General features: G+C 46.0%; 61 protein-coding genes and 2 pseudogenes (2 of these 63 cut by a window edge). 51 read left to right on the top strand and 12 right to left on the bottom strand.

Going from position 1 to position 56,029, the window contains the following annotated elements; genetic code table 11:
• The 11 genes from ilvD to CYJ37_RS11320 all read left to right on the top strand — a co-directional run.
• A protein-coding gene (ilvD, locus tag CYJ37_RS11370) for a dihydroxy-acid dehydratase (RefSeq protein WP_101549785.1) crosses the window boundary here: on the top strand, positions 1-684 show its final stretch. It extends 1,029 nt beyond the left edge of the window; the window shows 684 of its 1,713 coding nt (coding positions 1,030-1,713); its start codon lies off the left edge, out of view; the stop codon is at positions 682-684.
• A gap of 75 nt (positions 685-759) precedes the next feature.
• Positions 760-1,194: a BrxA/BrxB family bacilliredoxin gene (locus tag CYJ37_RS11365; RefSeq protein WP_022544102.1), complete on the top strand. Its 435-nt coding sequence runs from the start codon at positions 760-762 to the stop codon at positions 1,192-1,194.
• 117 nt (positions 1,195-1,311) lie between these two features.
• Entirely contained in the window at positions 1,312-2,088 is a 777-nt protein-coding gene (locus CYJ37_RS11360; RefSeq protein ID WP_035403329.1) for a class I SAM-dependent methyltransferase, read from the top strand.
• Between the two features lie 343 nt (positions 2,089-2,431).
• Entirely contained in the window at positions 2,432-3,613 is a 1,182-nt protein-coding gene (locus CYJ37_RS11355; protein WP_101549783.1) for an LL-diaminopimelate aminotransferase, read from the top strand.
• A gap of 28 nt (positions 3,614-3,641) precedes the next feature.
• Positions 3,642-4,232: a YpjP family protein gene (locus CYJ37_RS11350; protein WP_101549781.1), complete on the top strand. Its 591-nt coding sequence runs from the start codon at positions 3,642-3,644 to the stop codon at positions 4,230-4,232.
• Positions 4,233-4,336: 104 nt separating this feature from the next.
• On the top strand, positions 4,337-4,918 hold the full coding sequence (locus tag CYJ37_RS11345) for a TerD family protein (protein ID WP_009795629.1): 582 nt from the start codon (positions 4,337-4,339) through the stop codon (positions 4,916-4,918).
• A gap of 86 nt (positions 4,919-5,004) precedes the next feature.
• Entirely contained in the window at positions 5,005-5,778 is a 774-nt protein-coding gene (locus CYJ37_RS11340) for a TerC family protein (protein ID WP_022544100.1), read from the top strand.
• Between the two features lie 174 nt (positions 5,779-5,952).
• Complete coding sequence (locus CYJ37_RS11335; protein ID WP_009795631.1) at positions 5,953-7,149, top strand: HpcH/HpaI aldolase/citrate lyase family protein; 1,197 nt, start codon at positions 5,953-5,955, stop codon at positions 7,147-7,149.
• Positions 7,091-8,467, top strand: a complete 1,377-nt coding sequence (locus CYJ37_RS11330; protein ID WP_180827317.1) for a phosphoribosyltransferase family protein — start codon at positions 7,091-7,093, stop codon at positions 8,465-8,467. Before CYJ37_RS11335 ends, CYJ37_RS11330 begins: the two co-directional genes overlap by 59 nt.
• Positions 8,460-9,572: a cysteine protease StiP family protein gene (locus CYJ37_RS11325; RefSeq protein WP_022544099.1), complete on the top strand. Its 1,113-nt coding sequence runs from the start codon at positions 8,460-8,462 to the stop codon at positions 9,570-9,572. Before CYJ37_RS11330 ends, CYJ37_RS11325 begins: the two co-directional genes overlap by 8 nt.
• Positions 9,569-10,384 carry a hypothetical protein gene (locus CYJ37_RS11320; RefSeq protein WP_009795634.1) on the top strand — a complete coding sequence of 272 codons (816 nt, stop codon included), beginning with the start codon at positions 9,569-9,571 and terminating at the stop codon, positions 10,382-10,384. The genes CYJ37_RS11325 and CYJ37_RS11320 overlap by 4 nt, the downstream gene beginning before the upstream one ends.
• Here the strand turns inward: CYJ37_RS11320 and CYJ37_RS11315 are convergent.
• Positions 10,375-10,641, bottom strand: coding sequence for a hypothetical protein (locus tag CYJ37_RS11315; RefSeq protein ID WP_009795635.1), 267 nt, complete (start codon positions 10,639-10,641; stop codon positions 10,375-10,377). The two genes, CYJ37_RS11320 and CYJ37_RS11315, sit on opposite strands and share 10 nt — an antisense overlap.
• A 263-nt stretch (positions 10,642-10,904) precedes the next feature.
• On the opposite strand from CYJ37_RS11315, the gene CYJ37_RS11310 reads away from it, so the two are divergent.
• From CYJ37_RS11310 to CYJ37_RS11270, 9 genes are all read left to right on the top strand, one after another.
• Positions 10,905-12,548 (top strand): YceG family protein, encoded by a 1,644-nt coding sequence (locus CYJ37_RS11310; protein WP_094767209.1) that lies wholly within the window; start codon positions 10,905-10,907, stop codon positions 12,546-12,548.
• Between the two features lie 57 nt (positions 12,549-12,605).
• Positions 12,606-13,658, top strand: a complete 1,053-nt coding sequence (locus tag CYJ37_RS11305; protein ID WP_371931546.1) for a toxic anion resistance protein — start codon at positions 12,606-12,608, stop codon at positions 13,656-13,658.
• 75 nt (positions 13,659-13,733) lie between these two features.
• Positions 13,734-14,345, top strand: a complete 612-nt coding sequence (locus CYJ37_RS11300) for a TerD family protein (protein ID WP_009795638.1) — start codon at positions 13,734-13,736, stop codon at positions 14,343-14,345.
• Positions 14,346-14,397: 52 nt separating this feature from the next.
• Positions 14,398-14,976 carry a TerD family protein gene (locus tag CYJ37_RS11295; protein WP_009795639.1) on the top strand — a complete coding sequence of 193 codons (579 nt, stop codon included), beginning with the start codon at positions 14,398-14,400 and terminating at the stop codon, positions 14,974-14,976.
• Positions 14,909-15,187, top strand: coding sequence for a hypothetical protein (locus tag CYJ37_RS11290; RefSeq protein ID WP_142385256.1), 279 nt, complete (start codon positions 14,909-14,911; stop codon positions 15,185-15,187). Before CYJ37_RS11295 ends, CYJ37_RS11290 begins: the two co-directional genes overlap by 68 nt.
• Before the next feature lie 596 nt (positions 15,188-15,783).
• Complete coding sequence (thrS, locus tag CYJ37_RS11285) at positions 15,784-16,998, top strand: threonine--tRNA ligase (RefSeq protein WP_094767211.1); 1,215 nt, start codon at positions 15,784-15,786, stop codon at positions 16,996-16,998.
• Between the two features lie 259 nt (positions 16,999-17,257).
• Positions 17,258-17,962, top strand: a complete 705-nt coding sequence (locus CYJ37_RS11280) for an anthrax toxin lethal factor-related metalloendopeptidase (RefSeq protein WP_101549780.1) — start codon at positions 17,258-17,260, stop codon at positions 17,960-17,962.
• 26 nt (positions 17,963-17,988) lie between these two features.
• Positions 17,989-18,783, top strand: a complete 795-nt coding sequence (locus CYJ37_RS11275) for a thymidylate synthase (RefSeq protein ID WP_101549778.1) — start codon at positions 17,989-17,991, stop codon at positions 18,781-18,783.
• Positions 18,784-18,800: 17 nt separating this feature from the next.
• Entirely contained in the window at positions 18,801-19,277 is a 477-nt protein-coding gene (locus CYJ37_RS11270) for a dihydrofolate reductase (protein WP_069358527.1), read from the top strand.
• A gap of 14 nt (positions 19,278-19,291) precedes the next feature.
• On the opposite strand, the gene CYJ37_RS11265 is transcribed toward CYJ37_RS11270, so the two are convergent.
• On the bottom strand, positions 19,292-19,510 hold the full coding sequence (locus CYJ37_RS11265) for a hypothetical protein (protein ID WP_009795645.1): 219 nt from the start codon (positions 19,508-19,510) through the stop codon (positions 19,292-19,294).
• Positions 19,511-19,722: 212 nt separating this feature from the next.
• Here CYJ37_RS11265 and ilvA point away from each other — a divergent pair, with 212 nt between their 5' ends.
• The 11 genes from ilvA (at position 19,723) to CYJ37_RS11210 (ending at position 30,095) form a co-directional block, all read left to right on the top strand.
• Positions 19,723-20,991, top strand: coding sequence for a threonine ammonia-lyase IlvA (ilvA, locus tag CYJ37_RS11260; protein ID WP_101549777.1), 1,269 nt, complete (start codon positions 19,723-19,725; stop codon positions 20,989-20,991).
• Positions 20,992-21,141: 150 nt separating this feature from the next.
• Positions 21,142-21,438 carry a DUF5658 family protein gene (locus CYJ37_RS11255; protein WP_035403341.1) on the top strand — a complete coding sequence of 99 codons (297 nt, stop codon included), beginning with the start codon at positions 21,142-21,144 and terminating at the stop codon, positions 21,436-21,438.
• Between the two features lie 113 nt (positions 21,439-21,551).
• The gene (locus tag CYJ37_RS11250) at positions 21,552-21,803 is read left to right on the top strand and encodes a YpmP family protein (protein ID WP_022544097.1); all 252 of its coding nucleotides are present in this window, start codon (positions 21,552-21,554) and stop codon (positions 21,801-21,803) included.
• Positions 21,804-21,953: 150 nt separating this feature from the next.
• Positions 21,954-22,796 carry a DegV family protein gene (locus tag CYJ37_RS11245; protein ID WP_022544096.1) on the top strand — a complete coding sequence of 281 codons (843 nt, stop codon included), beginning with the start codon at positions 21,954-21,956 and terminating at the stop codon, positions 22,794-22,796.
• Between the two features lie 129 nt (positions 22,797-22,925).
• Complete coding sequence (locus CYJ37_RS11240) at positions 22,926-23,912, top strand: nucleoside hydrolase (RefSeq protein ID WP_009795651.1); 987 nt, start codon at positions 22,926-22,928, stop codon at positions 23,910-23,912.
• A 156-nt stretch (positions 23,913-24,068) separates the two neighbouring features.
• Positions 24,069-25,592, top strand: a complete 1,524-nt coding sequence (locus tag CYJ37_RS11235) for a spore germination protein (protein WP_101549775.1) — start codon at positions 24,069-24,071, stop codon at positions 25,590-25,592.
• Between the two features lie 12 nt (positions 25,593-25,604).
• A complete protein-coding gene (locus CYJ37_RS11230) occupies positions 25,605-26,735 on the top strand; it encodes a GerAB/ArcD/ProY family transporter (protein ID WP_257964223.1) in 1,131 nt (376 codons plus the stop codon).
• The gene (locus CYJ37_RS11225; RefSeq protein WP_094767212.1) at positions 26,719-27,867 is read left to right on the top strand and encodes a Ger(x)C family spore germination protein; all 1,149 of its coding nucleotides are present in this window, start codon (positions 26,719-26,721) and stop codon (positions 27,865-27,867) included. The genes CYJ37_RS11230 and CYJ37_RS11225 overlap by 17 nt, the downstream gene beginning before the upstream one ends.
• A gap of 106 nt (positions 27,868-27,973) precedes the next feature.
• On the top strand, positions 27,974-28,558 hold the full coding sequence (locus tag CYJ37_RS11220; RefSeq protein WP_094767213.1) for an SCO family protein: 585 nt from the start codon (positions 27,974-27,976) through the stop codon (positions 28,556-28,558).
• Positions 28,559-28,675: 117 nt separating this feature from the next.
• Positions 28,676-29,509: an SGNH/GDSL hydrolase family protein gene (locus CYJ37_RS11215; protein ID WP_009795657.1), complete on the top strand. Its 834-nt coding sequence runs from the start codon at positions 28,676-28,678 to the stop codon at positions 29,507-29,509.
• A 1-nt stretch (position 29,510) separates the two neighbouring features.
• On the top strand, positions 29,511-30,095 hold the full coding sequence (locus tag CYJ37_RS11210) for a YpmS family protein (RefSeq protein WP_022544094.1): 585 nt from the start codon (positions 29,511-29,513) through the stop codon (positions 30,093-30,095).
• A gap of 122 nt (positions 30,096-30,217) precedes the next feature.
• Here the strand turns inward: CYJ37_RS11210 and CYJ37_RS11205 are convergent, their stop codons facing one another.
• Positions 30,218-30,982, bottom strand: a complete 765-nt coding sequence (locus CYJ37_RS11205) for a DUF4397 domain-containing protein (protein ID WP_009795660.1) — start codon at positions 30,980-30,982, stop codon at positions 30,218-30,220.
• Between the two features lie 320 nt (positions 30,983-31,302).
• Here CYJ37_RS11205 and rsgA point away from each other — a divergent pair, with 320 nt between their 5' ends.
• The 4 genes from rsgA to CYJ37_RS11185 all read left to right on the top strand — a co-directional run bounded on the left by rsgA (position 31,303) and on the right by CYJ37_RS11185 (position 34,121).
• Positions 31,303-32,382, top strand: coding sequence for a ribosome small subunit-dependent GTPase A (gene rsgA / locus CYJ37_RS11200; protein ID WP_101549772.1), 1,080 nt, complete (start codon positions 31,303-31,305; stop codon positions 32,380-32,382).
• Positions 32,383-32,632: 250 nt separating this feature from the next.
• On the top strand, positions 32,633-33,172 hold the full coding sequence (msrA, locus tag CYJ37_RS11195; protein WP_101549770.1) for a peptide-methionine (S)-S-oxide reductase MsrA: 540 nt from the start codon (positions 32,633-32,635) through the stop codon (positions 33,170-33,172).
• Positions 33,169-33,612, top strand: a complete 444-nt coding sequence (msrB, locus tag CYJ37_RS11190) for a peptide-methionine (R)-S-oxide reductase MsrB (RefSeq protein WP_101549769.1) — start codon at positions 33,169-33,171, stop codon at positions 33,610-33,612. Before msrA ends, msrB begins: the two co-directional genes overlap by 4 nt.
• A gap of 14 nt (positions 33,613-33,626) precedes the next feature.
• Positions 33,627-34,121, top strand: coding sequence for a PTS sugar transporter subunit IIA (locus tag CYJ37_RS11185; RefSeq protein WP_101549767.1), 495 nt, complete (start codon positions 33,627-33,629; stop codon positions 34,119-34,121).
• Between the two features lie 32 nt (positions 34,122-34,153).
• Here CYJ37_RS11185 and CYJ37_RS11180 read toward each other — a convergent pair whose 3' ends face one another.
• Together CYJ37_RS11180 and CYJ37_RS11175 are read right to left on the bottom strand one after the other, a co-directional pair.
• Positions 34,154-34,744, bottom strand: a complete 591-nt coding sequence (locus tag CYJ37_RS11180) for a DUF502 domain-containing protein (RefSeq protein WP_009795665.1) — start codon at positions 34,742-34,744, stop codon at positions 34,154-34,156.
• Between the two features lie 66 nt (positions 34,745-34,810).
• Positions 34,811-35,902: an SGNH/GDSL hydrolase family protein gene (locus tag CYJ37_RS11175; RefSeq protein WP_257964222.1), complete on the bottom strand. Its 1,092-nt coding sequence runs from the start codon at positions 35,900-35,902 to the stop codon at positions 34,811-34,813.
• Positions 35,903-36,300: 398 nt separating this feature from the next.
• On the opposite strand from CYJ37_RS11175, the gene CYJ37_RS11170 reads away from it, so the two are divergent.
• Positions 36,301-36,471 carry a YjcZ family sporulation protein gene (locus CYJ37_RS11170; protein WP_009795448.1) on the top strand — a complete coding sequence of 57 codons (171 nt, stop codon included), beginning with the start codon at positions 36,301-36,303 and terminating at the stop codon, positions 36,469-36,471.
• A gap of 45 nt (positions 36,472-36,516) precedes the next feature.
• Here CYJ37_RS11170 and CYJ37_RS28040 read toward each other — a convergent pair.
• The 4 genes and pseudogenes from CYJ37_RS28040 to CYJ37_RS11155 all read right to left on the bottom strand — a co-directional run.
• A pseudogene (locus CYJ37_RS28040) lies at positions 36,517-37,149 on the bottom strand (methyl-accepting chemotaxis protein); the annotation flags it as partial.
• A gap of 342 nt (positions 37,150-37,491) precedes the next feature.
• Positions 37,492-38,082 (bottom strand): annotated as a pseudogene (locus CYJ37_RS28035) (CHASE3 domain-containing protein); the annotation flags it as partial.
• Between the two features lie 299 nt (positions 38,083-38,381).
• Complete coding sequence (locus tag CYJ37_RS11160; RefSeq protein WP_022544091.1) at positions 38,382-38,774, bottom strand: hypothetical protein; 393 nt, start codon at positions 38,772-38,774, stop codon at positions 38,382-38,384.
• Between the two features lie 138 nt (positions 38,775-38,912).
• On the bottom strand, positions 38,913-39,176 hold the full coding sequence (locus CYJ37_RS11155; protein WP_009795451.1) for a YuzF family protein: 264 nt from the start codon (positions 39,174-39,176) through the stop codon (positions 38,913-38,915).
• Positions 39,177-39,338: 162 nt separating this feature from the next.
• Here CYJ37_RS11155 and CYJ37_RS11150 point away from each other — a divergent pair, with 162 nt between their 5' ends.
• The 9 genes from CYJ37_RS11150 (at position 39,339) to CYJ37_RS11110 (ending at position 49,035) form a co-directional block, all read left to right on the top strand.
• Positions 39,339-40,718, top strand: a complete 1,380-nt coding sequence (locus tag CYJ37_RS11150; RefSeq protein ID WP_094767217.1) for an aspartate aminotransferase family protein — start codon at positions 39,339-39,341, stop codon at positions 40,716-40,718.
• Complete coding sequence (locus CYJ37_RS11145) at positions 40,715-41,407, top strand: CoA transferase subunit A (RefSeq protein ID WP_094767218.1); 693 nt, start codon at positions 40,715-40,717, stop codon at positions 41,405-41,407. Before CYJ37_RS11150 ends, CYJ37_RS11145 begins: the two co-directional genes overlap by 4 nt.
• Positions 41,392-42,054 carry a 3-oxoacid CoA-transferase subunit B gene (locus CYJ37_RS11140; protein ID WP_101549763.1) on the top strand — a complete coding sequence of 221 codons (663 nt, stop codon included), beginning with the start codon at positions 41,392-41,394 and terminating at the stop codon, positions 42,052-42,054. Before CYJ37_RS11145 ends, CYJ37_RS11140 begins: the two co-directional genes overlap by 16 nt.
• A 21-nt stretch (positions 42,055-42,075) precedes the next feature.
• Positions 42,076-43,335 (top strand): peptidase, encoded by a 1,260-nt coding sequence (locus CYJ37_RS11135; protein ID WP_101549761.1) that lies wholly within the window; start codon positions 42,076-42,078, stop codon positions 43,333-43,335.
• Between the two features lie 86 nt (positions 43,336-43,421).
• The gene (locus CYJ37_RS11130; RefSeq protein ID WP_101549759.1) at positions 43,422-44,843 is read left to right on the top strand and encodes an aldehyde dehydrogenase family protein; all 1,422 of its coding nucleotides are present in this window, start codon (positions 43,422-43,424) and stop codon (positions 44,841-44,843) included.
• 74 nt (positions 44,844-44,917) lie between these two features.
• Complete coding sequence (gene ablB / locus CYJ37_RS11125; protein ID WP_101549757.1) at positions 44,918-45,784, top strand: putative beta-lysine N-acetyltransferase; 867 nt, start codon at positions 44,918-44,920, stop codon at positions 45,782-45,784.
• Between the two features lie 52 nt (positions 45,785-45,836).
• Positions 45,837-47,219, top strand: coding sequence for a sigma-54 interaction domain-containing protein (locus tag CYJ37_RS11120; RefSeq protein ID WP_009795458.1), 1,383 nt, complete (start codon positions 45,837-45,839; stop codon positions 47,217-47,219).
• A 128-nt stretch (positions 47,220-47,347) separates the two neighbouring features.
• Entirely contained in the window at positions 47,348-48,763 is a 1,416-nt protein-coding gene (ablA, locus tag CYJ37_RS11115) for a lysine 2,3-aminomutase (RefSeq protein WP_022544089.1), read from the top strand.
• Positions 48,760-49,035: a YokU family protein gene (locus CYJ37_RS11110; protein ID WP_101549755.1), complete on the top strand. Its 276-nt coding sequence runs from the start codon at positions 48,760-48,762 to the stop codon at positions 49,033-49,035. The genes ablA and CYJ37_RS11110 overlap by 4 nt, the downstream gene beginning before the upstream one ends.
• 107 nt (positions 49,036-49,142) lie before the next feature.
• Here the strand turns inward: CYJ37_RS11110 and CYJ37_RS11105 are convergent, their stop codons facing one another.
• Positions 49,143-50,048: a Ppx/GppA phosphatase family protein gene (locus CYJ37_RS11105; protein WP_257964221.1), complete on the bottom strand. Its 906-nt coding sequence runs from the start codon at positions 50,046-50,048 to the stop codon at positions 49,143-49,145.
• A 284-nt stretch (positions 50,049-50,332) separates the two neighbouring features.
• Between CYJ37_RS11105 and CYJ37_RS11100 the strand changes: the two genes are divergently transcribed.
• From CYJ37_RS11100 to CYJ37_RS11085, 4 genes are all read left to right on the top strand, one after another.
• Positions 50,333-52,561: an RNA degradosome polyphosphate kinase gene (locus CYJ37_RS11100; protein WP_263625756.1), complete on the top strand. Its 2,229-nt coding sequence runs from the start codon at positions 50,333-50,335 to the stop codon at positions 52,559-52,561.
• A gap of 92 nt (positions 52,562-52,653) precedes the next feature.
• Complete coding sequence (locus tag CYJ37_RS11095; protein WP_035403356.1) at positions 52,654-52,845, top strand: hypothetical protein; 192 nt, start codon at positions 52,654-52,656, stop codon at positions 52,843-52,845.
• Positions 52,846-53,025: 180 nt separating this feature from the next.
• The gene (locus tag CYJ37_RS11090; RefSeq protein ID WP_022544087.1) at positions 53,026-53,253 is read left to right on the top strand and encodes a YozE family protein; all 228 of its coding nucleotides are present in this window, start codon (positions 53,026-53,028) and stop codon (positions 53,251-53,253) included.
• 152 nt (positions 53,254-53,405) lie between these two features.
• Positions 53,406-54,101 (top strand): hypothetical protein, encoded by a 696-nt coding sequence (locus CYJ37_RS11085; RefSeq protein ID WP_022544086.1) that lies wholly within the window; start codon positions 53,406-53,408, stop codon positions 54,099-54,101.
• A gap of 2 nt (positions 54,102-54,103) precedes the next feature.
• On the opposite strand, the gene CYJ37_RS27150 is transcribed toward CYJ37_RS11085, so the two are convergent.
• Positions 54,104-54,268, bottom strand: a complete 165-nt coding sequence (locus tag CYJ37_RS27150; protein WP_022544085.1) for a hypothetical protein — start codon at positions 54,266-54,268, stop codon at positions 54,104-54,106.
• A 144-nt stretch (positions 54,269-54,412) separates the two neighbouring features.
• On the opposite strand from CYJ37_RS27150, the gene CYJ37_RS11080 reads away from it, so the two are divergent.
• The gene (locus CYJ37_RS11080) at positions 54,413-54,583 is read left to right on the top strand and encodes a YozD family protein (RefSeq protein WP_009795467.1); all 171 of its coding nucleotides are present in this window, start codon (positions 54,413-54,415) and stop codon (positions 54,581-54,583) included.
• 76 nt (positions 54,584-54,659) lie between these two features.
• On the opposite strand, the gene CYJ37_RS11075 is transcribed toward CYJ37_RS11080, so the two are convergent.
• Positions 54,660-55,793: a DUF2515 domain-containing protein gene (locus tag CYJ37_RS11075; RefSeq protein ID WP_094767221.1), complete on the bottom strand. Its 1,134-nt coding sequence runs from the start codon at positions 55,791-55,793 to the stop codon at positions 54,660-54,662.
• A 154-nt stretch (positions 55,794-55,947) separates the two neighbouring features.
• Between CYJ37_RS11075 and CYJ37_RS11070 the strand changes: the two genes are divergently transcribed.
• Positions 55,948-56,029 carry the 5' portion of a sporulation protein gene (locus CYJ37_RS11070; RefSeq protein WP_009795469.1) on the top strand. The gene runs 689 nt beyond the window's last position, so only the first 82 of its 771 coding nucleotides appear in the window; its start codon is at positions 55,948-55,950; the stop codon falls past the right edge of the window.

Genomic DNA, 56,029 nt, shown 5'->3' with positions numbered 1-56,029 from the left:
CTGACTGTGACGGGCAAGACGCTCGCTGAAAATCTGGAAGAAGCAGAAGATCTGAAAGCTGGCCAAAAGGTCATCTACCCGCTTAATGCCCCTCTTCGGGAAAACGGGCCGCTTGTAGTCCTGAAAGGCAATCTTGCCCCGGAAGGCGCCGTAGCGAAGGTATCCGGCCTGAAGGTCACCAGGCACACCGGGCCTGCCAAGGTGTTTGATGATGAGGAGTCTGCTACAGATGCTGTCCTGAAGGGTGACATTCAGGCTGGTGATGTACTGGTCATCAGGTACGAAGGGCCAAAAGGCGGGCCTGGCATGCCGGAAATGCTTTCTATTTCGGGCATCCTCGTAGGAAAAGGTCTTGGCGAAAGTGTGGCCCTGCTGACAGACGGGCGTTTCTCGGGAGGTACCCATGGCCTTGTGGTAGGACATATCGCTCCGGAAGCACAGGTCGGCGGACCGATTGCCCTAATACAGACAGGTGACAGGATTACTATTGACAGCACCGAACAGACACTTGAAGTGGATGTCTCTCCTGCTGAACTGGAAGAGAGGAAGAAATCCTGGGATCCGCCGCCGCTTTTAACCCGCGGAGCCCTGGCTAAGTATACAAGGCTCGTTTCCTCCGCTTCAAGGGGGGCTGTCACTGACCATTTTGAGGAAGAGCCTGCTGCCAGGCCGCTTAAAGTGTAGAGTGCCCTCCAATTGCAATCAGAGCTGATGTTATAGTATGCTATCATTGCAAACGTTTAAAGGAGGCAATCAAACATGTCTATGGCATATGAAGAATATATGAGGCAGATGGTAAAGCCGATGCGTGCAGAGCTTACACGCGCAGGCTTCAATGAGCTAACAACAGAAGATGAGGTTGAACAGTTTATGGAAAGTACAGAAGGGACAACGCTCGTGGTTGTTAACTCTGTCTGCGGATGTGCGGCCGGACTGGCGCGTCCTGCTGCGACCCAGGCTGTTATGCATGCTGAAAAGAAGCCTGATCACCTTGTCACTGTATTTGCCGGGCAGGATAAAGAAGCGACAGCAAAGATGCGTGAATATTTCGATGGGATTGAGCCTTCTTCACCAAGCATGGCTTTAATGAAGGGAAAGGAAGTTGTACACTTTATCCCGCGCCATGATATTGAAGGCTTCCCGATGGAGACCATCATGGAAAATCTTCTGGCTGCATTTGAGGAAAACTGCTGAACAACACAGAAAGGATGCCGTAAAAGGCATCCTTTCGCATTGTTTGCCTTTTCTCAAAAGAGAAATATCTTGGTGACAAAAAGAGATTATTACTATTCAGTCAGGAAGGTAGAAAAGATGTTTGTAACTACAGCGGGCAGGACAAGCCCTGGCATGATCCAGGCGGCAAAAGAAGCGGCAGCTGAACTTGGCGTCGCCTTTCATCCCCGAAAGAGCCATTCTGTCTCTTCACTGCAGGAGCAGTGGAAGGATGATTGCATCGTATATGGCAAAAACAGGCTCGAATTATTTTCATATGGAAAAAGCTCACCGTACTTCTTTCATCCGAATTCCGCAGCATTCAGGATAAAAAGGCTGATGAGAGGCGAGTCTGACCCTTTTTTGGAAGCAGCGAAAATCGAGCCCGGGGACACAGTGGCGGACTGCACGCTCGGCCTTGCTTCAGACAGCATCATCGCAAGCTATGCAGCCGGTCCTTCCGGTAAAGTGACCGGTGTGGAAGGTAATCCCTTCCTTGCTTATCTCGCAGAGAAGGGGCTTAAAACCTGGAAATCCGGAGTTCCGCAAATGGATGAGGCGATGGAGAGGGTCGAGGTCATCAGTGCTCTCTCCCTTGACTACTTGAAGGGCAGGCAGGACCAGTCCGCAGATATTGTATACTTTGACCCCATGTTCGAGGAAAAACTGTTGGACTCCGACGGAATCAAGGAACTGGCTAAGTTTGCTGTGTATGGGCTGTCCGGGGAGCTGATAGAAGAAGCCAAAAGGGTTTCGCGGAAGAGGGTCGTCCTGAAAGACCATTTCCGGAGCGAAAGATTCAGCACCTTCGGCTTTGAGGTTTACCGGCGGAAATCTTCCCGCTTTCACTTTGGAGTTCTGGAAAGAAAAAAATAAGCAAGCAAAATAAAAACCAAGGCGCAGGGATTCCCCTGCGCCTTGGTTTTTATTTTGCTTGCATTTTAATCCGTAATCGACAGGAATACAAAATATCCCAGCATCAGCAGGCTTACAGCAACAAAAACAATTTCCCACTCCATTATTATCCTCCTCGGACTATGTATTCATTTACCATTAGTCTTATATTATCCCCAATATTTTCTCCCTTTAATCTCATTTTTCTAGGAAACTTTCTTTTTTTTCAAAAATTTTTCTCCCCAATTTTTCATTTTTCCTAAAAAAAGAGTATAATATTTTCTAAGTAAGCATCAGGCTTTTAAGAATGCTGGAGGGTACTAGTATGAAGATATCCATGGCAGAGAGAATGGAAGCATTTGGGGAAAGTGTATTTGCAGAACTGTCACGTATGAAGAAAGCGAAGATCTCAGCAGGTGAAGATGTGATCGATCTGAGCATAGGCAGCCCTGACCTGCCCCCTCCGTTATTTATCAGGGAGGCGATCGCTGAGGGAGCGCTGGACAGCACCCAATACGGCTACTCCCTTGCGGGGACAGAAAGCTTCTGCAATGCAGTCAGCTCTTATTACCAGAATAATCACGGTGTATACATAGATCCCAAGGAACAATGCTCCCTCCTTATGGGCTCCCAGGACGGTCTCGTCCATCTGCCGCTTGCTTTGTGCAGCACGGGCGATTATATACTGATGCCCGATCCAGGATATACCGCATATGCAGCGGGTGCCGCCCTGGCAGGGGCAAAGATATATTCAATGCCTCTCATGAAAGAAAAGCAATTTCTCCCGGATTTCTCAGAAATACCGGAAGAAATAAGGAAAAAGGCGAGGATGATGATCTTGAACTTTCCCGGCAATCCTGTGCCAGGCCTTGCGAATGAAGCATTTTTCAGGGAGGCAATAGAGTTTGCCAAAAAATACGAGATTGTGATATTGCATGATTTTGCATACTCTGAGCTCTATTTTGAAGAAAAACCGGTAAGCTTTTTAGCTGTCGAAGGCGCGTTTGAAACAGGGATAGAAATGAATTCCCTTTCTAAGAGCTTCAACATGGCAGGCTGCCGGATTGCCTATGCAGCTGGGAATGAAGACATCATCCGCATGATTTCAGACCTGAAATCCCATCTGGATTACGGTGTATTCCATCCCATCCAGACCGCGGCTGCCAGGGCTCTTGAGGATCAGTCGGGTTTCCTGGCCGAATCAAGAGAGGTCTACAGGAAACGCAGGGATGCCCTAGTAGAAAGCCTTCGGGAGGCAGGCTGGGATGTCGACAGCCCGAAAGGTTCGATGTTCCTCTGGGCAGAAATTCCAAACGGCACGAGCTCCAGGGAGTTCAGCATCCGCATGCTGGAGGAAGCTGGAGTGGCTGTTACACCGGGAAGCGCGTTCGGTGCGGCCGGCGAGGGATTCGTACGGATTGCACTCGTTCAGCCTGAAGGCAGGCTCCGGCAGGCCGCTCGGAAAATAAGCTCTTCCGGCATATTAAAAAAGAAATCTACCGCATGAAAATAGCCTTTTATGAGGAGGGATAAAAATGCCTAAGTGGCTGCGCAAATCGTTTGTGGTGATGGTAACCATCCTTACCTTTGGGCTGGTTACGCCATCACAGGCATTTTTGTATGATAATGCAAACCAGGACAGGTCCCCTAAGCGCGATGTCCTGGAGGCACAGGCAGAAGGACTGGACCTTGCTGCACCTGAGGAGGATGAGGAATCGATCAGGCAAAGGTTCATCCAGGCTGCTGTCCAGGAGGCGGAGAACCAGTCTTATATTAAGTTCGGGGGAAAGATCAAACCCGTCATAGAAGATGAGTTCCGTGAAGTCATCCTGCCGAATATTGAAAAAGCAGTGGAGGAAACAGCTGCAAGGATACCAGGGAGCGACCTGGGCAATCTGGAAATTACCGAATGGCCTGGCGGGGGCAACTCGGAAAAAATCTTCCATATTGTCAACCGGCAATCCAATGAAGATGTCCTTCGTTTTCATGTCAGGAGGGACCATCCGCCCCAGGAGGGATACTGGTTCAACTTCCACTACCATACCTCTGAGGATGCCTTCCAAAAGCATAATGAGCTGGGTTCCATCTACTGGAATAAAAATACTCCGCCAAAATGGCTGAGCTGAGATTTGAAATGTAAGCAAAAATATGAAAAAATATGCTTGTAGTTTTGAAACTTTTTAAAGATTGAAACGTAAGCATACTATCACAATAATTGGAGGTAGAAAAAATGGCAGTTAGTTTATCAAAAGGACAGAAGGTAGATTTGACAAAATCCAATCCGGGCCTCACAAATGTAATCGTAGGGGTAGGCTGGGATGTAAATAAGTATGACGGAGGAGCAGACTTTGACCTTGATTCCTCGGTTTTCCTTCTTGGGGAAAACGGCAAGGTTACTTCTGAGGCGGATTTCGTTTTCTATAATAACACAACAGGCGGAAACGGCTCTGTCGTACATACCGGAGATAACCGGACAGGCGAAGGAGAAGGCGATGATGAGCAGGTAAAGGTTGAGCTCGGTGCTGTACCGGCAAATGTCCAGCGCATTACATTCACTATCACAATCCATGATGGCGAGGCGCGCAGCCAGAACTTCGGGCAGGTTTCCAATTCTTATGTCCGCATCCTTAACGGCGAAACAAATGAAGAGCTGATCCGCTATGACCTTGGAGAAGACTTCTCCATCGAGACTGCACTTGTTGTAGGCGAACTGTACAGGCACGGCGGAGAGTGGAAATTCAGCGCGATCGGGTCCGGCTATCAGGGCGGCCTTGGTGCACTTGCAACTGACTTTGGCCTGCAGATTGGATAATCCCTTTTTTATTATTGATCTTTGAGACTCGGCTCTGCCGGGTCTTTCGTTAGCACTTATATAAGGTAATGGAGGAACTTCAAGAGATGACAATTTTTCAAGGTTTTATAGATACATATGCCGCATTCTTTGACTGGCAGATGTGGGCGGAAGTTCTAAGCGACCCTGTTAGCTGGGGACTTATCGGAACACTCGTAATCCTGGAAGGACTGCTTTCAGCCGACAATGCACTTGTACTGGCTGTTATGGTAAAACACCTTCCGCCGGAGCAGCGGAAAAAGGCTCTATTCTACGGATTGCTTGGGGCATACCTCTTCCGTTTCATTGCAATTGGAATTGGGGTATTCCTGATTAAGCTGTGGTGGGTAAAGATTTTGGGAGCCGGCTACCTGGCATGGCTTGCTATTAAATATTTCATTGATAAGAAGAAAGGCGTCGGCGATGATGAGGAGCTTGAAGGCCTCAATCAAAGCGGTTTGCTGATCCGCCTGTTTGGTACCTTCTGGGGAACAGTAGCAGCGGTAGAACTTATGGATATAGCTTTCTCAGTTGACAGCGTCCTGGCGGCATTTGGAGTCAGTGATCAAATCTGGGTACTTCTTCTCGGCGGAATGCTAGGGGTCCTGATGATGCGTGGTGTAGCAGGAGTATTCCTTAAGCTGATCGATAAAGTGCCTGAGCTGGAAACAAGCGCATATGTGCTGATTTTGCTCATTGCTGTGAAGATGCTCCTTGGAGTATTCCATATCCACATTGATCATATCTATTTCTTCCTTCTGCTGATAGTAGTCTTCGGAGCGACTTTCATCGTCCACTTTATGAATAAAAAGAAGGCTGAGCAGGGCCAGAAAAGCAACTGACAGACGTATAGAAACAAGGAAAGGGAACTGACAATTGTCCGCTCCTTTTCTTTTTATCCTTTTTTGGCAGTTTGAAAGCTTCTTAGATTGGACAAATATGCTTAGGGGGATGCTTGAATAATCCTTTAAGACAAGCATTCCCCTCTTTTACTATGCATGAATAGGAGAATTAAAATGAAATTATTTGCTGATTTGGAAGACAGGGAAATTGACAGGCTCTTTTATAAAAAGCCGGGGTCCTTCTCTAAACGTTCCCCGAAAGAGCTGTTGTCCTATTGCTTAGGCGCAACGCTCTATATGCCTGCAACAAGGCCTAATATTCATCAGGATCTGCTCTCAAAGAAGCATTCTGGCCTTACTTCCATGGTGATCTGCCTGGAGGATGCCATTGGCGATTCAGAAGTGGAGCAGGCTGAAGAAAGCCTGCTGGCTGAACTTAAGCTCCTTCATCAAGAGCTGGGGAAGGGATATTTCCAGGAGGATGATCTGCCGCTTATTTTTATAAGGATCCGCAGCCATGGACAGCTGGAGCGGCTGTTTTCCAGGATGGGACAGGAAATAAGCATGCTGACAGGAGTCGTCATTCCTAAATTTGACCCTGTCGAAGGAGCAGAATCACTGGCAGAAATCAGCCGCAGGAATAGAGAAGGCCACGTTCTATATGCAATGCCGATTCTGGAAACAAAGAAAATCATCCAGAAAGAAACAAGAGTCGGAGAGCTTCTGGACATAAAAGCGCTTCTTGAACAATATAGGGATATTATTCTTAATGTCAGGATAGGGGCGACCGATTTTTCCGGTCTATACGGCATCAGGAGAAATTCGGATAACACGGTATATGATATTGCGGTCATACGGGACTGCATTGCTGATATTATAAATGTTTTTGTGCGTGCCGGCAGCCAGTTCACAGTATCAGGGCCGGTCTGGGAATATTTCTCCTCAAAAGATAGAATGCTAAAGCCCCAGCTGAGGCAGACGCCCTTCCTGGAGAAGTACGGGGAAGCAGGCATCAGGATGAGGACCGGACTGATCGATAAGCATATGGATGGCCTGATCCGTGAAATTATGATGGATATTGCCAATGGCCTGACAGGAAAGACGATCATCCACCCTACCCATATAAGGCCGGTGCAGGCTTTGAATGCCGTTACCCTTGAAGAGTACGAGGATGCCAGAAATATTGCTGCCAGTGCAGAAGGCAGCATTGGCGTCATGAAAAGCGCCTACTCTAACAAAATGAATGAAATCAAGCCGCATTTATATTGGGCGCAGAAAATTCTTTTAAAATCTGAAATATACGGGGTGCTTCATGAAGAATACTCATACATTGACCTGCTCGAAAAAGAAGTATTTGCTTCCAGTTATTGAGGGGCTGAACGTTGAACTTGACATAACTGAAAATCCATATAACATACCTGTTGATCATTTTTTTACAATGGCAGCCCGCATCAACAAGAAAAGGTCATTCCTTTTTGTGAGCAAATTGCTGGGGAAGCATCTGCCCATCCATCCGGAAAAAGGGCTGATCACGGGAGAGCTGCTGGCCGCACGTTATGCAGAATTAAAGGAAGGCTTGCCGCTGCCGGAAACCGAAGAGCTTCTGCAGGCCTTTTTGCTGGATCCGGGAGTAAGCAGGCCGTCCATTCCCTTTGTTGATAAAAAGTACAATCCGGTGATCATCGGCTTTGCAGAGACTGCAACCGCGCTTGGCCACAGCTTTTATAATGCTTTCAAGGCAGCAGGGTATTTTCATACTACAAGAGAAACACTTCCTGAAGCGGTTTCCATAATAGACTTCGAGGAAGAGCATTCTCATGCAACCTCCCATCGCTGCTACGCGGACAGGGAGCTTCTTGACAATCAGCGTGAAGTCATCCTGGTTGATGATGAAATGACCACAGGCAAAACGGCAGTCAATATCATCAGATCCATCCAGGCAGAATTCCCCCGCAGTGAATATACTGTCGCTTCCATATTGGATTGGCGTTCACAGGAAAATCAGGCAGCATTCCAGATGCTTGAAAAAGAACTCGGAATCACGATCAACAGTGTAAGCCTCTTAAAAGGGGAAATGCAGGCTGCAGGAGAACCTGTCATCCAAACGAATATAGAAGACAGAAAACGTGATGCAGGCGGCTCCAGCATATGCTTCATCAATCTTAGTGAATCGGGGCTTTCTTTTGAAAAAGCCGGGAGTCCTTCAATCACGCTTGGAGGCGGGATCTGCAATATCCCCTATCTCAAAGGAACAGGCAGATTCGGGCTCCAAAAGGGAGCAGAAGAGCCTGAAAAGGACCTGGAGGCTGCAGCCGCACTCCTGGCTAAGAGCAGAAAAGGAGATCATACACTTGTCCTGGGAACAGGAGAGTTCATGTATATCCCTATGAAAGTGGCATCGCAAATGGGGGAAGGGGTCTTTTTTCAGTCCACCACACGAAGCCCTGTCCATGTTCTGGACCGGGAAGGGTACGGGGCAAGGGAAGGATTGTCATTTCCCAATCCTGAGGATGCTGATATCAGGCAATTTGTCTATAATATCACTCCCGGAGTTTATGATGACCTCTTTATCCTCTTTGAACGGGAACCGAATCGGGAAGCGCTTGTCCCATTGCTGGAAGAATTGAAGAAAACAGGGATCAAGGATATAAAAATCGTTTATTTTAATGGAGGGAACAACAATGGCTGAAACAGCAGCAGAAACTTTTGGCTCCTACAGCACGGAAGATGTCATCTTTCTGCTGAAGGACCTCAGTGCATATGAACTGGAAGGGGCAACTGAAAACAGGGAAAAAAAGATTCAGTCAGGCCAGCATTACAGTGAAACGCTTCCGATTGAATACATCCCTCCAGCCCACTATTTAGAGCTGTTCTGGAATACACTTGAAGACTATAAGGAGAAGGTGGCGCTTTGCACTGCGGTGACATCGGAAAAGCTGCTCAGCAGAAGAGGGGACAAGATTGTCCTTGTTTCACTTGCAAGGGCCGGCACCCCGGTCGGGATCCTGATGAAGCGGTATATAAAGCAGATATACGGGACAACCCTTCCCCATTACAGCATTTCCATCGTCCGTGACAGGGGCATTGATGAGAATGCCCTGAAATACATAATAGAAAAGCATCCTGGCTGCAAGATCCAGTTTGTCGATGGGTGGACAGGCAAAGGAGCTATCTCAATTGAATTGACGAAAGCATGCAGCAGCATGAATGAAAAATATGGCTGGAATCTTGATGACACCCTTGCCGTCCTCGCAGATCCAGGCTATTGCACCAGCCTGTATGGGACAAGGGAGGACTTCCTGATTCCAAGCGCCTGCCTGAATTCAACTGTTTCCGGACTTGTCAGCAGGACGGTGCTCAATGACTTAATCGGGCCTGAAGATTTCCACGGTGCCAAATATTACCGCAGCCTTGCAGAGGCGGATGTTTCCAATGAATATATCAGCATAATAGAGGAACAATTTGATTCCGTTATGGAAGAGGCGAAAAAAATCTGTGATGGCTATTCTGCTGAAGCTGAATCCGAACCAGATTTCAGGGGGATGGAGGAAGTAATGGCAATCAAAGAAGAATATGCTATTGAAAGCACGAATTATGTTAAGCCCGGCGTTGGTGAAACAACACGTGTACTGTTAAGGAGAGTCCCCTGGAAAATTCTGATGAGGGACCCGGAAAGCCCTTATGTCAGGCATATTAAACTCTTGGCTGAAGAACGCGGTGTGGAGATCGTCCGGTACCCTGACATGAGCTATACATGCTGCGGACTGATCAAAAAGGTTGGCGGCCAGTCATGAATATGTTTGCAACAGATCTTGACAGAACAATGATTTATTCAAACAGAGCGCTTGAAGAGCTTGGCTTAGAGGAGGATCTCCAACTGTCAGCTGCCGAGATGAAGGAAGGGCAGCCTGCTGCATTCATGACTTCAAGGTCGCTTAACCTGTTAAGGGAACTTGCAGAAGAAGCCCTTGTTGTGCCTGTTACAACCAGGACATATGAACAGTATAAAAGAGTAGGGATATTTGGAAAAGATATCCCTGTCTCTTATGAGGTCACTTCAAATGGAGCCCAAATCCATTATAAGGGGAAACTTCTGGCTGAGTGGACTGAGCTGGTATATAAGCGCCTTAAGGAAGAGTGCGCGCTTCAGGAGGAAATGGCTGAGTTTGCTGAAGGATGCAGATTTCCCGGAACTTTGAAAAAAGCAGGGGATTCTTTCTTTTACTATATCCTCCAGGAGCGCATCAGCCTTCAGGAAAAGAAAAAACTGGAAGAGGATGTCCGCCGGCTCGGGTGGCGTATATCCCTGCAAGGCAGGAAGCTTTACTTTATTCCTATTCCTGTCTGCAAGGGAGAGGCGGTTAAATTCATCAGCAAAAGAGAGGGAGCAGATATTCTTGCCGGTGCGGGAGATTCCCTTCTCGATTATGATTTCCTGAAGGTATGCCATCATGCTTTTGTCCCGGATCATGGAGAGCTTTCTATGGAGATGCCTCATGGATTCAGCTGCAATTTTTCGGAGAACAGGGGAATACTTGCCGGAGAAGAAATCCTCCTGAAGGCATTCAGGCTGCTTCTTGGCCGGGAAGCTGCCCTTCAGCGGTAATCCTGCCCCCGGCCGGACTGCCCTTTTATAAAGAAATGAAGCAATAACAGGAGCAGGCTCCCAAATGCATAAAAAGCAAGAAAAACCGCAAGCGCATAAGACGGTGAGTGATGAAGCGGGTATGTCATGATGGCGAGCACGGCTGACCAGAGCAGGAGGTCAATGAATTGGTAAGCGCCGGAAGTCATGATCTGGCGGACAGCTTCCAGTTCATTCCTGCAGCTTTCATAGGAGGGCCTTTTAATCAGGAAGCGCAAGGGATCACCTTCTTTAATTATTTGTACTCAACTATATGCAGGGATAAGCCCGTTGGTGATTGTGCAGGGGAAGAGTGAATATAACTTGTTTTAATCATATTAATATTGAAACTTTTTTCAGCCTGATCCGTATATTCTAATAGAGCTAAAAGCCAGTGCTGAAGGCTATCGTTGTTAAAACATGCACCTGATATGATATGATGAAAGAAATTTACATAAGCCATTAGGGCTAAATCTTTCGCTCCTAGAGGGAAGGGATAATCATGTATCCAACTTATAATAGATTAAAGGTCAATCTGCTGCCTGTGTCTGCGGACAATTGGCTGTCTGCCATTAAAAAGCGCAGCTCAGACCGCCCGCAGTACCAGGCAGGCGACGGCATTATCCAGATCAGCCAGGTTGCTGCAAGGTTTCTGGGCATTCCTGCGGATGAAGATGAATACTATAATCAGCTTTATGATTATATACACTCACCAGATAATGGACTTATCCTTTTAAGCAGCGATACTCTTGATAAAACGATCGACAACCAGCATTTTCAGGCCATTCAAAAGGTATTGAACATCAACAGGGAGCAGAAGCTTTCAATCAACCGCTTCATCGCCTTCCTTGATGGTGAGCAGCTGCTCCTGAAGCCTGATAATCCCCTTGTCCACAGAAAGGTAAGGGAGGCATTCACTAAAGTCATTGAGATGTTTGCCGGGGGGGAAAAAGAAGGCCTTGAAAGCCCTGATTTCCGAAGGGTGCTTGTAGATCTTGTGAAATGGTCTTTTAACCATCTCTCCCAGCCTCTAAGCAGCAGCAATCCGGAAGAAAGCATGCCGAAATTTCTTTGGTATGGAGAAGCAAGCAAGAGCCAGCAATATTTCCTGTCATTCATCTTTTTTCTCGGCTGCGATCTCGCGGCTTTCAGCCCGGACGGCCAGGATGTCCTTGCGCTCGCAGATCCGGGGAAAGAAGAAACATTTGTTCAGCAGTATCCTGAACAGAAGGCAGCTGAACCTTTTCCCGTGGAGAAAAGGAGAAGGAAATCAACGGTGGCTTATAAAGCCTCAAGAGAAATCGAAACCATTCTTAACCACGAAGGCTCTGGCCTTTATAAGCCATGGCAGCTGAGGGACTACAAACCTTCTGCTGTAACGCTCAAAACAACTTATGATGAACTGTTCATCCTTGCCAAAGAAAAAGCGATGATCAGGCCGAATTTTGAAGTCAGCGGCGGAGAAGTGAAAATCCCTTCCATCTTTTCGAAAATCAACGGAGTGAGCAAAAGCCGGAAGGAATATTGGGACCGCTTGCATGCTCTTGCCGAGAATGACTGCAGCTTTCTGATCAGGCAGTTCCCTTTTTCAAACCCCCTGACAAGCGACTTCCGCTTTCATTACAGAAATGCGCTTGGAAAAGACGGGAAGCTGGATCCTGACATTGTCATGGGCTCGCACTACTGGAAATACGGCCATCTTCCTGGGGGCCTCCAGAAAGGGATTTCCCATGCAATCAGAAATCTTTGCGCAAAGCCGGAGTTAAAGCCGAGCCATAATGAGAGTCAGGAAGAAATCAGCATCTATTTATTTACACAGGCAATGCAGATGCCGGCCAGCATCCTGAAGCTTCTGCAGAAGTTTGACTACTCTCAGGATGTGCCCAAGCTGATCCTCTATAACAATGAAATGAATGGTACGATGACAAGGAGCGATGCAGCCCTCCTGCTCCTCCTGAACCAATTTGGAGTTGATATCATCGTGTATAATCCTCCGGGACACAATGACCTTGAAAACTATGTCAATGAAGATGTCTTTGATTCGCACTGGCTGGAAGAAGTGGTCTTTGACCAGGACTATAAAGAGCCTTCACTGATCAAGAAAGTGTTTCTGCAAGGGCTGCTGAAAAATTTGAAAGGAGACTGAACCATGAATGATCCGCAACAAGCTAGTGCAGGACTGGTTACCCAGGATCCCGCTGATATGCTTACAGAAACGAAGGTGCCGGAAATAAAACTGGCGCTGAGGCAGGAAGCGGAAGTGCAGAACCTCGCCAGATCGATCGATGAACGCGATCAGATTCAAATACTGGAATTCGGGAAAGAACCAGCGCAGCAGATCTCCCGTTTCTCTGACCAGATTCTCGGCAATATGAGGGCTACCAAGGTGGAAGACTCCGGTGTCCTCCTGAAGCAGCTGGGGAAGATAATGGACAGGTTCGACAAGAAGGATTTTGAACAGACTTCAGGCGGATTGTTCGGAAAGCTGTTCAAGCGCGGGGAAAAAATGATTGAAAAGCTCTTTGGGAAATATCAGACAATGGGCAAAGAGATTGACAAGGTGTATGTCGAGATCTCCAAGTATCAGAGTGAAATGGTGGACTCCACCAATATGCTTGAGCAGATGTATGATCAAAACTATCAATACTATCTCACACTTGAAAAATATGCAGTTGCAGGCGAGATGAAGGCAGAGGAGCTTAAAAGCACACAGCTTCCGCAGCTGGAGTCAAAAGCAGCATCCGGGGACCAGATTGCCTCCATGCAGGCAGATACGCTCCGCAATAGCATCGATCTGCTAGAGCAGCGTGTCTATGACCTGGAAATGGCAAAGATGGTGGCCCTGCAGACAGCTCCCCAGATCCGCCTTCTCCAAAGAGGGAACACCAAGCTGATCGGGAAAATCAATTCAGCGTTCGTTACAACCATACCGATATTTAAAAATGGCCTGATCCAGGCGGTTGCGGCAAAGCGCCAGAAGCTGGTTGCCGATTCCATGAGCGAACTTGACCGCAGAACCAATGAGATGCTCGTCCGCAATGCCCAGAATATTTCAAATCAAAGTGCAGAAATAGCCAGGCTTGCCGGAGGTCCGAGCATCAAGATTGAAACGATTGAAGAATCGTGGAACATCATCATGAAGGGGATGCAGGAAACGAAATCGATTGAAGATGAAAACAGGCGACTGAGGGAAGAAGGGACCAAGAGGCTCGAACAGCTCCAGGAAAACTTCAAAAATATGAAAAATCAAGGCTGATGGCGCTTTTTTCAGCCTGACACAGGGCTGTTAAATATAAATAATACAGAAAAGTAAATTTATGAGGTGAAATGAATGGCGATTAATTTGCAAAAAGGACAAAGAGTAGATCTGACAAAAGGAAATCCGGGATTATCGAAAATTATGGTCGGCCTCGGGTGGGATCCTGTTGAAAGCAAAGGGGGAGGCGGACTTCTCGGCTCTCTTTTCGGCGGCGGCGGAGGCGCCAATGTCGACTGTGATGCTTCAGTCATCATGCTTGGGGAGAATGATAAATTAAGGAATAACAGCGATGTCATCTATTTCGGTAACCTGAAGAGTTCAGATGGCAGCGTACAGCATACCGGCGATAATCTGACTGGAGAAGGAGATGGAGATGATGAGCAGATCAATGTGGATCTTAGCCGTGTCCCTTCCCACGTGCAGAAGCTTGTTTTTGTAGTGAATATCTATGATGCGGTTAAACGCAAGCAGCATTTCGGCATGATCCGCAATGCGTATATCCGCATTGTGAATCCAATGGGCAGGGAAGAGCTCATCCATTATAACCTTACTGACGATTACAGCGGCAAGACAAGCCTGGTAGTCGGAGAATTATACAGGCATGGAACTGATTGGAAATTTGCCGCAGTCGGAACAGGCACCAATGCACCAGGGCTGTCTGATGTGGTTCGTTCTTATACTTAATAAGCTGGATGGTTTGTTATAATAGAAAACTTTTAACAGAGGTGAAGAAAATATGAGCATCAACCTTTCTAAGGGACAGCGCATTGATTTGACTAAAAGCAATCCGGGTTTGACAAAAGTAATCATCGGGCTTGGCTGGGACACAAACCGCTATTCCGGGGGCGGCGACTTTGACCTTGATGCGTCTGCATTCCTGGCAGATGAAAACGGGAAAGTCGTCCAGGACCATGATTTTATTTTTTATAACAATCTTGTCCATCCAAGCGGCTCTGTGGAGCATACAGGGGACAACCGGACAGGGGAAGGCGAGGGCGATGATGAGCAGATCAAAATCGACTTCAGCAAGGTCCCGGCCCATGTCCACCGCATTGCCATCACTGTCACAATCCATGATGCGGAGAGCCGCAGCCAGAATTTTGGCCAGGTATCCAATTCTTTTGCCCGTGTAGTGAATGAAGACACAAACCAGGAAGTGCTCCGTTTTGATCTGGGAGAGGATTTCTCCGTTGAAACGGCCGTTGTCATCTGTGAGCTGTACAGGCATGGAGGCGAATGGAAATTCAATGCTGTCGGAAGCGGATTTTCGGGCGGGCTGGCTGCACTGTGCAAAAATTTCGGCCTTGCCGTTTAATTCTATATACCCGAAAGCCCGGCATACTGCCGGGCTTTTACTTTTGGAAAAATTGAGAAATAACGCTTGTTATGAAACTGGTTTCATGCTTTATGATTTTCTTATGAAGAAAAGGGCGCTGCTTATCATCAGCCGGCGTGACGCTTTAGGCGGCGTAACGGCATTAGTGAGCAGAAAGCTCTTTTCTCTAGAAATGAAAGAATTGCATTGACAATATAAAAGGTACTGGAATATAATTCATTTAATCATTTTTATGAATCCATTAAGCTGGGAAAAGGACATGAATCATTTCCGCTGCTTCTGACAGAGAAAAGGGCCGCCGGCTGAAAGCCCTTAGGAGAAAGAAATGAATTTACCGCCTCGGAGCTATCATGGGGAAAGGCTGGATGTCAGCTAACCATGGTCGGGAGACCGTTATCTTTTTGAGCGCCGCATGCGATGCATGAGGCGGAATTAGGGTGGAACCACAGCCGCAATTGTCCCTTGTACAGGGAGGATTGCGGCTTTTTGTGTTATAAACAAATATAATATTGCGAAGAAAAGGACATGAATCATTTCCGCTGCTTCTGACAGAGAAAAGGGCCGCCGGCTGAAAGCCCTTAGGAGAAAGAGATGAATTTACCGCCTTGGAGCAATCATGGGGAAAAGCTGTGTGTCAGCTAACCATGATCGGGAAACCGTTATCTTGTTTGAGCGCCGAATGTTATGCAGGAGGCGGAATTAGGGTGGAACCACAGCCGCAATTGTCCCTTGGTACAGGGAGAATTGCGGCTTTTTTTATTCAAAAAATTTTTGGGAGGAATTAAAATGTCAATTAAAGCAGAAGCAGAAAAGAGAAATCACAGAAAGCTGGGGGCTGAGCTAGAATTATTCATGTTCAGGGAAGAAGCACCAGGGATGCCGTTTTATCTTCCAAAGGGAATGCAGGTAAGAAATATACTGGAAGACCTTTGGAAACAAAAGCACCATAAAGCTGGCTATCATGAGGTCAAGACACCAATCATGATGAAGCAGGCATTATGGGAGCAGTCAGGGCACTGGGACCACTATCATGAGAATATGTATTTTTCAAAAGTTGATGAATATGATTATGCGATTAAGCCAATGAGCTGTCCAGGTGCTGTATTGATTTACAGCAGCAAGAGAAGGAGCTACCGTGAACTGCCGCTCCGCTATGCAGAACTTGGTCTTGTTCACCGCCATGAGCTCTCGGGATCCTTAAACGGGCTTTTGCGGGTGCGTTCCTTTACACAGGATGATGCACACCTGTTTGTAAGGGAAGATCAAATAAAAGAAGAAGCCGCAAAGGTGCTGGAGCTGGTACACGAATTTTATTCGCTGTTCGGCTTTGAATATAAGGTCGAGCTGTCTACTAGGCCGGAAGAATTCATGGGTTCGGAAGAAACTTGGAACCTGGCAGAAGCCTCTTTGGAATCGGTCCTGCAGGAAAGGGGCATTCCTTTTGAAATCAATTCCGGGGACGGAGCATTTTATGGGCCGAAAATTGACTTCCATATTACTGATTCACTGGGAAGAAGCTGGCAATGCGGCACTGTCCAGCTTGATTTTCAAATGCCGGAGCAATTCGGCTGCCAGTATATCGGCGAAGACAATCTGGCTCACAGGCCAATCATGATCCACCGTGCCATCTACGGTTCGATTGAAAGGTTCCTGGCCATTTTAATCGAGCATTATGCAGGGGATTTTCCTTTCTGGCTTTCACCGGTCCAGGCCATGGTGCTTCCGGTTTCTGAAGCACATATCGGCTATGCACTTGAAGTCAAAGCCCGACTTGAGGAGGCTGGCTGCCGGATTGACATTGACAGCAGGGCAGAGAAGCTCGGCCTCAAAATCAGGGAAGCCGAGCTTCAGAAGGTTCCTTATATGATCATCATCGGTGAGAAGGAAATAGAGCAGGGAGGAGCTGCCTTGAGGAAAAAAGGGGCAGGAAACCTGGGAGTATTACACCTGCAGGAACTGCTCGACAGGTTTAGGGATGAAGACAGACCAGGAGGTAAGTAAGAGGTAAGACGGGGTCTTCCAGGCCCCTTTTTTAAAAAGTCTCAGATGAAGTTGAGAAAAAATTAATGGCGCATTCATTCAGCTAAGCTGAAAGCCCTGAAAATACCCTTCCTGCCGCACAACTTTAAAACTTCCTGAAATTGCCCATGAATCGCGGCCTTTTTACCCGATATGATATGCTATAATATTTTCATATATACATAGATAGCAGGCAGCAAACGGGGCTGGAAGCGTCTGAGAATGGACAGAAGGTGATAGCATGAGAATCAGGCTTTTTTTTCTGCTTATTGTAGTAGCTTCCCTGGCGCTTATGGGCAATTCCCAGGCGGCAATGGGAGGTATAAAACTGAAAGATTTCCCTGGCAACTCAGAGCTTGTCAAGTCCCTGTCACTGCATTCGGGACAAGATCTGGGCAGGATTATTATTCTTCCTTTAGAGGAGTTCGATCAGAAGGAAGCTGCAAGGATGATAGAAAGACTGGATCATCTCCCCTTATCATTGCTGTCTAAAATCAGGCAGGAAGGCATCTCGCTTAAGCTTTTTACAGGGCAGCTCACAGATAATCCCACAGCAAGCCATCTGGCAGGCTTGACACCCAGGGGTTATCAGAATAAAGAAACGACCTGGGATGATGTACCCGGAATAGGCGGGGGACGGACTGTGCTTGTAAAGATTGGCTATAGCGGCAAAGGCATGGGGCATGGATCGGTCAACCTGGAGCTTCATGAGCTGGCACATTCGGTTGACCGCTTTGTCTTGAGCGAGATCCGCTTTAATAGAAAGTTCCAGGGTATATGGAAAGAGGAGAAGGCAAAGCTGTTTCCAGGCCAGCCTTACTTCCTTACATTCCCTGAAGAATATTTTGCTGAAACGTTCGCCATGTATTATATGGGAGGAGAAGAGCGCCTGCGCTTAAAAGAAAAAGCTCCGCTCACCTGGCAATTTTTCAGTACACTTAATTAATAGATTCATATGAGGAGGTCAATGGAATGGAGCAGTATTTACAGCTTTGCAGGCATGTCCTGGAAAAGGGTACAATCAAAGAAGACAGGACGGGAACCGGCACAATCAGCACTTTCGGGTATCAGATGCGATTCGATCTGAAGGAAGGCTTCCCATTGGTCACCACAAAGAAGCTGCATCTCAGGTCGATCATCCATGAGCTTCTTTGGTTTCTGAATGGAGACACCAATGTGAAATATCTTCAGGAAAACGGGGTCAGGATCTGGAATGAGTGGGCCGATGAGGAAGGGAATCTCGGACCTGTATATGGCCATCAATGGAGATCATGGACCGGTGCGGATGGTAAAACGGTTGACCAGATCAGTGAGCTGATCAGCTCAATCAAGAGTAATCCTGATTCTAGAAGGCTGATTGTCAATGCGTGGAATGTGTCTGAAATTGGCAATATGGCGCTGCCTCCCTGTCATTGCCTTTTCCAGTTCTATGTAGCGGACGGCAAGCTGTCCTGCCAGCTTTATCAGCGGTCTGCTGATGTGTTCCTGGGGGTGCCGTTTAATATAGCATCTTATGCCCTCCTGACACATATGGTCGCCCATGTGTGTGATCTGGAGCCGGGTGAATTCATCCATTCGTTCGGGGATGTCCATATTTACCGTAATCATCTGGAACAGGTGAATCTGCAGCTTTCAAGAGAGCCGTTCAAGCTGCCCCAGCTGAAGTTCGCCCGCAAGGTTGAGGATATCTTCAGCTTTAAATATGAAGATTTTATCCTGGAAGGCTATGAATCACATCCTCATATTAAAGGAGTTGTCAGTGTTTGATTTCACTGCTATGGGCCATGGACGAAAATTCGGCCATCGGGAAAAATAATGATCTGCCCTGGCGCCTGCCGGAGGACCTGAAATACTTCAAACGTGTTACGATGGGCCACTCGATTGCCATGGGAAGGAAAACCTGGGATTCGATAGGCCGCCCTTTGCCTGGCCGGGAAAACATCGTGCTGACGCGGGATCGTGGGTTCACCTGCGAGGGCTGCACCGTTTTCTATTCTTTTGATGATTTTCTTGCAGAATGCAGCCAAAAAAACGATCAGGAAATTTTCATCATTGGAGGGGCAGAAATTTTCAAAATGGCCCTTCCATCTGCCGACAGGCTTTATCTGACAATGATCCATCAAAAGTTTGAAGCTGATACTTTCTTTCCGGAAGTTGATTGGAAGGAATGGCAATTGGAGAGCCGGGAAAATGGGAAGAGCGATGAAAAGAATCCCTACGACTACGAATTTTTGGTTTACACAAGAAAAGAACAGCCATAAGGCTGTTCTTTTCTTTAGATTTCTTCCAGCTGTTCCAGCATGCTGCGGAATTGGCTTGGATCACAGAAATCCTCTTCGCGGAAATTGTTTTTCACCCATTGAAGCAAGTCTGCTCTATTATTGAAAACTTCACCGCTTGTATCGGCCTTCCTGATCATATAGCGGCCATTATCTTCATCGGCCGTTACTTCCACAGGCAGCCTGCTGTCAAAGCTGCAGAGCGAAAATTCCATTGTGTCCTCCCTCCTTTGGCTTTTTAATTCTATATTCCCTTAATCAAGAAATAATGACCAGCTCGGCAATCTTTTCAATAGTATATGCATAATAAGGACGCCGACTCTTTTTTTTGAAATATAAAAAAGGTAAATTTTTTGACTATTCTGTTGATTAATGATTCTGCCGTGGTATAATGTACAAATTATAACGGCAGAAATGAGGGTAGGATATGGAACAGAAATTAATGAAGAAAAAATGGGTGCAGCTGGAGGATATACTGATTGCATACCAGCAGCTTAAGGATATCGTTGCCCATACGCCGCTGCAGAAAAATGACCGGCTGTCAGAAAAATATAATTGCAATGTGTATTTAAAAAGGGAAGATCTCCAGCATGTAAGAAGCTTCAAACTGCGGGGTGCCTACTACAGCATGAAATCACTGGGAGAAGAGAAGCTTGCTAAAGGGGTTGTTTGTGCGAGTGCGGGCAATCACGCCCAGGGTGTCGCTTTTTCCTGCAGGCAGCTTGGGATCAAAGGGAAAATTTTTATGCCGGCTACAACTCCCCGGCAAAAGGTGAGCCAGGTTGAATTGTTTGGAAGGGGCAATGTGGAAATCATTTTGACAGGGGATACTTTTGATGACTCTTATAAAGAGGCCGTAAAATGCGCAGAGGATGAGCAGATGGCTTTCGTCCATCCCTTTGATGATGAGAAGATCATTGCCGGACAAGGCACTGCTGCTGTTGAGATACTGAATGACTGTGAAGAGCCGATCGATTTTGTTTTTGCCAGCATAGGCGGCGGCGGATTGATGGCCGGCCTCAGTACATATTTCAACAGCGTCTCGCCCCTGACAAAGATGATCGGGGTTGAGCCTGCCGGAGCAGCTTCCATGAAGGAGTCCTGCCTTTACGGCTCTGTGACCCCGCTTGCTGATATCGATAAATTTATTGACGGTGCAGCAGTTAAAAGTGTCGGGGAAAAAACCTTTGATATTTGCAGCGAGCTGGTGGAAGATATTGTATTGGTCCCTGAAGGTAAGGTCTGCACCTCGATTTTGGAGCTGTATAATGAGCATGCAATCGTAGCAGAGCCTGCAGGCGCCATGCCGATTGCCGCCCTTGATCTGTATCGTGAGGAGATAGCCGGCAAGACAGTTGTATGTGTTGTAAGCGGCGGAAATAATGATATCGGGCGGATGCAGGAGATCAAGGAAAGATCCCTTCTATATGAAGGGCTTCTGTGCTATTTTATCGTAAATTTCCCCCAGCGGGCTGGTGCACTGCGGGAATTCCTCGATGAGGTCCTCGGGCCTTCCGATGATATTACAAGATTTGAGTACACAAAGAAAAACAATAAAGAAAACGGGCCGGCACTGGTCGGCATTGAACTAAAGGATAAAGAAGACTATGCCGGCCTGATAAAAAGGATGAACAAAAAAGCCTTCGCATTTACAGAAATCAATAAAGACAGCAATCTTTTCCACCTGCTGATTTAAATGCAGACCCCGTGCACTGCGGGGTTTTTAAATTTGCAGAAACGTTCTTTATAAAGTACAATTTTGTTATCGGAAAAGTTTGGAAGTTTCTTCTTTTGGAGAATGGGAGATTATGATAATAAATCAAGAAGGATAGGAAGCGGTGAGTCCATGAGGGGTATATACATCTATTTAGGGATATTGAACGCGCTGGATGCACTGGCCACCTGCCTGGGGCTGAATGCAGGGCTGATAGAGGAAGCAAATCCGGTGATGGGGGGATTGTATGAAAAAGGGCCGCTTCTCTTCCTCCTGGTCAAAATATCATTCAGCGCGCTGCTGGGCTGCTTTGCTTATATGAAATATTTGCCTGAAACGAAATTACTGAAAAACCTGCTGCTGCTCTCTTCTTTTTTATATACCGCAGTATGCCTTCTCCACTTATATTGGATAGCAAGCCATATATGATGAGGAACCTGCTGCCCTTTTTGAAAAATATCAGGAACAGCGCATATTTAGACACACTTCGGGACCATGATGAGGTATAATATAACAAACGGGTGAAAAAGAGGATTGATATTTTGCTATTCAAAAGCCTAGAGTTCAAAAATGCTGTTGGACAGAAGGTTAAGGTCATTGAAATTCCAGTATTGGAGGAAGATAGCCCAAATTTCTTTATGATCCAATTCCGTTTAAAAACATTCATCTCGGCCGTTCACAAAGACACCAGCAGGAGAAGTGTGTACTCATTCAGGGAGTATTTGAAAAGAGTCCTGAAATGGAAGGATTATGAACACCTGTTTAATGTAGTTGAATTAAAAAATAATGCTTAATTCCTTGCGCCGGTTTTTCCGGCGTTTTTATTTTGCCCGAATCACTGCATCAAAGAAACTTCAGCTGGCATTTTAACCGCTTTCTATTTTATTTGCTGTCCAAATCCATGTATAATAACATTCATAAGTGCATTGTTGGGAAGTGATATTTTGGCAAAGGTAAAGATAGTGACAGATTCAACAGCAGACCTGCCGGCAGCACTTGCAGCCGAGCTTGGCATTGAAGTGGTGCCCCTGTCGATTACTATAGATGGCGAAACCTATCTGGACAGGATTGATATAACCCCTTCTGAATTTATGAAAAAAATGAAAACTTCTGCAGAACTGCCAAAAAGTTCGCAGCCGCCTCCGGGAAAGTTCGTTGAGCTTTATGACCGTTTTGGGGCAGAAGGCTATGAAGTATTGTCGATACATATGACAGGCGGGATGAGCGGCACTGTTCAATCAGCAGAAAGTGCTGCAAAGATGTCTTCCGCAAAGGTAACAGTAATTGATTCCCGATTCATTTCAAAAGCACTTTCTTTTCAGGTAACAGAGGCTGCAAAGATGGCCGGCGAAGGGCTTGGTCTGGAAGAAATAATAGACAAGATTGCAAAGATAAGAGAGAAAACTCATTTATATGTTGTCGTGGATACTCTTGAAAATCTTGTTAAGGGCGGGAGAATAGGCAAAGGTAAAGCGCTCATTGGCTCCCTGCTGAATATCAAACCGATCGCATCGCTGGAAGGTGGAGTTTATACACCTGTAACGAAGGTAAGAAGCTATACACAGGTAGCTAAATATCTTGTAAAGCAATTTGCTGAAGATGTTAAAGGCAGGACAATAAAAGGGGTAGGCATCTGCCATGCAGAAGGCCTTGACCTTGCAATGAAGGTCAAAGAGGGGCTCGTTGAATTGACAGGCTATGAAAATGTCGAAATAGAGGAAACGACCCCAATTATCAGCACGCATACAGGTCCGGGTGCAATTGGCTTTATGTATTATTATGACTGAAGAAAAGCTGGATATCTCCAGCTTTTTTTCTATTTTGGACAGCACTTCAGCATACTCTTTTAATAAACCCTTCAAAAAAATGCCATTATAGACAGGTGGCTGCAATATCTTAGATAGGGGGGAGATGCAATGGCCAAAAATAAAAATGTCCTGTTTTTCAGTGACTTTGGAATAGATGATTTTGTGGCAGCTATTTATGCACTGTTTTCTGAGGAAGTCAATATCGTTGGAATTGTTGCAGACTATGGCAATATCTCCAGACTTGATGCGCTGAGAAATGCAGCTTATCTGCGTGAGGTCACCGGCATTGCTGATATTCCTGTGTTCAGCGGTGCAGAGCTGCCGCTGACAGGAGAGAACCCTGTCTATTATCCTGATGTCCATGGACTGGAAGGCCTCGGCCCGATTACGCTGCCTGAATATGAAGTGAAAGGGGAATTTTTTGAGAACTTTGATGGCATTAAAGAAATAATAGCCAAGTACGAGGACGACATTATCATAGTGAATGTGGGAAGGCTTTCTTCCCTTGCTACCGCATTTATTTTATATCCCTCTTACATGTCCAGGGTGAAGGACTTCTATATTATGGGCGGCGCCTTTAATGTTCCCGGTAATGTCAGCCCGGTGGCAGAAGCCAATTTCTACGGTGATCCTTATGCAGCCAATATTGTTATCAGGCAGGCCCCTAAGCAGATTCATATATTTCCGCTTGATGTGACCATGTCAGCTATCGTGACTCCTATGCTTATAGACCGGCTGGATGAATACTACCAGGAGATAAACAGCAAGCCGGGATTGCTTGTAAAGCCGATGGTTGACTATTATTATGAATTTTATAAAAAAAGAGACCCTGAATTAAGCGGAAGCCCGCTTCATGATGTTTTTACGCTTTGGGCACTGACTGACGGCGCTGTGATAGAGTATAAGGATTTGCCTGTCATCATCCAGGTTGATCAAGGGGAAGGCCAGGGGCAGAGCATTGGAGATTTCCGCAAATATATAGAAAAAGCAGAATACCCTGTGCACAAAGTTGCCATTTCCTTTGATTATGCAAGATTCATCACCAGCTTCTACACGACGATGAAAAATCACTATAGCGATCAGCCGCAATCATAGAAATATAGCAGTTTACAAAGCCAGCCTCTATTCTATAGGGCCGGCTTTTTTTCTATTTCAGGCCCTTTTCCTGTTTGGCTGGAACAGCTTTCAATGTCATGCTGATATTTTACCTTTATTGGGAAATGCTATAAAAAAATAAAAAAGGTGTTCATTATGTTCAGAAGCAGACGAGGAAAAAACATTATAAAAGATCAGAAACAGATCCGCTCTCATTCATTGACAATCGATGAGCTGCAAAATGAACTCAGCCGGGAACTGAATGAAAGCCCTGATTTGCATGTCCGCATGCTGCGGAAGGAAGAGCAGAAAATAGCAGTGATATTTATAAAATCGCTGACAGATTCATTAATTTTAGATGAAAGGATCCTTTTGCCGCTTCAAAAAGCAAAAGGTCCTTTAGACCCTGAGGATATATCCAACCTTCTCCCGATAGGGGAGCTGAGCTCCGCAAACCTACTGAAAGAAATCTCAGCGGCTTTATTGAACGGCAATACCTATATCTATATAGAAGGCCAGCCATTTGGAAGCCTTGCTGGCACCGGCAAGACGGCAGAAAGATCAATTGAGAAGGCCGAGACAGAATCTCTTGTCTATGGCCCGAAGATCTCTTTTACGGAATCACTTGAATCGAATGTCAATATCATCAGGCGGAATCTGAATGGTGCAAATCTATGCATTGAGGATTTAAATGTGGGCGGGAGGAGCAAGCTCAAAGCAAAGCTCTTCTATATCAAGGATATAGCAGACGAAGACAATGTACGGACCTTCCGGCAGCGTATCAGTGACTTGGAGTCCGACTATGTTCCGGATACTACTGTTCTTGCCCAGTATATTGAGGATAACAGCTGGTCGGTCTTCCCCCAGATTCTGACAACGGAACTGCCTGACAGATTCTGCATTTCGCTCATCAAGGGACAGGTGGGAGTCCTTCTTGACCGGAGCCCGAGCGCCTTATATGGGCCGACCACTTTTTTCAGCTTTTTTGAAACGACCGAGGATCTTTATATGCGCTGGAATATGGGGACGTTCCTGCGCCTGCTGCGCTTTTTGTCCATCTTTCTTTCAGTCCTTTTGACACCGGCTTATGTGGCTGTATTGACTTACCATTATGAGGTCATTCCTTCGCCATTGCTTGTTTCTTTGGGACAGTCAAGGTCAAACGTACCATTTCCTCCTGTATTTGAGGCCCTGCTTCTTGAGTTTATCATTGAGCTCTTAAGGGAAGCCGGTGCTAGGCTGCCGACGAAGGTCGGCCAGACTATGGGTATCGTAGGAGGTATTGTCATCGGGCAGGCTGCGGTTGAAGCGGGTTTTACAAGCAATATATTGATTATTATCATTGCCCTAAGTGCCCTTGGATCCTTTACAGTCCCAAGTTATTCAATGGGAACAGCCATCAGGATCATCCGCTTCCCCATTATCATCATGGCCGGCTTATGGGGCGGAATCGGGATTATGATTTCTTTCTGCTTCCTGCTGATTCATCTCTTGAAATTATCGGCTATCGGCAGGCCGTATCTGGCGCCCATTTACCCGCTGAGATGGAAAGATGTCCGCTACAGCATGGTTCGCTTCCCGCTTCAGTATTTGTCAAAAAGGCCAGAGATGAATATGACTGAAGATCAATCAAGATATCCGTCGCGCAAAGCATCGAAAACAAAAGATGTGGATGAGTAGGGAGGTGTGAAGGTGAAGCCCCAGGTCAATATAAAGCCAAAAGAAAATCTCCTATTTGACGCTTTTTTTATGTTTTTCCTTATCCATACCATCCAAACAGGGGTAGGGATTGCAGGGCTTCCGAGGATTGTCTATCTTGCTGCCGGTCATGATGGCTGGATATCCATCATAATAGCCGGCCTGCTTGTCTCAGCGGTCATCTTTCTTTCTGTCATGATGCTGAAGCAGTATGAAAGCGCAGATCTGTTCGGGATACATTACGATGTATTTGGCATCTTTTTAGGAAGGCTTGTTAATATCCTCTATACCTTTTATCTTATTTCGGGCATCTATGTTATCGTCATGAATTATGTTGAAATAGTCCAGGCATGGGTTTTTCCTGATCTGTCCACCTGGTTCCTGGCGATGATTCTTTTGCTTTTGTCCATGTATGCAGTGATGGGCGGGGTCCGCATTGCTGTCGGCTTTTCCTTCATGTCATTCCTGCTCACGTTCTGGATTGTACTGATTATCATCATACCAGCGAGAGATTTCGATTATACCCACTTATTGCCCATCCTGAATAAGGGCTATGCAGAGATTTTAAAAGGGGTCTACAAAACATCTCTTTCCATAATTGGATTTGAGATGCTCCTTTTCCTGTACCCTTTTATCAAAAATAAAAAAAGGGCCCATTTATATACACAGCTTGGCGGCTTGTATACAACACTGCTATTTGTCCTTGTTACAGTCATTTCCATTGGCTTTTTTGGGGAAAAAGGGCTTGAAAAGACAATTTGGCCGGTGCTCTCCATGTTCAAAATCGTCCGTCTCCCCAATCTTGAACGTTTTGAATTCATCGCTGTTTCCTTTTGGATGCTGATCATACTTCCCAATATCTGTTTATATCTCTGGGCAGCTTCAAGAGGGATGAAAAGGGTATTTCCCGGTATGAAACAAAAAACCTTTATTGTCCTGATCGCAATCCTGGTGTGGAGCTGCAGTTTCCTTGTTAAGGCGAGATACCAGATGAATATTGTATCCGATTATATAGGCATGGCTGGATTTTATATAGGGATCTGCTATCCCGCATTACTCTCGATGCTTGTTCTGCTCAAAAAGAAACTGACAGGGAGGAGGAAGCAAAATGAAAATGGTGCGTAGTCTCCTGATAGCAGCTGCCCTCCTCCTGCCAATTGCCGGGTGCGTGAAGACAAAGCAGCTTGAAAGACTTGGGCTCATCACAGCAGTTGGCTATGACGATAAGGGGGATATTATTGAAGGGACCGTGGTGCTGCATACCTTTGAGTCCAAGGAGGAAAATGTCACGCAGATCATTTCAGCTTCCGGCAACACGAGCAAGGGCATTCGCCAGAAGCAAAATATTAAAACCTCACACAATCTTGTATCAGGACAGCTGAGGGTTGCGGTGTACAGTGAGGAAACAGCGGGAAAAGGGCTCATCCAGCTCGTGGACACATTGAATCGCGATGCCACAATCGGAAACCTGGTTTACTTGACGGTCAGCAAAGGGACAGCAAAAAACCTGCTGAAAAAGGCAGGGGAAAAAGAGAAGACCAATCTTGGCACCTATCTGTATAATTTAATCAAACAGAACATAAAAGACGAGTTAATCATCTCGCCAACGCTCCATGAATTTAATCACAGCTTTTTTGACCCGGGAAAGGACCCTGTCCTCCCTATCTTGAAGCTGGAGGAAGATAAAGTGATTATTTCAGGGATGGCTGCCTTTAAAGATGATCGGATGGCAGGAGAGATTGATATTGAAAAGTTATTCTACCTGAAGACATTAGAAGACAACTATGAGTCAGGGAATCTTGAGCTTGAGATTCCGAAGGAGAAACTAAAGGAGTATATTATTCCTTTAAGCAGCGAAACGGAAGAACAAAAAGACGACCCGCTGTTCATTACTATCGATGATATCAGATCGTCAAAGAAAATACGTCTGAAGGACATGGAAGATGTTACATTTGCCATTGATGTAAAGCTGGATTCCCGGATACTTGAGGTGTCAAGCGATATGGATCTGGGCAATCCCCAGGTAATCAAGGCGCTGGAAAAGGAAACAGCAGTTAAAATCAAGCAGGAGATGGAATCGATGCTGAAAAGGCTCCAAAACATGGAGTCCGATCCCATCGGCTTCGGAAATATTTACAGTGCCCATCTTCAACGTGAAAAGCGTATGACAAAAGGTGAATGGCGGAACCTATACAAAAAGGCAGAATTTGAAGTCAATGTGGAGAACACAATCATCAGGACCGGCGTTATCGATTGAGCAGGAGCTGCAAAATGAGTTCACTGATTTGTCAAATCTTTTTCTTTCTTCTTTCTAATTCGTCTGCTAGAATTATGGCTATCTGATGAAGAGCAGGTGATCATATATGAAAAAAAAGCGGGTGTCGATATTCACCCTCGGTCTGATGCTGCTGATCATTCTTTCAGCCTGTGGCCAGAAGGGTATCGAAAATCCTTATAATTGGACGGTTCAAGACTTTACATACACCAACCAGGCTGGGGAACAGACAGGACTTGCTGACTTGAAGGGAAAGGTATGGATTGCAGATTTTATTTTTACAAGCTGTGAGGATGTCTGCCTTCCAATGACCTTCAATATGTCGAAGCTTCAGGATAAGGCAAAGGAAGAGGGCATTGAAAATCTTCAGTTTGTTTCCTTCAGTGTCGATCCTGCCGTTGATACGCCGGAAACCTTGAAGGCATATGGGGACAATTTTGAAGCAGACTATGACAATTGGAGCTTTCTGACGGGCTATGGACAGCAGGAAATCGAGGATTTTGCGAAGGAAAGCTTTAAGACGCTTGTCGTGAAACCGGAATCGGATGACCAGGTGATCCATGGGACCGAATTTTATCTGATAAACCAGGAAGGCAAAGTCCTTAAATCTTATACAGGGCTGAAGGATATACCTTATGAGGAAATCATTAAGGATATTAAATCGATTCAATAAGCGAAGAGGCGGCCCCTGCTGCCTCTTTTTCTGTCCCGGTGAAGCTTCCAGCCCTGATTGGTTTCGATTGAAAGCAAACGTGTTATAATAATTATACTAGAAAAGGCAGGTGATTAGATGAAAAAGACATTCACCTTACTTGTTTTGGCCGCTCTCCTTCTTTCCTCCTGCAGCGGGGCAGGAAACTCATCCCCTAAAAATCTGGGAATGAAGGATATTAGCATTGTTGAAAAGGAAATGGTGCCCAATGACTTTATTCCCCGTGATATTCATGTGGTCTCAGTTGGGGATTCGCTGACAGAGGGTGTTGGCGACAGCACTGGAAGGGGAGGCTATCTGCCTTACCTCGAAGAACAGCTGGAACAGGAAAAAGGAGTCTCGCAGACTGAGTTCCTTAATTTTGGAGTTAAAGGAAACCGGACAGACCAATTGCTGAAAAAGCTCAAATCATCGGAAGTCCGATCTGCCATTTCGGAAGCAGACCTGGTCATTATCACGATCGGCGGAAATGATGTCATGAAAGTTGTAAGGCAGAATTTCTCCAATTTGAATGTCAGCGATTTTACGGGCCAGAAAGCCCAGTATGAAAAAAATCTTAAGGAAATCATCGATACAGTACGGAGTGAGAATTCCGAAACCCAGATTGCACTGATTGGACTATACAATCCATTTTATAAATGGTTTTCGGATATAACGGAAATATCTGATATTATGGACAACTGGAATGAAGCCAGCAGGGAGATTCTTTCCCGCTATGATTATACTTATTTTGTTGATATAAAGGATATATTTGAAAATAAGGCAGAGGATTTGCTGTACACAGATTATTTCCATCCGAACGACAAAGGGTATGAGCTTATTGCTGACAGAGTCTACAGGCAGATTGGCCGGGAGGCGCTCGAGGTGATTGCTGAGCAGCAGAAATATACAGTTAGGAATGAGGAGAATTGACTTGAACAAAAAAAACAAATGGAAGGTCCTGTTTTTCCTCTTATTGGGGATTGTGATTGCCTTCATAGCCCTGTTTTTCGTTATGATTAATCTACCGGCAAAAGATGAAGCGATTAATACCACAGAGGTGGATGAAGACGGGTATGTTCCATTTCACCTTCAGACTAATAAAAGAGACCTCAACAGAATCATTGCCCACTATATTGCCAAGGAGGGGCTGGACGGCCCCATTGACTATGAAGTGATTCTTGATGATGAGGTTGAGCTTTATGGGAATCTCCCGGTTTTCAGTCAAAACCTGGAAATGAAACTGACTTTCGAGCCTGAAGCACTGGACAACGGCGATGTTGTCCTTAGCCAGAAATCCATTGCTGTCGGCCAGCTGAACCTTCCGGTATCTTATGTGCTGAAATTTGTCCGCGACAGATATCAGCTGCCAGAAGGAGTTGTCATCCAGCCAGATAAAGAGCAGATATATGTCTCCCTTCAGGATATGAAACTGAAGAGTGATCTGAAAGTTAAGGTGGATGAGTTTGACTTAAAAAAGGATGATATCCGCGTTACCTTATATGTTCCTACTAAATAAAAAAACTGGCTGATTTTTCAGCCAGTTTTTTCGTTCCAATAAGAGATTGATAGCTGCAAGGCAATATAACCGTGCTGGCAATGGCCGGCAGGGTTTCAATAATGGCAGGACATGGGTTTTGGTCATCCCTCAATAATAAGGGCTTCAAGCGGCGGTTCCCCGGCTGCTGTACCCACTGCAAGGATGGTGTACACTTTATTCGGCTGCAGCTTGACACCGGGAAGGGAAAGGACTGTATTGCTGGAACCTGCAACCCTGACTTCGAGATCGACTGTCATCGGAGTCAGCCCTAAATATTGAGTCGCCTGCCTGAAAGAGATGTTCGGGAAAATGACATCTCCTTTTTTGACGGCAATATCGACAGCCGGTGCGTCCGGTGAAAGGTGAATGAATCTGGCTTTTGTTTCGCCGGCCGGTACAGAAGGCTGATCTTCGAATGCCAGCAGCTTCAATTTGGCAGCCGGTCCTGCTGCTGCCAGCGTGTAGGATTTTCCGCCTTCCACAGTGACTTTTTTACTGAGAACGGTTGAAACCATATCACCGGCAGGATAGATATCTATCTGGTATTTTCCGGCCGGAAGGGATAAATAGCCGCTGACATCTTTGTAAGGGAAATCCTTCAATATCCTGTTGCCATTTACATAAATATCGACGTTGGGTGCATCAGGGGAAGCATGCACAACCCGGACCATAGCTGGCTGCCGCATGCTTCCATAAGACTGGGAGGCTTCCATTCGCATGCTTTGTACGGCCCTTCTAATATATTTCAGATGCTGATAATAATAGGCAACATGCAAAGCAGGATCACTGTACTTATAATACTTGGCAAGAAGATCGTATTTACTTGCCTTGGCAAAATCATCATGATGATCTCTGTTAAAAGACATACCTTTCCGCTCCTATCCTCAAATATTCTCAGAGTATGATATGCCTCCAAGGATAGGTGTGTGCCTAGCGGAATTTTCAGAAAGGTGTTTACAGCCGATGATAAAAAGAATATAATGGTAACAAATACAAGCGAAAGCGGGTGAAGTGCTATGGGAAAATTATTATTTGCAAGAAATGAGATTGTATTTTCAATGAGCACGGCCCGGAGAGTAGCTGTATAAACCTGAGAATAGTTCTATTCTTTTTTTATGCTGACTAAAACCATGGGCTGTGTGCCAATGGTTTTTTATTATGTCAAAAAACAAATAAAACGGTCAGCATGGAGGAAATAATGAATACAAACTTAAAACAAATCGGCTTTGATGCACATTTTGAAACAGAGTTTCATAATCTCGCAACGGAAGGGCTTATTCCCGGCAGGGTGGCTCTTGAGCATAAAAGGATGTATCGTGTATGGACTGAAGAAGGAGAGCTGCTTTGCGAGGTTTCAGGCAAATATGCCTTTGCTGCAGGCAGCAGGGAAGATTACCCCGCAGTCGGTGATTGGGTGGCTGTGAAGCCAAGAATAGGAGAGCAAAAAGGGACCATACAGGCCCTATTGCCGCGGATAGGCAAGTTTTCCCGTAAAATGGCTGGAAATACAACTGAAGAGCAAATTGTGGCAGCCAATGTTTCAACCATCTTTCTTGTCAATTCGCTGAATGACGACCTGAACCTCCGGAGGATCGAACGTTATTTGCTTCTGGCATGGGAGTCAGGTGCAAATCCCGTCATCATCCTAACCAAAGCAGATCTGTGTCAAGATGCGGATGAGAAAAAGTCGCTCGTTGAATCAGTCAGCATGGGAGTGCCTGTGATTCCGGTCAGTGTTATGTCTGAATCGGGGATTGCAGAGCTCCGTCCCTATATCGGCCATGGATCAACAGTTGCCCTGCTTGGCTCTTCTGGTGTAGGCAAATCAACACTTACCAACTATCTCATGGGAAAAGAAGTGCAAAAGGTGCAGGAGATACGCATGGATGATGATAAAGGAAAACATACGACAACACATAGGGAGCTGTTCCTTCTTCCTGACGGAGGTGTACTTATCGATACACCGGGCATGAGGGAGCTTCAGCTCTGGAATAGTGAAAATGGGCTGTCCGAAAGTTTTACTGATATTGAAGCACTCGCGGATTCCTGCCGGTTCAGGGACTGTTCACATGAGGATGAGCCAGGCTGCGCTGTCCTGGGCAGCATACAGGATGGAGCATTGGAAGAAAGCAGGCTGGCCAGCTATAAAAAGCTTCAGCGTGAGCTGGCATACCTCGACAGAAGGATGGATAAAAAAGCCCAGTCGGATGAAAAGAAAAAATGGAAGAGCATCCATAAGCAAGTAAAGCATAGAACCAGGCATTAACTTAGAATGGCCGATGCTATTCCGGTCAGCTGCATATACCCTATATTGAAAGCCTCCTGAGTTCAGGTGGCTTTTTCCAATTGCGGCTTAATGTTTAAATTAGAGCAAAACAGCTGCCTGTCGCCAGATCAGTGCAAAGCGCTTGCACTCACCCGGCATAATCGGATAATCTAGGGAGGATAGCTTTAAAACCCTGTTTTAAAGGGAATAAGAGTAAGGTGAATGTAACGCTGGAAAGAGGTGTCTTCAAGTGAATGAGAAGAAATTCGAAAAGGCTGTTTTTGCCGGAGGCTGTTTCTGGTGCATGGTCAAACCATTTGACCAGGAGCCCGGAATTGAAAAAGTAGTTTCCGGATATACAGGAGGTACGGTGGAAAACCCAACCTACAGGGAAGTTTGCTCCGAAACGACAGGGCACTATGAAGCTGTTGAAATCACTTACGATCCTGAGGTCTACTCTTACAGCAGACTGCTTGATGTCTACTGGCAGCAGATTGATCCAACCGACCCTGGCGGCCAGTTCTTTGACAGAGGCCAGTCCTACCAGACTGCCATCTTCTATTATAATGATGAACAGAAGGAGCTTGCAGAGGAATCAAAGAAGCAGCTTCAGGAGAGCGGCCGGTTCAATAAGCCGATTGCGACAAAGATACTGCCCGGCAAGGAATTCTACCCTGCTGAGGACTATCATCAGGACTATTATAAGAAGAACCCGGACAGATACGAATCATATCGCGTCGGCTCGGGACGAGATGCGTTCATCCGCAACAACTGGAGGGACATAAAATGAAGAATAAACAAAACCTTGAAAAGAATCTGACTCCGATGCAGTATGAAGTGACGCAGAACAATGGCACAGAACCGCCGTTCCGGAATGAATACTGGAACGAATTTAATGACGGTATCTATGTGGACATCGTTTCCGGCAAGCCGCTGTTCAGCTCAAGAGATAAATATGATGCAGGGTGCGGCTGGCCGAGCTTCACCAAACCGATTCAGGATGAAGAAATCATTGAAAAAGCGGATATGAGCCATTTCATGGTCCGGACGGAAGTGCGGAGCAAGGAAGCTGATTCCCATCTTGGCCATGTGTTTGATGACGGCCCCGGGCCAAATGGGCTCCGCTATTGCATCAATTCTGCTGCGATGCGGTTCATCCCGAAGGAAAAGCTCGCAGAAGAAGGATATAAAGAGTATGAAAAGCTTTTTGGCGAGGACGAGAAAAAATAATTGGCGGTGTTTGAATGTTCAAGAAATTATTTGGCAAAAAAGAAGAAATTACCGAGGTAGTGCTGAAGGCGCCATTGACAGGGAAGGCGGTTGATTTGGCCGAAGTGCCGGATCCTGTATTCTCAGAAAAAATGATGGGAGACGGACTGGCAATTGAACCTTCTGAAGGCATTGTCGTTTCACCTGTGGATGGGGAGGTTGTACAAGTGTTCCCGACAAAGCATGCGATCGGTTTAAGAGCTGAAAATGGAGCGGAAATTCTGATCCATATCGGTCTTGAAACGGTATCAATGAAAGGGGAAGGCTTTGAAACCCACATTTCCGAAGGCTCAAAAGTGAAAACCGGGGACAAGCTAGTAAGCTTTGATATTGATCTGGTTAAAGAAAAGGCTAAAAGCACGGTCACTCCTGTAATCATTACCAATGGAGATGCTCTTTCTTCCATTGAAAAGAAATCTTTAGGAGCCGTAAATCGCGGGGAGACTCCTGTTATCACTGTTATTAAATAATGAAAAAGAAGCCGTTGGAAGACGGCTTTTTTCTATTCAGAAGCATTTCCCTTATGGGTGGCCATGCCTCCGGATAAGATGAATTTCATCGCATCCTCCGGCTTTACATCAATGATCTCTACCTTGTCCTTTGGAATCAGGAATGTGAAGCCTGCCACCTGAAAAGTCTGCGGGATATAGACAGCAATATCATTTTTCAAAGGCTCATAGAAATGTTCCAGATTTTCTGCTGTTATGAAACCGATGCTTTTCATGCCGGTGCCTGGTATGGTGACAATAGCCACTTTGGAAAAGGCACGCTTTTCACCTAGAAAAGAATTGATTGTATCTTTAATGACAGAGTAGATGGTCTTAACCAGCGGAATCCGATCCAGTATCCTGTCAATGAACCTGATCACGCTGCCGGTAATGAATTTGGTTGACAGCCAGCCCAATATCGTAATGGCTGCAGCTGTAGCCAGCAGTCCCACACCGGGAATATAATCTTCCTTCAAATAGGGCTTCAGGGTGCTGCCCAGAAGATTATCCAGGAACATGAATAATTTGTATATGACGAATATCACCAGAATGATTGGTACAATTGTCAGAATACCATTAATAAAATTTTTCAGAAGGCTTTTCATTTTATTTTCTCCTTTACAATTGTTTCCTCCGCCAAAAAAAACTGCCGCATGGCAGCCCAGTGCTCTTTATTGTTTTTCCGGCACGATTATCGAGGATATGCTGACAGACGAGTAGGTCAATAGACTCTGGAGGCTCTGTTCGCCCTTCACGACAAATCTAATGGTATGCGGTCCGTCAGGCAGCCCGCTTGCTGCATATAGCGCCCTTTTTCTCTCAAATGGCCACCAGGTGGAAAGGGTGGTATAATACTGGCCGTCTATAAAGACATCCAGCATGCCGCCTTCGTTACTCCTCAATACATTTACACCCACAAAGGTGCCTTTAAATTCATATTCCAGGAAACTGCCCTTTGCTGAGCTTTTCAGAAATCCGTTTTGATACCGGAAATCCCCTTCCATCTTTCGGGCATAGCTTTTTCTGTCCATGGAAAAATCGGCAGCATCGTGGATGGGTGATACCAGTGAAGCAATAGCAGGGTTGGCTTCTGTAAGTGAGCTGATGACAGTAAAAAGCTCTTCAGCATAAAATTTATAGCCTATTCCATTTGGATGGATCAGATCTTTGGTCAATTGTTCATCTGCGAGACCTGACTTTTTAAATACATCTCTCATATTCACATTTTTTGCGTGATAATGGTCCGATATTCTCTCGATTTCATTCGTAAAAAGTTCGTTGTCCAGCGGGCTTTCCGTAATGGTAATTATTTCACTTGCGGGATAATTCGTTTTCGCTTTTCTGAGAAGCATTTCATAAAAATAGGAAAAATCCTGTTCTGTCATATACTTGCGGTCATTTTCCCCGAATACAAGAAAAATCAGGTCGATGCTTCCCTGATGTTCTGTATGCTGCAGCTTGTATATACCTTCAAAAGCAGTTGCACCGCTTTGGACGACTGAAACTCTTTTATAATCATTGTGGAACTTTGCCTTTAGCAGCTCCTCAAGCTGGGCAAACCAGGTAAGCTCCTTCTTTTCGGCTCCTGAGCCCCTGCCGATGCTGTCTCCGATGATCATATAACGGATATCTTCATTTTGTGCCAATTTTTCATAGACTGTCGCCTCTGCTTCGTCCGCCCTTGAGAAAATCTGCAGACTCCAAAGAGAGACTGCCGCCAAAATCAGTGAGATAACAGCCATTAATCTTCTTTTCTTCTTCATCGGTGTCTCAAGTTCCCCCTGATGGTCGATTTTACTTTTTCATACTATCCTGCTCCGGCTGGCCCCGTGTGTCCTATGCTTATACGTGAGCAAGCGCCCTCCACTTTTCTTTTTGTCCAGTTCCGGCTCCTAGGTGCTCGAGTCATAAGCCACAAAAGAATTAAAGGCAAAGAACGCCTTTTATTCTTTTGCGTCTTATGCTTTTCGCACCTGAACAGTCGCCTCCACTTTTCTTTTTATAATAACTCAATGAATGTTTTCTTAAAAGAGGTTTTTAAGCAGGTTTGGGCATGGAGAGTTAGTTTTATGAATAATATGGGCGAATGCACATACGGGTCAAGTACCTAATACATATGGTGTATGGAAAGAGAAACAGAGAAAACGAGGAGTGATTCGAAATGAATTATGGGTACTCAGGCTACGGGTGCGATCCATGCTATAGCGGAGGATATGGATATCCGGCATATCCGGTTGCAGGCGCGCAAGGCGGCTATGCAGGGTTTGCGTTAATAGTTGTTCTGTTCATTCTGTTGATTATCATCGGCGCAAGCTGCTACGGTAAATGGTAAAAAGGAAAGGATTGCCTCTGCGGCAATCCTTTTCTTTTCGCATATTCAGATTTTGAATTTTGAGACCAAAGCCCTCAGCTGCTCTGCCTGCCTTGACAGCTGTTCCGAGGAGCCGGCTATCTGGGACATTGCAGCAGAACCTTCCTCAGCTGCAGCAGCGGAAGAGTCAGTGCTGGCTGCTGTTTCCCTGGCAATCGCTGAAACTGAATCAAATGCGGCTGTGACTTCTTCTGCCAGGCTTCGGGAAGCAGTTATCTCAGAAGCCATCTTTTCAATATGTCCGGCTGTTTCCTCAGCCTTGACCCTGATTTTCTTAAGCGAAGTATTCGTTGACTCGGAAATGATGACGCCCTGTTTTACTTCCTCTGCACCTTGCTGATTTCCGGCAATGATCTTTGCGATTTCCTCCTGGATGGAGCCGACGATAAGCGTCACTTGCTTGCCCGCCTGCTGGGACTGCTCGGCCAGCTTCCTGACTTCATCGGCTACCACAGCAAATCCTTTGCCTGATTCTCCGGCCCGGGCAGCTTCAATGGCTGCATTAAGTGAAAGGAGGCCTGTCTGATCGGCGATACCTGAAATTGTGCTGATAATGGAATTGATATCAGCCGATTTTCTTCCAAGTGCTTCGATCAGCACTGTATTCTGCTGCATCCTCTTTTCAATCAATCTGATTTTGTCAGAAGCGAGCTGGACATTCTGCTGCCCCTCGTCTGCAGCCATCTGCATGGATTGAGAAGCTGAGCTGACCGAATCCGCACTCTCCTGGAGGGATGCTGATGCCTGATTGAGCTTTTCCATTGCGATAAGGGAAGCAGACATTTTACTATTGGTTTCTTCTGAACCGCTGGCTATCTGGCCTGCACTGGCAGCGATCTGTGAAATTGTTTTGGATGTTTCCTCGCTGGAAGCATACAGCTCCTGGCTGCTGGATGAAACATTGTCGGCCAGGGAGGATACTTCCCTTACCAGCCCCGCAATTCCTTCTATCAGCATATTGGCATCAGAAGCCAGCTTTGCCAGCTCATCTTTGGACTTTACCTCGATCCTTTTCGTCAGATCTCCGCCAGCCTGGGCGATCTCAATCATGGATAAGCTGATTGCACTTGAGCTCCGTTTAATATTTCTGGATAAAGTAAATCCAAACAGTGCCGAAAGCAGAAGTGCCGCAACGGCAAGTACCATGGTGCCAGTCTGTGCAGCTGACACCTGGCTGTTAAGATGAGCAATCCTTTCTTCAGAAGCCTTCAGCTCATCTTCCTCAAAAGACTGAATCTGGCTCTTCAGCTTATCCATTGTTTCTTTGCCCTTTGCTGATTCAACAAGCTGGGAAGCCTCTTCTTTTGAAAAATCCCTGCGTGTTTCAATCACAGTATCAATCCAGACGAGCCATTCTTTGTATGTATTTTCAATTTCAGTGATCTTTTTCATTCTTGCTTTGCTGCCGGCACTCAATTCCTTGAGCGTCTTCAGATTGTTATCAACCATATTTTTGCCATTTCCATATGAAGCAAGAAACGACTCCGAGCCTGTGATAACAAAACCGCGTTCCCCTGTTTCAATATCTGAGTAGGCTTTGGACATTTGCTGGAGCTGTTTGTGGAATTCCATATCATGCCCGATGATATAATTCGTTTCTTTTTTCAGATTGTGAATGCTCAAAATAGACCCTGCAGATAGCGCAGCAATGACGACCAGCAATATTCCAAAGGATAGATTGATCTTCCCTCTGATCGTTTTAAAATATGAAATCACTTTTTTCATGATGAACGCTCCCCTCTAGGTAAAAAGACCTTTTCAGGCTCATAGATCAAAAGACTGCCAATATAGAAAATTATAGCAGGTTTTAGAGGGGGACTCTGCAAAAATTAGCGAAATTCAGAAAAAAATCTGCAGCAGGTTTTTTTCTCTTATTTCATAGTGAGCTGAAGTCTTTCTTGTTTGCCATCCAGATTGATCAGAACGGTAAAATTCTCTTCAATGTCAGCAGGGAATTTGACGTGTTCAAAAACATGTTCTACAGATGATTCTTCTTTGCTTGAAAAATCGGTTTGATAGGCTGCTTTAGAATGGCCGGGAAGTGAAACCCAAAAGACAAGCTCTTTTTCTTCCTGGATTTCTTTACCGTCATACATCAGTTTAAGAGTGATTGTGGCCTCGCTGATTGTTTCATCTGCCTTTATTTCCATCTCGCCGTCCCAGTTCTTGCTTTTCCCCTCATATGTGTAATAGGAAGGTGTTCCGCATCCCGCAATCAAGAATAGAAATAAACTGGCTGCAATCATGACTTTTTCCAGGCCCATTTCAATTCCTCCTTTGTATCTGAACACTGTAATCTTTTTCTATTCTTACCCCCGATGGAGAATTTAAATGACATGTCCATCCTGAAATTAAAAATAAATAAAGAAGCCATGCACTTAACATGGCTTCCTGTTTACATCTCAATCGGGCATGATTGTCACAATCTGTGCAATTCTGATAAAGAAGATTTCATCTCCAGACTTAACAGCTATATGATCCGGCTTTACATCCATCAGTCTTCCCCGCAATGTATCTTTCACCGTTTCGACAACGAGATTCCTGCCCAATACACTTTGAAGCGTCTGATAAACATAAGGGTCAAAATGAAAAACGGGGGCGGGCGACTGCATTTGCTGAGTGCCCATCATATTTACATCTGCAGGAATGTTTCTATGATACTGCATTTTTACATCTCCTCCTGTTCAGTTAACAATATGCACTGGCCAGGCATCCGGTGCCCGGAATGATGCATGAGAGTGGTGATCGGGGAATTTATTCAGAAAGATTCCCGGTGGACATTCATATAATGAAGCGAGCGGGGCAGCACACGCGAGACCAGTGAGTGAATGGGGGAAGCGACATTGAATCAGCCGTCGTTTTTGATAAAACCTATGCTGGATGCCGATTATCCAACGATTGAACGGGGCAGAGGCATCTACTTATATGACAATGAAGGCAAGAAATATCTGGATGCCTGTTCAGGAGCCGTGACAGCGAACATCGGTCACGGAAACGAAGAAGTGATCCAGGCAATGATGGAACAGGCTAAAAAGGTTTCATTTGTATACAGATCCCAATTCACCAGCGAAGCAGCTGAGAACCTTGCCGGGAAAATAGCAGAAACTTTGCCGGGTGATCTGAATTGGTCATTTTTTGTGAACAGCGGCTCAGAAGCCACAGAAACTGCGATGAAAATAGCCATCCAATACTGGCAGGAAAAAGGGATAAGAACAAAGACAAAAATTTTATCCCGATGGGTCAGCTATCACGGCATCACATTAGGAGCGCTTTCCATGTCAGGCCATCCGGGGAGGAGGGCAAGATTTGTCCCTCTCCTGGAGGATTTTCCTTCCGTTCATCCGCCATACTGCTACCGCTGTCCATATGGACTGGAGGCGCCTCAATGCGGACATCTGTGCGCAGCAGAACTCGAAACGGCGATTAAACGCATTGGAGCCGATCAGATTGCAGCTTTCATTGCAGAGCCGGTCATCGGGGCAGCGGGAGGAGCAATTTCCCCTCCAGACGGCTACTATAAAGTCATAAAAGAAATCTGCGAGAAACATGATGTTTTATTCATAGCCGATGAAGTGATGACAGGATTTGGACGGACCGGTACGATGCTCGCCTGTGAGAGCTGGGGGATCCAGCCTGATATAGCGGCTTTTGGCAAAGGCATGGGAGCAGGCTATGCACCGATAGCAGCTGCTGTAGTCTCCGACAAAATAATGGAGCCTATTATGGCAGGAACAAAGTCAATCATGAGCGGACATACATTGAGCGCCAATCCGCAATCTTGCGCTGTTTCTCTGGCAGTGCTTGAATATCTGGAAAAAGAGCAAATCATCCCAGAGGTGGTCAGGAAGGGTAAGTACCTGAGTGACCATCTCCGAAGACTGGAGAAGAAGTACAGCTTCATTGGCGACATCAGGGGGAAGGGACTGCTTCTTGGTGTAGAACTGGTTAAGGACAAAGTGTCAAAGGATCCATTCAGCCGGTCCCTGATGGCAGGACAAAAGCTGGTCAGTGCTGCCCAGGAGCAGGGCATCCTGCTGTACCCCGCCGGTTCAGGGATAGATGGCATACATGGGGATGCGGTCATCATTGCACCTCCTTTGAACATCACCATGGAGGAGCTGGACGAATTGGCAGCACTCCTAGACAGGGCTTTGTCTGAATTCCACAGAATCATTGAACAGGAAAGCCTGAAGGGAGGAGGCTCATGAACAGCTCCTTTAATAAAATTGTGACTGCAGCAAAGGCAATGAATGATTTTCATGATGGCCTGTCCATAATCGCAGGAGGATTCGGAGGAATTGGCACGCCGCCGACCCTTATAGAGGAATTGATAGAAAAAGGGACAAAAAATATCACCCTTATCTGCAATGATGCCGGATTTCCCCACATAGGCGCAGGAAGGCTTGTTACATTGGGGAGGGTCAAAAAATTGATTGCCTCGCATATAGGCTCCAACCCGGAGGCTGGCCGCCTGATGAATGAAGGCAAGCTCGAAGTGGAGTTCTCACCCCAGGGAACGCTTGCTGAAAGGATCAGGGCTGGAGGTGCCGGCATTGCCGGAATATTGACAGATATCGGCATATCAAATGAGATGGTTTCAGCAGGGAAGGCAACTCATACTATCAGCGGGACAGAATATCTAATTGAAACGGCAATCACAGCTGACGTCTCAATTGTGTATGCAAAAAAGGCGGATCCGTTCGGCAATCTTATATATGACAAAAGTGCACGGAATACAAACCCCCTGGCAGCCATGGCAGGGAATAAGACGATTGCCGAGGTGGAGGAAATCGTCCCTTTAGGCGCTATTGATCCGGATGAGGTCATGACGCCAGGAGTATTTGTGGATTATATTGTTCCTTCAAAGGGAGTGAACTGGAAATGGGCATGGGAATAGATAAACGCAAAAAAATGGCCAGGAGGGCAGCGGAAGAAATCAGAGACGGAATGATTGTCAATTTAGGAATCGGCATTCCTTCCCTTGTGCCTGATTTTCTGCCGGAATCCATAAGTGTTATGTTTCATGCAGAAAACGGCATAACAGGGATGGGCCCAAGCCCTGTTAAGGGTCAGGAAGATCCCCATCTCTGCAATGCGGGCGGCTTTCCGGTGACCAGCGTTAAGGGGGCTTCATATTGCGACAGTACCATAGCTTTTGGGATGATCAGGCGCGGGAGGGTTGATTTGACTTTTCTCGGCTCACTGCAGGTCAGCGGGAAGGGAGATCTGGCCAACTGGATCGTTCCCGGCAGGAAAGTACCTGGGATGGGAGGGGCGATGGAGCTTGCACAGAAAGCGAAGAGAGTCATTGTTGTCATGAATCAGACGGATAAAAATGGCATGCCGAAAATCCTTGAGCATTGTACACTCCCGCTGACATCGCCTTCCTGTGCATCGCTCGTCATAACTGAAATGGCCGTGTTTGAAATTAAGGGAACAGGAATGGTCCTGAAGGAGCTGTTTGCTCCCTATTCAATAGAGGAAGTGAAGAGCAAGACAGGCTGCAGGCTGCAGGTGGCAGAGGATTTGAGAATAATAGTTTAGCAGGCGGGGGAGGCGGTTTTATTGAGTGAGAGTGATGGAAGCGTAAAAGAGTGGCTGAGCAAAAACAGGTCCAAAGGAATCAGGCTTCTCCAAAGGCTTGTCCAGGAACCAAGTACTAGGGGAAATGAGGCCGGTGCCCAGGCTGTGATCATTGAGAAGTGCCGGGAAATGGGGCTCGAGCTGGATATATGGGAAATCGGCAAAGATGAGCTGCCCGCACATCCCCTATTCTGTTCTGACAGAAAGGACTTCAGCGGCAACCCGAATGTAGTGGGAGTCTGGAAGGGGACCGGTGGAGGCAGGAGCATCATTTTGAATGGCCATATCGATGTGGTTCCTGAGGGCAGCAGGGATGATTGGAAATATGACCCCTACAGCGGACAAATAAAGGATGGGAGGCTTTATGGCAGGGGGGCGACCGACATGAAGGGCGGAACAGTATCCCTGCTGCTGGCGCTTGAGTACTTGATAGCGGCGGGGAAGGAATTGAAGGGAGATGTCATTTTTCAGAGTGTTATAGAAGAAGAAAGCGGAGGGGCCGGGACGCTTGCCGCTGTGATCAGGGGTTATAAAGCAGATGGAGCGATCATCCCTGAACCGACAAATATGAAGCTTTTTCCAAAGCAGCAGGGCTCTATGTGGTTCAGGATTACAGTCAAGGGCCGTGCTGCACATGGCGGCACCCGCTATGAGGGTATCAGTGCGATTGAAAAGGCCATAGCAGTGATAGCTTCTCTCCAGGAACTCGAGAAAACGAGAAATGAGCGGGTTGCAGATCCTTTATACAAGGGAATACCTATCCCGATTCCGATCAATATCGGAAAAATCACGAGCGGGGAGTGGCCATCCTCTGTACCGGATACCGCCGTCATTGAGGGAAGGATAGGGGTTGCTCCTGAAGAAGATATGAAGATGGCAGAAAAAGAGCTGGAAACGGTATTAAACTCCTTATCTGAAAAAGATGGCTGGTTCATTGAAAATCCCTGCAAGGTCGAGTGGTTTGGAGGAAGATGGCAGCCTGGGAATCTGGACATTGGCCATCCCCTGATGAGCGTGCTGTCAGCCAGTTTTGAAAAAGTGGCAGGGGAGAAGCCCAAAATAGAAGCATCTCCATGGGGTACAGACGGCGGGATCCTTTCCGGGGCCGGCGGGACGCCTGTTATCGTATTCGGTCCGGGAACTACAGAGGCAGCCCATGATGCGGATGAATCCATCTCCCTGGATGATATGTTCAATGCTGCGGAGATCATTGCCGAGTGCATCATGGAGTGGTGCAGCTGACATTTGTCTACAGAGGAAGCCGATTGATGGGATTTTTCAGCTCAAGAATTTATACTTAAGCTACATTGTCTTTAGGAGGTAATGATATGAAGCAGGATTTATGGATCAATGGCAGTTTTGAACCGGGAAGTGAATACAGGGAGCTTAGAAGCCCTTATAATCAGGAGAAGCTGGCAGATGTGGCGGCGGCTGGAAGCGAAGAAATAGAGGCAGCCATTGCTTCTGCAGAGAAAGCATCAAAATTGATGGCCGCAATGCCTGCGCATAAAAGGGCTGAAATTCTTGAGAATGCAGTCCAAATACTCAAGGATGAAAAAGAAGAGTGTGCAAGGATTATTTCGCGGGAGGCCGCGAAGCCGATAAAAGCAGCACGGACAGAGGTGGAAAGGACTATCACAACATATGCATTTGCAGCACAGGAAGCCAGAAGGCTGTACGGTGAAACCATCCCGATGGATGCGGCGCCTGGAGGTGAGGGGAGGCTCGCCTACACGGTAAAAGAGCCGCTGGGGGTCATTGGTGCGATTACACCCTTCAATTTCCCGATGAATCTTGTTGCCCATAAAGTCGGACCGGCGATTGCGGCTGGCAACACAGTTGTCCTGAAGCCGGCGAGCCAGACGCCTTTAAGCGCGTATAAGATTGCTGATATTTTCCATCGTGCAGGGCTGCCTGCAGGTGCACTGAATGTAATTTCCGGCAGCGGAAAAACGATCGGCGACAGCTTCCTCTCAGACAAGAGGATCAAGATGATCACTTTTACGGGAAGCCCTGAAGTAGGCACTTATATCAGGGAAAACGCCGGGCTGAAAAAGGTGACCCTCGAGCTGGGTTCAAATTCAGCCGTCATTGTGGATAAAGATACCGACCTTGATAAGGCAGTCCCGCGAATTGTATCAGGAGCGTATGCCTTTCAGGGCCAGGTCTGCATTTCTGTGCAGCGGATCTATGTCCATGAGGCCATTTTTGAAGAATTTACTGAAAGGTTTGTCCATGAAGCAGGCAGACTCCAGGCAGGGGACCCGCTTGATGAGACGACCGATGTATCTGCCATGATCTCCCTCGATGATGCAGAACGGGCAGAATCGTGGGTGAAAACCGCTGTGGACGGGGGAGCAAAGCTAGCTCTCGGCGGAAGCGGGGAAGGTTCTGTTTTCCAGCCGACAGTTCTGCTGGACGTTGATAAAGAACAGAAAATCTCCTGTGAAGAGGCATTTGCCCCTGTTGTCCATATTAACCGCTTCTCAGGTATAGATGAAGCGATCGGTTATGTGAATGATTCCCAGTATGGGCTCCAGGCAGGCATTTTCACAAAGGATATCAATGCAGCGCTGAAGGCCGCACGCGAGCTTGAAGTCGGCGGCGTGATGATCAATGATTTTCCAACCTTCCGTGTGGATCATATGCCATACGGCGGCGTCAAACTGAGCGGTACCGGCCGGGAAGGAATTAAATATGCAGTCGAAGAAATGACAGAGCTTAAGCTTGTCAGCATTAAATATGAATAACCGTCAAACATGGACGGCTGTTAAGAAAAGGGGCGCTCGGTCAGAGGGTCCCCTTTCTGTAAAGGAGGAGGAATATGGAGCAGTCATCAGTAAGAATTATCAGGCAGGACAACTTTTCTCTCGAGGTTTTCATTGACCCGTATAATAAGAGAATCAGAGTGGATGACTGCCTTGGAAACCGTAAAAGTGCGCTTTCGTTCGCATACGGTTTAAGAGAGGAGATCCAGGCAGAAAAAATGATAATTAAAGCCAGGGCAGAGGAGACAGATTTTTATCTGGAGAACGGCTTCCAGGCCGAAGGCAAGATCGACGGCTATTTTTTAGGCTCTGACGCTTTTTTCATGTCCAAGTATTATAAGAGCAGCAGGAGAAACAATCCGCACTGGGCTGATGAGGATGAGGTCGCAGAGAAAGTGCGCAGCCTCGAAAGAACCGGGAATGATTCCAGTCTTCAGCCTCCATGCCGGCTTGTACGCTTCAAGCCGGCAGATGCCCGTGAACTGGCTGAGCTGTATAAGGCGGTATTTCAAATTTACCCCGTTCCCATGGATGACCCCCGGTATATCGAAAAGTCGATGGAAAACGGCACAATGTTCATGGGAGTGAAACACGAGGGGAAAATCGTGAGCGCTGCCTCAGCAGAAATCAATTCTTTCTACCGAAATGCAGAATTGACAGACTGTGCCACATTGCCTGAATTCCGAAAGCATGGATTGATGAAAATACTGATTGGCAAACTTGAGGAAGAGCTGGCCTGCCAGGGAATCTTTTGCGCTTATTCCATCGCCAGAAGCCTTTCATATGGAATGAATGCAGCTCTTCATCAGCTTGGGTACAGCTACAGGGGCAGGCTGGCCAATAATTGCTTTATCTTTGATAAGCTTGAGGATATGAATATCTGGGTGAAAAATCTTGCCATGATGCCAAAAATCCGGCACTAGACTGACAATTTTCCGGCACCTTTTCATATAGATGAATAAGGGGGTTGGACGTATGAAAGAACAAGTGCTTACAGCGATTTTGAAGGGGATTGACGAAGGCATTCATGCTGTGGATATAAACGGGATTACTATTTTTTATAATGAAGTTGCTGCTTTGCATGATGGCATGGGTATGGATGAGGTGCTTGGAAAGCCGCTGCTTGAAAGCTTTCCATCTCTGAGCTTGAAGTCAAGCACCCTGCTCCAGGTAATGAAAACAAAACAGCCGATATACGATCAGTCCCAAAGCTATATCAACCTCCATGGCAAGAGGATTGAAACACTGAACACCACGCTTCCCATTTTTGTGGAAGGAGAGCTAGTAGGGGCTGTAGAAATTGCTAAAGATTATTCCCGGCTGAAGATATTGTCCGAAAGGCTCCTGGATCTTCAGAAAGCAAGCGTGCCAAGTGAAAAAAACCTGCGGCCGGCAGGAAGCACAGTATATACCCTGGATGATCTGCTGACTGGAAATGGGCTCTTCAAAGAGCTGAAAATGGAAGCCTTAAAGCTTGCTGCCTCTTCTTCTCCCATCCTCGTATTTGGGGAAAGCGGATGCGGCAAGGAGCTGTTTGTCCAGGGAATCCACCATGCATCAGCCAGAAGGGAGAAACCATTCATAGCACAGAATTGTGCTGCTATCCCTGAGACGCTCCTTGAAGGAATCCTTTTCGGTACAGCGAAAGGGAGTTATACGGGAGCCGTAGAAAGACCCGGGCTGTTTGAACTGGCAGATGGGGGGACGCTGTTCCTCGATGAACTCCATACAATGCCGGCGCTGCTGCAGGCAAAGCTTTTGAGGGTGCTTGAGGACGGTGCTGTCCGGCGTGTCGGCGGATCCAGAAACATAGCCACTGATGTCCGAATCATCGCGGCCATGAATATACACCCGCATGAGGCTATGGAGCAGGGGATCCTCCGGCATGACCTTTACTACAGGCTCAATGTGTTTACATTCGAACTGATCCCTCTGCGAAAGAGGCCTGAAGATATCGGGCTTTTGGCGTCCCATTTCCTTGATTCCTTTAACCGTAAGCTCGGGAAAAATGTAAAAGTGATCGGCAGTACAGCAGCAAAGTTCTTCAGCAGCTACCACTGGCCGGGAAATGTAAGAGAATTAAAGCATACGATTGAGTATATGGTCAATGTTTCTGAGGGAAGCGAGCTTACTGAAGAGGATCTGCCGGCCATGCTGAAACAGATGAGGAGCAAAAGCGGAAGCAGGACAGTGGCGTTATCCTTAAAAGAGCGTGTGCAGGCAGCAGAAAAAGAGATCATTGAGGCTGCAATAGCCGGGACAGGAGGGAATATCCTGCAGGCTGCCAGGCTCCTGAATATCCCGAGGCAGACGCTTCAATATAAGCTTCATAAGCATCAACTGGGAAATGCCGAATAACCGGCATTTCTTTTTATTGTTCTCCCGCTCGTGCTGCTGTGCATAAGGATTAACAATTGGCATGGAAATTGCATGTAATACAGTATAAGGAAGCTGCAAACTTTACCATTAGCTGGGAGGAATTGAAAATGAAGCTGGACTTATATAAAGCAGAACGCCATTGGAAGGATATAGAGCTTTGGAAGGATGTAACAGAAGAGCAATGGAATGACTGGCTTTGGCAGCTGACCAACACGATAAGAAACCTGGAGGATTTGAAAAAAGTCATCAATCTGACGCCCGAGGAAGAAGAGGGCGTAAAGATTTCCACTAAAACAATCCCATTGAATATTACACCATATTATGCATCCCTGATGAATCCGGATGATCCCCGCTGTCCTGTCAGGATGCAGTCTGTCCCGATTTCTCAGGAAATCCATAAAACAAAATATGACCTGGAAGACCCCCTCCATGAAGACGAAGATTCACCTGTGCCCGGATTGACGCACCGCTATCCTGACCGGGTGCTGTTCCTTGTCACCAATCAATGCTCCATGTACTGCCGCTATTGTACAAGGCGAAGGTTTTCCGGCCAGATCGGCATGGGTGTTCCTAAAAAGCAGCTGGACGATGCGATAGCTTATATCAGGAACACACCTGAAGTCCGAGATGTGCTCATCTCAGGAGGAGATGGACTGTTAATCAATGATAAAATCCTGGAATATATATTGAAAAACCTGAGGGAAATCGATCATGTGGAAATCATCAGGATCGGTACCAGGGCTCCGGTCGTTTTTCCCCAAAGAATAACAGAGAATCTGTGCAATATCTTAAAGAAATACCATCCGATCTGGCTGAACACTCACTTCAATACGAGCATTGAAATTACCGAAGAAGCTAAAAAGGCCTGCGAAATGCTCGCCGATGCGGGAGTGCCTGTCGGCAACCAGGCAGTCATTCTGGCGGGCATCAATGACAGTGTCCCGATCATGAAAAAACTGATGCACGACCTTGTTAAGATCAGGGTGCGTCCTTACTATATCTATCAGTGCGATTTATCAGAAGGCATCGGCCATTTCAGGGCGCCTGTTTCAAAAGGACTGGAGATTATAGAAGGACTGAGGGGGCATACATCTGGCTATGCTGTACCTACTTTTGTGGTCGATGCACCTGGGGGCGGCGGGAAGATTGCACTGCAGCCGAATTATTTGATATCCCAAAGCGCTGAAAAGACAGTGCTCCGCAATTTTGAGGGAGTCATAACCACTTATCCTGAGCCCGAGAATTATGTCCCGGGCAGAGCAGAGGACTATTTTAAAAGAATTTATCCTGATATGGACCAGAAGAATAGCCATACAGGAATATCGGCACTCATGAATGATTCACAGTTCAATCTTGTTCCTGAAGGCCTGAGGAGGCTGGACCGCAGGGAAGAGTACCAGCAGGATCCGGGGCACCATTCCCTCAAGGATAAACGGGAAAAGCGCGATGAATTAAAAGATAAGAAATTTGAAGCGCAGATGAAGAAGTGGGGACAGCAGGAGAAGGGAGAGGAACCATCATGAATTGTGATTGGTGCTCATCTGATGAAACGGCAAGGCAGACAACTTCGGTCTTTTGGGAACTGCCTGATGGAACAAAAGGGATTGAGATAAGAGAAACACCCTGCATTGTCTGCAGTGGGTGCGGAATGGTATATCACGAAGAAAAAATCATAGAGGAGATCGAGGACCAGCTCTTTTTAATAGATACTAAAAAGCTTGAAAAATCGCTTACTTTTGAAGAATTGATGGCTAAACCGAGGTTTCTTAAAAGAAATTATTTCAAATTTGATTAAGAAGAGAGGAAAAGGCCCGGGATGACCGGGCCTTTTGGACTTTAGAATTGCTTTTGTTAAAGCAGCGAAACGGTGGCCTTTGCTGTTATTGAAATGCCTGCAGCTTTTTATTGCTTTTCTTCAAGCATTTTGTACATGATCCCGTCCCTGACCGTTTTATCGCAATAAACGAAATGGGGAGACCGGACAGTTTCCATCATCTGGCTTACAATCCCAATGGCTGGGAGAATGATATCTCTTCTTTTTTTGGACAACCCCTTTACTTTTGAACGCTCATCTACATTCAAGGAGGAAAGCTCAGAGAAGATGCTGCTGATTTCATGGAGCTTCAATTCAGCACCTCCAAATTTCGCGTTATGTATTCTGGACAGGTTTTTTGCGCTTCCGCCGATTCCGATAATGGGGAGGCCGGCGTTTTTCAGCCAGGGAAGGGTCTGGATGCTGTCCAAAATATAGCGGCGCAATTGAGTTAATTGATTCTCAGTCACTCTTTTTCCCTTAGTATAGGCTTCATGAAGATTGACAGCACCAAACTGAAAACTGTGATAATGAACCATTTCCCTGTTTCTGAAAAGGGTAATTTCCGTGCTTCCGCCGCCGATATCAAGAGTGATCCCCTCAACCGCATTCATTGAATTAACCACACCTAGATAGCCGTAGCGGGCTTCTTCATATCCGCTTATCACAGAAATGGCAATGTCCGTCCGGGCAGCGATTTCAGCCAGAATCTCTTCTTGATTAAGTGAATTGCGGATAACAGCAGTAGCATAGCCGGTGATGCGGCCTGTCCCGTATTTTTCAGCGGTCTTCTGGAATTCCTTAAAGATGGTGATGATAAGCTGGATGCCTTCCTCTGTCAAAAAGCCCTGCTCATTTAAATGATTGATAAGCCTTGCTGCGACCTTGACCCGCTCTACTTCATGAAAAATCCGAAGATCCTCATTGACATTGTAAATGGCCATTTGAATGGAATTGGACCCTAAATCGATCAGGGCTATTGTCTGGTTGTTCAAAAAAAGGACACTCCTTTGATGACTTTTATACATTCAATTTTATATGAAAACACTTAAGTCGAATGTAAAGCTATTGTAAATATACAGTACTGCAGTAGCTTAAACAGCAAAAGGCAGAGTGTAGTCTTTAAAACCAGGATATTTAAGACGCAGCCTATCTTGAGACATTAAATGTGAAAGCATGAATGTATAATTTACAAAACTTAACACTATCACTCTAGTTATTTACATCCTTATTTGCTAATTTTATCCTTGTCGAAGATTGCAGAAGGGGATGTAGAACCATGTACATAAACCATGAGAAACCTGATATTTCTAATTTGGATAATCCTTCCTATTACAATAATCGCGAGCTGAGCTGGCTGGATTTTAATAATAGAGTGCTGGAAGAAGCAGAAGATAATCAAAATGCGTTATTGGAACGATATAAATTCCTTTCTATATTCAGCTCAAATCTGGATGAGTTTTTCATGGTCAGGGTAGCTGGTCTGCTGGATCAGGTAAAAGCCGGTTTCAATAAACCCGAAAACAAAGCTGGGCTGACCCCAAAAGAACAGCTGAGCGCCATTTCTGAAAAAACACATACCCTTGTTAAAAAGCAAGATGAAATATATTGTAATGAGCTTACTCCCCTTTTAACAAAAGAACAGATAGAAATATCCAGAATTAAAGATGTCCCATCAAAGGACTTGGCTTTTCTTGAAAACTTCTTTGAGGCATATGTTTATCCTGTTCTGACTCCCATGGCGATAGATGCTTACCGCCCTTTCCCGATGCTGTTAAACAAATCATTGAATTTAGCTGTGATCATTGAAGAAAAATCGCCGGATAAAAAGAAGCATCTGAGCCTGGATGGAAATCTGGTCATCGTACAGGTACCGTCTGTAATCGACCGCCTGGTGGAGCTGCCTCAGAAAGGGCAGGCCAGGAAGTTTGTGCTCTTGGAAGAGGTTATTATTTATTGCATCCACAAACTGTTTACGGGATATAAAGTGCGCTCTGCCACTCCATTCAGAATTACCCGCAATGCCGATCTCGCCATTCATGAAGACGAAGCGGAAGACCTGCTGCAGGAAATTGAAGAAGAGCTTAAGAAACGGAAAAGAGGTGCAGCGGTCCGGCTGGAATATCAGCAGGCTGAAAACAGCAGTCAGGTCATTGAATTCCTAAGGAAAGAGCTGGAAATACACGGGAAGGATATCTATCCTGTCGAAGCCCCCCTGGATCTGACTTTTCTTTTTTCATTTTGTAAAAAAATCCAGGCAAGCCATGAGCATTTGGCGGCGCAGTCCTTTATTCCCCAGCCTCCGCAGGATTTAGAGGGTGAGGGTGGAATATTTGAGAAAATCCGGAAAAGGGATGCTCTGCTGCATCATCCTTATGAATCTTTTGAACCTGTGGTAGATTTCATGAGGGAAGCCGCAGATGATAAAGATGTACTGGCAATTAAGCAGACTCTTTATCGTGTCAGCGGAGATTCACCGATCATTGAAAGCCTGAAGCGTGCGGCCGAAAATGGGAAGCAGGTGACGGTGCTTGTGGAGCTGAAGGCCCGCTTTGACGAAGAAAATAATGTCCAGTGGGCAAAGGAGCTGGAACAGGCAGGCTGTCATGTCATTTATGGCATGACACTTCTGAAAACGCACAGCAAAATTACATTGGTAATCCGAAGGGAAAAAGGAAATATCCAGAGATATGTCCATTTGGGGACAGGAAACTATAATGATGCGACCGCAAGGATTTATACAGACATGGGGCTGCTTACTTGCAATCATCAGCTTGGAGAAGATGCTATTAACTTTTTCAATTATCTGAGCGGCTATATGGAGAGGCCATCCTATCAACAGTTATCTGTTTCACCTTTCGGCATCAGAGATACTTTCATCAGGCTCATTGATCAGGAGATAGAATTTCACAGGAACTATCAGAATGGAAGAATCATAGCAAAAATGAATTCTCTGACTGACAAGAAAATCATTAAAAAATTGTATGAAGCCTCGATAGCCGGGGTTAAGATAGATCTTATCATCAGGGGGGTCTGCTGCTTAAGGCCCGGCATTGCGGGTGTCAGTGAAAACATCAAGGTCCTTAGCATTGTGGGTACATTCCTTGAACACACCAGAATCTTTTATTTCAATCATCAGCAAGCTAAAAGGGTTTACCTTTCTTCGGCAGACTGGATGACCCGTAATATGGAAAACCGTGTTGAGATTCTTTTTCCCATTCTGGAGGAGCGGCTTAAAGCAAGGATTTATAGTGTACTTGAGGTTATGCTGAAAGATAATTGCAAAGCAAGGGAACAGGACCATGATGGCCGTTATCGCTATGTGGACCGGAAAAGCGGCGAAAACCGTATAAACAGCCAGCAGCTGTTATGTGAAGAAGCTGTCCAGTTTAAGCTTTCGTCGAAGACTGCAGACAGCTATCCACCTGCACATCGTCCACGACCGGCTTCACTTGCAGAATCTTACTTACTGAAGCTGAAGGAGTTTATTCCATTGCTTAACAGATAGAAAAGATTCACCATTATACATGAATAAGGCAGTCGTTTCCCCCTCAGGGTCCTATAATAAAGATGGAAAAAACTTTCAGCGGGGGGATTTTTATGCGTTATGCTTTGCTGATTATGCTTGTGTCTTCCATGTCTGTCCTTTTCATTTGCGGTTATTTCACAGCAGTCATAAAAGTGAAGTACGGGAAAAGCTGGCTTCATGCCGTACCTGCAGCAGTGGCTGTCCTGATGTTCAATATCATTTTTGCACTGGTTGAAATGGCAAAGGCGGGCAGATGGGAGTGAATAGCGAGATTGTCTTACGGGGGCCCGGCCTTTTTGGCACTTGGGCAACATCTATCCTGTAAGCAAGTCTGTCTTTGTGGACGAACCGGCAGGCATCCTTTATAGTAGACGGTATAAATGTTGAAATTGCGTGCGGCTGTTCAGCCGGCGCTTATTATACCAGAGAAGAAAGGGAGTACCATGTCGAAATCCTTTTATCATTTCCTGATGAAATACCGTCATCCTGAGCCAAAGGACAGCATCAGCTCTTTTGCCAATTCCGCGTTTGAAGACCATAGCTTCCCAAAGACATCATTTGATTATGATGAACTCAGCAGCTATCTGGAAATGAATGGCCACTATCTGGACAGCATGGCCATCTTTGATGAAGCCTGGGAGCTTTATCTGGTGTCCGAAACAAAGAGATAAGTTTATTCTTACTGCAAGGGGCTGCTTGATAAGCGGCTCCTTTTCTTATTTTTGAACTTGGCGGCATATGGGCAATTTTGGGACCGAATATCTTCTTCCTGCATATGATATCGTAATTAATACTCACGACGATCATTGAGAGGATGGAGGATATGGAAAAGAAGAAAAAGCCAAGATTTAATATCGGTGATACAGTCGTGATCACGATGTATGGAACAGTCGGCAAAATAACAGATGTTAAATGGCTGGACGGAATGCATGTATATGAAGTGAATAAAAGCGAGGGCCTGTTTATGGAATCCAGCCTTCAGATGCTTTCTGAGTATGAAGGAAATATAATGGAGAAAGAGCATATAGATATTGAATATAAATTTTTGTTCGGCGATCTGGTGCAGGTGAAAGGCTATGGTTCAGACCTGTTTAAGGTGGTGGGGTTCCGGACTGAAATCTGGCGCTATAAGGAGGATGCCTGGGAGGATGTCATTTATGAGCTTTCCAGGATCAATGACGGCGAATGGCTGGAGGCCGGGGAAGAAGAGCTGACCCTGCTTGCGGATGCAGAAAGCGCCGACACTTTCATCCAGAAGCTTGGGCTCCTTTATCTAATCAACAAGCAGCAGAAGCCTGTTAATCTGAAGAAGCAGCAGGGTTCTGTGAAACAGATGGAAAAAGAGTTCCTGGAAAGCCGCAAAGAGAAAAAGCAAATGATTGATGGCCTGCTTGATATATACAATGATTACCGGATCCTCTTCCAGCTGTTCGGCGACGATGAATACAGGCATATCATGCAGGTGATCTTGCGGAAGCTTAAGCATCTGACCGGTGCTGACGGAAAAAAGCATGCCTAGCACTACAAGCCGGAAGCGAGGTATAAATAAGCAAGATAGGGAAGCCCTCCTGCCAGAAGGATCAGGAACATAGATGAGAGTATTTTTTCAAAGAGATTTACAATCATGCTGTTTTCCTGGTTAACATCTTCTTTTACATCATCCACAAACGTTCTGAGCCTATTCATGCCATCCGCCTCCCGACTTTCTGATATAACATTGTATGGCTTGTCCCTGGGAGATATGCTCACAGGTGATAGAATAAAAGTTTTTCTCATATTGTGCATGAAAGTAGGAAAAGCATCATACATTCTGAAAAAGGGGGCGTTGCTGTGAGAGAAATCGAAGTTTTTATAGATACGGAGGAAATAGCAGAGTTTTTCTTTCATGAGCTTGTTAAAAGGGGATACGTTCCTGAGGAGATGGAGCTTGAGGATCTGGCGGATATAACCTTCGAGTATTTGCTGGATAAGTGCATCATTGATGAGGAAATTGAAGAATAATAGATGACGATAAGAGTGGAAGCTGGCGCCGGATAGAGCGCCAGTTTTCTTTATTATGCAGCGATATCCAGAGGTGTTAAGGGATTACTTGATGGGCAATCAAGTCTGCAGCTGAAAGTAAGGCATGCTGCTTTAGAAGCTTCCGCGTTAAATCATAGTCCTTGGTTTCCGGCAAGGCATCCAAATGATAGAGGCAGCTTTCCTGCTCTTTTATAAACCAGTCTGTTTTCCTGGTGAAATAATGCTTCTTGTCCTTCCATGCCTGATCCAGGGCAGGACTGTATAGCATTCCGGATTCTTTACTGGCAGAATATCTGCTGCTCCAATAGTCGGACCGTGAAGCAGTATGGGGAGTTCCCAGGGCGAATTCTTTTATCTTTCTGTGGTGTTTTTTATGGAAAAGGATCTGGTATAGAGATTTGCCTGTGGTTATGCGGGCATCAGCAGATCTGAAATCCACTACAGAGACCCCGAGCAATGCAGAGGTATTTGCCTTCTTCAGCGGGAATACAACTGTTGTGAAACCGAGTTTTTCCTGAAGAAGGAAAGGCAGATCATCCAGTATGCTGGAACCTGAAGTCCTGATGACCCTGTCTTCCAGCATTTTTTGTTCGTTCACGATCATCGCTGCTGTAATCACAGCAGAAGAGCCATGCTCATAAAAATGATCCCAAAAAGGCTTCATCCAGCCTGATACATGAAATTTGGGGAGCAGGTGAAACAGAGGGATTCCCATTCTCCTGCTGTATTCTAAAAGCAGCAGCTGCGGGTACGCATCCTGGAAAATATAAGCATTGCAGCGCTCAAGAAAAAGAAAGTAACGCTCCCGGTCTTCTTCCGTGAGAAAACTGTCCAGATAAGAGCTCTTTATGTCTGTCATATAAAAGCCGCCGTTCCTTGATACCATATGGGCAAGGAATGCCCAGTGGAGATCGGGGTTTCGCCTGTAAAACAAAAGATAGGCTTGTGTTCTCGTAATATTATTGCGGTTATATTTTTCCGTTTCTCTAGAAATAGCCGCTGCAACCTTCTTTTCTTTTTCTGTCAAAATATAAATCGGCGTATCTGTTTTGGCCTGGCGGATTAGTGCCTGTTCAATGCTGGCCATCTCCCGTCCGCTAAGCAAAGTTTTCTCAGGAATGGCAGGCCCGCTGCGGCGATTCAACATATTTCTCAGCCATGCAGGATAAAATTCAGCAAATATTTTCATTTTGCCTCCCCGGATATGAAACTTTATCATCAGCCATACGTATTAAAAAATCATCAGGCTGAAATGAACGCATATCGTTATATTAAATGTATTAAAGTACTTTCGGCTTCATGTATGCTGCTTCAGCAGTCTAATTGAAATAGGGGGAAATAAGATGTCATTCTTTAACAAAGTGCTGGCAAGTGTAGGTGTAGGTTCTGCTTCTGTTGATACGAAATTGGAGCGGGACTCCTTTT

It is taken from the genome of Bacillus sp. UMB0728 (genome assembly GCF_002858875.1).
GTDB classification, from domain to species: domain Bacteria; phylum Bacillota; class Bacilli; order Bacillales; family Cytobacillaceae; genus Bacillus_AB; species Bacillus_AB infantis.
This window is presented reverse-complemented; position numbering and strand designations above follow the sequence as displayed.

What these genes read in the sequence shown, in the direction of transcription:
- CYJ37_RS11365 (WP_022544102.1), top strand. Translation starts at nt 760, where the DNA reads ATGTCTATGGCATATGAAGAATATATGAGGCAGATGGTAAAGCCGATG.
- CYJ37_RS11360 (WP_035403329.1), top strand. Translation starts at nt 1,312, where the DNA reads ATGTTTGTAACTACAGCGGGCAGGACAAGCCCTGGCATGATCCAGGCG.
- CYJ37_RS11355 (WP_101549783.1), top strand. Translation starts at nt 2,432, where the DNA reads ATGAAGATATCCATGGCAGAGAGAATGGAAGCATTTGGGGAAAGTGTA.
- CYJ37_RS11350 (WP_101549781.1), top strand. Translation starts at nt 3,642, where the DNA reads ATGCCTAAGTGGCTGCGCAAATCGTTTGTGGTGATGGTAACCATCCTT.
- CYJ37_RS11345 (WP_009795629.1), top strand. Translation starts at nt 4,337, where the DNA reads ATGGCAGTTAGTTTATCAAAAGGACAGAAGGTAGATTTGACAAAATCC.
- CYJ37_RS11340 (WP_022544100.1), top strand. Translation starts at nt 5,005, where the DNA reads ATGACAATTTTTCAAGGTTTTATAGATACATATGCCGCATTCTTTGAC.
- CYJ37_RS11335 (WP_009795631.1), top strand. Translation starts at nt 5,953, where the DNA reads ATGAAATTATTTGCTGATTTGGAAGACAGGGAAATTGACAGGCTCTTT.
- CYJ37_RS11330 (WP_180827317.1), top strand. Translation starts at nt 7,091, where the DNA reads ATGAAGAATACTCATACATTGACCTGCTCGAAAAAGAAGTATTTGCTT.
- CYJ37_RS11325 (WP_022544099.1), top strand. Translation starts at nt 8,460, where the DNA reads ATGGCTGAAACAGCAGCAGAAACTTTTGGCTCCTACAGCACGGAAGAT.
- CYJ37_RS11320 (WP_009795634.1), top strand. Translation starts at nt 9,569, where the DNA reads ATGAATATGTTTGCAACAGATCTTGACAGAACAATGATTTATTCAAAC.
- CYJ37_RS11310 (WP_094767209.1), top strand. Translation starts at nt 10,905, where the DNA reads ATGTATCCAACTTATAATAGATTAAAGGTCAATCTGCTGCCTGTGTCT.
- CYJ37_RS11305 (WP_371931546.1), top strand. Translation starts at nt 12,606, where the DNA reads ATGCTTACAGAAACGAAGGTGCCGGAAATAAAACTGGCGCTGAGGCAG.
- CYJ37_RS11300 (WP_009795638.1), top strand. Translation starts at nt 13,734, where the DNA reads ATGGCGATTAATTTGCAAAAAGGACAAAGAGTAGATCTGACAAAAGGA.
- CYJ37_RS11295 (WP_009795639.1), top strand. Translation starts at nt 14,398, where the DNA reads ATGAGCATCAACCTTTCTAAGGGACAGCGCATTGATTTGACTAAAAGC.
- CYJ37_RS11290 (WP_142385256.1), top strand. Translation starts at nt 14,909, where the DNA reads ATGCTGTCGGAAGCGGATTTTCGGGCGGGCTGGCTGCACTGTGCAAAA.
- thrS (WP_094767211.1), top strand. Translation starts at nt 15,784, where the DNA reads ATGTCAATTAAAGCAGAAGCAGAAAAGAGAAATCACAGAAAGCTGGGG.
- CYJ37_RS11280 (WP_101549780.1), top strand. Translation starts at nt 17,258, where the DNA reads ATGAGAATCAGGCTTTTTTTTCTGCTTATTGTAGTAGCTTCCCTGGCG.
- CYJ37_RS11275 (WP_101549778.1), top strand. Translation starts at nt 17,989, where the DNA reads ATGGAGCAGTATTTACAGCTTTGCAGGCATGTCCTGGAAAAGGGTACA.
- CYJ37_RS11270 (WP_069358527.1), top strand. Translation starts at nt 18,801, where the DNA reads ATGGACGAAAATTCGGCCATCGGGAAAAATAATGATCTGCCCTGGCGC.
- CYJ37_RS11265 (WP_009795645.1), bottom strand. Translation starts at nt 19,510, where the DNA reads ATGGAATTTTCGCTCTGCAGCTTTGACAGCAGGCTGCCTGTGGAAGTA.
- ilvA (WP_101549777.1), top strand. Translation starts at nt 19,723, where the DNA reads ATGGAACAGAAATTAATGAAGAAAAAATGGGTGCAGCTGGAGGATATA.
- CYJ37_RS11255 (WP_035403341.1), top strand. Translation starts at nt 21,142, where the DNA reads ATGAGGGGTATATACATCTATTTAGGGATATTGAACGCGCTGGATGCA.
- CYJ37_RS11240 (WP_009795651.1), top strand. Translation starts at nt 22,926, where the DNA reads ATGGCCAAAAATAAAAATGTCCTGTTTTTCAGTGACTTTGGAATAGAT.
- CYJ37_RS11235 (WP_101549775.1), top strand. Translation starts at nt 24,069, where the DNA reads ATGTTCAGAAGCAGACGAGGAAAAAACATTATAAAAGATCAGAAACAG.
- CYJ37_RS11225 (WP_094767212.1), top strand. Translation starts at nt 26,719, where the DNA reads ATGAAAATGGTGCGTAGTCTCCTGATAGCAGCTGCCCTCCTCCTGCCA.
- CYJ37_RS11220 (WP_094767213.1), top strand. Translation starts at nt 27,974, where the DNA reads ATGAAAAAAAAGCGGGTGTCGATATTCACCCTCGGTCTGATGCTGCTG.
- CYJ37_RS11215 (WP_009795657.1), top strand. Translation starts at nt 28,676, where the DNA reads ATGAAAAAGACATTCACCTTACTTGTTTTGGCCGCTCTCCTTCTTTCC.
- CYJ37_RS11205 (WP_009795660.1), bottom strand. Translation starts at nt 30,982, where the DNA reads ATGTCTTTTAACAGAGATCATCATGATGATTTTGCCAAGGCAAGTAAA.
- rsgA (WP_101549772.1), top strand. Translation starts at nt 31,303, where the DNA reads ATGGAGGAAATAATGAATACAAACTTAAAACAAATCGGCTTTGATGCA.
- msrB (WP_101549769.1), top strand. Translation starts at nt 33,169, where the DNA reads ATGAAGAATAAACAAAACCTTGAAAAGAATCTGACTCCGATGCAGTAT.
- CYJ37_RS11185 (WP_101549767.1), top strand. Translation starts at nt 33,627, where the DNA reads ATGTTCAAGAAATTATTTGGCAAAAAAGAAGAAATTACCGAGGTAGTG.
- CYJ37_RS11180 (WP_009795665.1), bottom strand. Translation starts at nt 34,744, where the DNA reads ATGAAAAGCCTTCTGAAAAATTTTATTAATGGTATTCTGACAATTGTA.
- CYJ37_RS11175 (WP_257964222.1), bottom strand. Translation starts at nt 35,902, where the DNA reads ATGAAGAAGAAAAGAAGATTAATGGCTGTTATCTCACTGATTTTGGCG.
- CYJ37_RS11170 (WP_009795448.1), top strand. Translation starts at nt 36,301, where the DNA reads ATGAATTATGGGTACTCAGGCTACGGGTGCGATCCATGCTATAGCGGA.
- CYJ37_RS11160 (WP_022544091.1), bottom strand. Translation starts at nt 38,774, where the DNA reads ATGGGCCTGGAAAAAGTCATGATTGCAGCCAGTTTATTTCTATTCTTG.
- CYJ37_RS11155 (WP_009795451.1), bottom strand. Translation starts at nt 39,176, where the DNA reads ATGCAGTATCATAGAAACATTCCTGCAGATGTAAATATGATGGGCACT.
- CYJ37_RS11150 (WP_094767217.1), top strand. Translation starts at nt 39,339, where the DNA reads ATGGGGGAAGCGACATTGAATCAGCCGTCGTTTTTGATAAAACCTATG.
- CYJ37_RS11145 (WP_094767218.1), top strand. Translation starts at nt 40,715, where the DNA reads ATGAACAGCTCCTTTAATAAAATTGTGACTGCAGCAAAGGCAATGAAT.
- CYJ37_RS11140 (WP_101549763.1), top strand. Translation starts at nt 41,392, where the DNA reads ATGGGCATGGGAATAGATAAACGCAAAAAAATGGCCAGGAGGGCAGCG.
- CYJ37_RS11130 (WP_101549759.1), top strand. Translation starts at nt 43,422, where the DNA reads ATGAAGCAGGATTTATGGATCAATGGCAGTTTTGAACCGGGAAGTGAA.
- ablB (WP_101549757.1), top strand. Translation starts at nt 44,918, where the DNA reads ATGGAGCAGTCATCAGTAAGAATTATCAGGCAGGACAACTTTTCTCTC.
- CYJ37_RS11120 (WP_009795458.1), top strand. Translation starts at nt 45,837, where the DNA reads ATGAAAGAACAAGTGCTTACAGCGATTTTGAAGGGGATTGACGAAGGC.
- ablA (WP_022544089.1), top strand. Translation starts at nt 47,348, where the DNA reads ATGAAGCTGGACTTATATAAAGCAGAACGCCATTGGAAGGATATAGAG.
- CYJ37_RS11110 (WP_101549755.1), top strand. Translation starts at nt 48,760, where the DNA reads ATGAATTGTGATTGGTGCTCATCTGATGAAACGGCAAGGCAGACAACT.
- CYJ37_RS11100 (WP_263625756.1), top strand. Translation starts at nt 50,333, where the DNA reads ATGTACATAAACCATGAGAAACCTGATATTTCTAATTTGGATAATCCT.
- CYJ37_RS11095 (WP_035403356.1), top strand. Translation starts at nt 52,654, where the DNA reads ATGCGTTATGCTTTGCTGATTATGCTTGTGTCTTCCATGTCTGTCCTT.
- CYJ37_RS11090 (WP_022544087.1), top strand. Translation starts at nt 53,026, where the DNA reads ATGTCGAAATCCTTTTATCATTTCCTGATGAAATACCGTCATCCTGAG.
- CYJ37_RS11085 (WP_022544086.1), top strand. Translation starts at nt 53,406, where the DNA reads ATGGAAAAGAAGAAAAAGCCAAGATTTAATATCGGTGATACAGTCGTG.
- CYJ37_RS27150 (WP_022544085.1), bottom strand. Translation starts at nt 54,268, where the DNA reads ATGAATAGGCTCAGAACGTTTGTGGATGATGTAAAAGAAGATGTTAAC.
- CYJ37_RS11075 (WP_094767221.1), bottom strand. Translation starts at nt 55,793, where the DNA reads ATGAAAATATTTGCTGAATTTTATCCTGCATGGCTGAGAAATATGTTG.